53 protein-coding genes and 2 pseudogenes (2 of these 55 cut by a window edge) are annotated in these 57,671 nt (G+C 48.3%); 7 read left to right on the top strand and 48 right to left on the bottom strand.

Annotated elements, in window-relative coordinates; genetic code table 11:
- The 15 genes and pseudogenes from MKX75_RS27660 to lspA form a co-directional block, all read right to left on the bottom strand.
- Nucleotides 1–503 carry the 5' portion of an ABC transporter permease gene (locus MKX75_RS27660; RefSeq protein WP_076333783.1) on the bottom strand. It extends 418 nt beyond the left edge of the window, so the window shows 503 of its 921 coding nt (coding positions 1–503); its start codon is at nucleotides 501–503; the stop codon falls past the left edge of the window.
- Between the two features lie 90 nt (nucleotides 504–593).
- Nucleotides 594–1,643: an ABC transporter substrate-binding protein gene (locus MKX75_RS27665; RefSeq protein WP_062836773.1), complete on the bottom strand. Its 1,050-nt coding sequence runs from the start codon at nucleotides 1,641–1,643 to the stop codon at nucleotides 594–596.
- A 322-nt stretch (nucleotides 1,644–1,965) separates the two neighbouring features.
- The gene (locus tag MKX75_RS27670; protein WP_083679719.1) at nucleotides 1,966–2,250 is read right to left on the bottom strand and encodes an Rpn family recombination-promoting nuclease/putative transposase; all 285 of its coding nucleotides are present in this window, start codon (nucleotides 2,248–2,250) and stop codon (nucleotides 1,966–1,968) included.
- Nucleotides 2,251–2,408: 158 nt separating this feature from the next.
- Nucleotides 2,409–3,056 carry a winged helix-turn-helix transcriptional regulator gene (locus MKX75_RS27675; RefSeq protein WP_082762945.1) on the bottom strand — a complete coding sequence of 216 codons (648 nt, stop codon included), beginning with the start codon at nucleotides 3,054–3,056 and terminating at the stop codon, nucleotides 2,409–2,411.
- Nucleotides 3,057–3,068: 12 nt separating this feature from the next.
- Nucleotides 3,069–3,956: a rhodanese-related sulfurtransferase gene (locus MKX75_RS27680; protein ID WP_062836769.1), complete on the bottom strand. Its 888-nt coding sequence runs from the start codon at nucleotides 3,954–3,956 to the stop codon at nucleotides 3,069–3,071.
- A gap of 239 nt (nucleotides 3,957–4,195) precedes the next feature.
- Complete coding sequence (locus MKX75_RS27685; RefSeq protein ID WP_076333787.1) at nucleotides 4,196–5,302, bottom strand: hypothetical protein; 1,107 nt, start codon at nucleotides 5,300–5,302, stop codon at nucleotides 4,196–4,198.
- Nucleotides 5,303–5,362: 60 nt separating this feature from the next.
- Nucleotides 5,363–6,877 (bottom strand): HAMP domain-containing sensor histidine kinase, encoded by a 1,515-nt coding sequence (locus MKX75_RS27690; protein ID WP_076333788.1) that lies wholly within the window; start codon nucleotides 6,875–6,877, stop codon nucleotides 5,363–5,365.
- Nucleotides 6,874–7,584, bottom strand: a complete 711-nt coding sequence (locus MKX75_RS27695) for a response regulator transcription factor (protein ID WP_339167632.1) — start codon at nucleotides 7,582–7,584, stop codon at nucleotides 6,874–6,876. Before MKX75_RS27695 ends, MKX75_RS27690 begins: the two co-directional genes overlap by 4 nt.
- A 252-nt stretch (nucleotides 7,585–7,836) precedes the next feature.
- On the bottom strand, nucleotides 7,837–8,733 hold the full coding sequence (locus MKX75_RS27700) for an AraC family transcriptional regulator (RefSeq protein ID WP_339167633.1): 897 nt from the start codon (nucleotides 8,731–8,733) through the stop codon (nucleotides 7,837–7,839).
- Between the two features lie 175 nt (nucleotides 8,734–8,908).
- A complete protein-coding gene (locus MKX75_RS27705) occupies nucleotides 8,909–10,318 on the bottom strand; it encodes an MATE family efflux transporter (protein WP_062836764.1) in 1,410 nt (469 codons plus the stop codon).
- Between the two features lie 224 nt (nucleotides 10,319–10,542).
- Nucleotides 10,543–10,746, bottom strand: a pseudogene (locus MKX75_RS27710) (ABC transporter permease subunit); the annotation flags it as partial.
- 14 nt (nucleotides 10,747–10,760) lie between these two features.
- Entirely contained in the window at nucleotides 10,761–11,588 is an 828-nt protein-coding gene (locus MKX75_RS27715) for a carbohydrate ABC transporter permease (protein WP_076333790.1), read from the bottom strand.
- Nucleotides 11,588–12,454, bottom strand: coding sequence for a sugar ABC transporter permease (locus tag MKX75_RS27720; RefSeq protein ID WP_036606633.1), 867 nt, complete (start codon nucleotides 12,452–12,454; stop codon nucleotides 11,588–11,590). The genes MKX75_RS27715 and MKX75_RS27720 overlap by 1 nt, the downstream gene beginning before the upstream one ends.
- Nucleotides 12,455–12,478: 24 nt before the next feature.
- Nucleotides 12,479–13,717, bottom strand: a complete 1,239-nt coding sequence (locus tag MKX75_RS27725; RefSeq protein WP_254847982.1) for an extracellular solute-binding protein — start codon at nucleotides 13,715–13,717, stop codon at nucleotides 12,479–12,481.
- 449 nt (nucleotides 13,718–14,166) lie between these two features.
- Nucleotides 14,167–14,658, bottom strand: coding sequence for a signal peptidase II (gene lspA, locus MKX75_RS27730; RefSeq protein ID WP_133386230.1), 492 nt, complete (start codon nucleotides 14,656–14,658; stop codon nucleotides 14,167–14,169).
- A gap of 240 nt (nucleotides 14,659–14,898) precedes the next feature.
- Here lspA and MKX75_RS27735 point away from each other — a divergent pair, with 240 nt between their 5' ends.
- Nucleotides 14,899–15,366 (top strand): heme-degrading domain-containing protein, encoded by a 468-nt coding sequence (locus MKX75_RS27735; protein WP_339167635.1) that lies wholly within the window; start codon nucleotides 14,899–14,901, stop codon nucleotides 15,364–15,366.
- Nucleotides 15,367–15,436: 70 nt separating this feature from the next.
- Here MKX75_RS27735 and MKX75_RS27740 read toward each other — a convergent pair whose 3' ends face one another.
- The 12 genes from MKX75_RS27740 to MKX75_RS27795 all read right to left on the bottom strand — a co-directional run bounded on the left by MKX75_RS27740 (nucleotide 15,437) and on the right by MKX75_RS27795 (nucleotide 25,520).
- A complete protein-coding gene (locus MKX75_RS27740; protein WP_076333792.1) occupies nucleotides 15,437–16,414 on the bottom strand; it encodes a permease prefix domain 1-containing protein in 978 nt (325 codons plus the stop codon).
- Between the two features lie 6 nt (nucleotides 16,415–16,420).
- Nucleotides 16,421–16,750, bottom strand: coding sequence for a PadR family transcriptional regulator (locus MKX75_RS27745; RefSeq protein WP_017691704.1), 330 nt, complete (start codon nucleotides 16,748–16,750; stop codon nucleotides 16,421–16,423).
- A gap of 159 nt (nucleotides 16,751–16,909) precedes the next feature.
- On the bottom strand, nucleotides 16,910–17,857 hold the full coding sequence (locus MKX75_RS27750; RefSeq protein ID WP_339167638.1) for a nucleoside hydrolase: 948 nt from the start codon (nucleotides 17,855–17,857) through the stop codon (nucleotides 16,910–16,912).
- Between the two features lie 57 nt (nucleotides 17,858–17,914).
- On the bottom strand, nucleotides 17,915–18,319 hold the full coding sequence (locus tag MKX75_RS27755) for a DUF350 domain-containing protein (RefSeq protein ID WP_339167639.1): 405 nt from the start codon (nucleotides 18,317–18,319) through the stop codon (nucleotides 17,915–17,917).
- Nucleotides 18,301–19,701, bottom strand: coding sequence for a glutathionylspermidine synthase family protein (locus MKX75_RS27760; RefSeq protein WP_339167640.1), 1,401 nt, complete (start codon nucleotides 19,699–19,701; stop codon nucleotides 18,301–18,303). Before MKX75_RS27760 ends, MKX75_RS27755 begins: the two co-directional genes overlap by 19 nt.
- Nucleotides 19,702–19,705: 4 nt before the next feature.
- Entirely contained in the window at nucleotides 19,706–19,990 is a 285-nt protein-coding gene (locus tag MKX75_RS27765; protein WP_036671603.1) for a hypothetical protein, read from the bottom strand.
- Nucleotides 19,990–20,457, bottom strand: a complete 468-nt coding sequence (locus MKX75_RS27770) for a hypothetical protein (protein WP_339167642.1) — start codon at nucleotides 20,455–20,457, stop codon at nucleotides 19,990–19,992. Before MKX75_RS27770 ends, MKX75_RS27765 begins: the two co-directional genes overlap by 1 nt.
- A gap of 269 nt (nucleotides 20,458–20,726) precedes the next feature.
- Nucleotides 20,727–22,808, bottom strand: a complete 2,082-nt coding sequence (locus MKX75_RS27775) for an ABC-F family ATP-binding cassette domain-containing protein (protein WP_339167643.1) — start codon at nucleotides 22,806–22,808, stop codon at nucleotides 20,727–20,729.
- A gap of 98 nt (nucleotides 22,809–22,906) precedes the next feature.
- Nucleotides 22,907–23,068, bottom strand: coding sequence for a hypothetical protein (locus tag MKX75_RS27780; protein WP_017691697.1), 162 nt, complete (start codon nucleotides 23,066–23,068; stop codon nucleotides 22,907–22,909).
- 113 nt (nucleotides 23,069–23,181) lie between these two features.
- Nucleotides 23,182–23,466, bottom strand: coding sequence for a hypothetical protein (locus tag MKX75_RS27785; RefSeq protein ID WP_339167644.1), 285 nt, complete (start codon nucleotides 23,464–23,466; stop codon nucleotides 23,182–23,184).
- A 53-nt stretch (nucleotides 23,467–23,519) separates the two neighbouring features.
- On the bottom strand, nucleotides 23,520–24,518 hold the full coding sequence (locus MKX75_RS27790) for a glycosyltransferase (protein WP_339167646.1): 999 nt from the start codon (nucleotides 24,516–24,518) through the stop codon (nucleotides 23,520–23,522).
- A gap of 18 nt (nucleotides 24,519–24,536) precedes the next feature.
- Nucleotides 24,537–25,520, bottom strand: coding sequence for an aminoglycoside phosphotransferase family protein (locus MKX75_RS27795; protein ID WP_339167648.1), 984 nt, complete (start codon nucleotides 25,518–25,520; stop codon nucleotides 24,537–24,539).
- A gap of 160 nt (nucleotides 25,521–25,680) precedes the next feature.
- On the opposite strand from MKX75_RS27795, the gene MKX75_RS27800 reads away from it, so the two are divergent.
- Nucleotides 25,681–26,271 carry a TetR/AcrR family transcriptional regulator gene (locus MKX75_RS27800; RefSeq protein WP_145149732.1) on the top strand — a complete coding sequence of 197 codons (591 nt, stop codon included), beginning with the start codon at nucleotides 25,681–25,683 and terminating at the stop codon, nucleotides 26,269–26,271.
- 370 nt (nucleotides 26,272–26,641) lie between these two features.
- Nucleotides 26,642–27,220 (top strand): NAD(P)H-dependent oxidoreductase, encoded by a 579-nt coding sequence (locus MKX75_RS27805; protein ID WP_264930887.1) that lies wholly within the window; start codon nucleotides 26,642–26,644, stop codon nucleotides 27,218–27,220.
- A 192-nt stretch (nucleotides 27,221–27,412) separates the two neighbouring features.
- Here the strand turns inward: MKX75_RS27805 and nikE are convergent, their stop codons facing one another.
- The 10 genes from nikE to MKX75_RS27855 all read right to left on the bottom strand — a co-directional run bounded on the left by nikE (nucleotide 27,413) and on the right by MKX75_RS27855 (nucleotide 38,856).
- Complete coding sequence (nikE, locus tag MKX75_RS27810; protein ID WP_339167650.1) at nucleotides 27,413–28,222, bottom strand: nickel import ATP-binding protein NikE; 810 nt, start codon at nucleotides 28,220–28,222, stop codon at nucleotides 27,413–27,415.
- 161 nt (nucleotides 28,223–28,383) lie between these two features.
- A complete protein-coding gene (locus tag MKX75_RS27815; RefSeq protein WP_339170624.1) occupies nucleotides 28,384–29,190 on the bottom strand; it encodes an ABC transporter ATP-binding protein in 807 nt (268 codons plus the stop codon).
- Nucleotides 29,191–29,228: 38 nt separating this feature from the next.
- Nucleotides 29,229–30,059, bottom strand: coding sequence for a nickel ABC transporter permease subunit NikC (gene nikC / locus MKX75_RS27820; RefSeq protein WP_339167651.1), 831 nt, complete (start codon nucleotides 30,057–30,059; stop codon nucleotides 29,229–29,231).
- Nucleotides 30,056–31,000 (bottom strand): nickel ABC transporter permease subunit NikB, encoded by a 945-nt coding sequence (gene nikB, locus MKX75_RS27825; protein WP_339167652.1) that lies wholly within the window; start codon nucleotides 30,998–31,000, stop codon nucleotides 30,056–30,058. Before nikB ends, nikC begins: the two co-directional genes overlap by 4 nt.
- A 248-nt stretch (nucleotides 31,001–31,248) precedes the next feature.
- Nucleotides 31,249–32,883: a nickel ABC transporter substrate-binding protein gene (gene nikA, locus MKX75_RS27830; RefSeq protein ID WP_339167653.1), complete on the bottom strand. Its 1,635-nt coding sequence runs from the start codon at nucleotides 32,881–32,883 to the stop codon at nucleotides 31,249–31,251.
- A 296-nt stretch (nucleotides 32,884–33,179) separates the two neighbouring features.
- Nucleotides 33,180–34,121 (bottom strand): 1,4-beta-xylanase, encoded by a 942-nt coding sequence (locus MKX75_RS27835; protein ID WP_339167654.1) that lies wholly within the window; start codon nucleotides 34,119–34,121, stop codon nucleotides 33,180–33,182.
- A 236-nt stretch (nucleotides 34,122–34,357) separates the two neighbouring features.
- A complete protein-coding gene (locus tag MKX75_RS27840) occupies nucleotides 34,358–35,395 on the bottom strand; it encodes a glycoside hydrolase family 130 protein (protein ID WP_339167655.1) in 1,038 nt (345 codons plus the stop codon).
- A gap of 228 nt (nucleotides 35,396–35,623) precedes the next feature.
- The gene (locus MKX75_RS27845) at nucleotides 35,624–36,457 is read right to left on the bottom strand and encodes a carbohydrate ABC transporter permease (RefSeq protein ID WP_062836747.1); all 834 of its coding nucleotides are present in this window, start codon (nucleotides 36,455–36,457) and stop codon (nucleotides 35,624–35,626) included.
- 2 nt (nucleotides 36,458–36,459) lie between these two features.
- Complete coding sequence (locus MKX75_RS27850; RefSeq protein WP_062836746.1) at nucleotides 36,460–37,347, bottom strand: sugar ABC transporter permease; 888 nt, start codon at nucleotides 37,345–37,347, stop codon at nucleotides 36,460–36,462.
- A 195-nt stretch (nucleotides 37,348–37,542) separates the two neighbouring features.
- Nucleotides 37,543–38,856 carry an extracellular solute-binding protein gene (locus MKX75_RS27855; RefSeq protein ID WP_339167656.1) on the bottom strand — a complete coding sequence of 438 codons (1,314 nt, stop codon included), beginning with the start codon at nucleotides 38,854–38,856 and terminating at the stop codon, nucleotides 37,543–37,545.
- 224 nt (nucleotides 38,857–39,080) lie between these two features.
- On the opposite strand from MKX75_RS27855, the gene MKX75_RS27860 reads away from it, so the two are divergent.
- The 3 genes from MKX75_RS27860 to MKX75_RS27870 all read left to right on the top strand — a co-directional run bounded on the left by MKX75_RS27860 (nucleotide 39,081) and on the right by MKX75_RS27870 (nucleotide 42,669).
- Nucleotides 39,081–40,271, top strand: coding sequence for an AGE family epimerase/isomerase (locus tag MKX75_RS27860; RefSeq protein ID WP_339167657.1), 1,191 nt, complete (start codon nucleotides 39,081–39,083; stop codon nucleotides 40,269–40,271).
- On the top strand, nucleotides 40,268–41,452 hold the full coding sequence (locus tag MKX75_RS27865) for a glycosidase (RefSeq protein ID WP_339167658.1): 1,185 nt from the start codon (nucleotides 40,268–40,270) through the stop codon (nucleotides 41,450–41,452). The genes MKX75_RS27860 and MKX75_RS27865 overlap by 4 nt, the downstream gene beginning before the upstream one ends.
- Nucleotides 41,453–41,592: 140 nt before the next feature.
- Nucleotides 41,593–42,669: a substrate-binding domain-containing protein gene (locus MKX75_RS27870; RefSeq protein ID WP_254847983.1), complete on the top strand. Its 1,077-nt coding sequence runs from the start codon at nucleotides 41,593–41,595 to the stop codon at nucleotides 42,667–42,669.
- Between the two features lie 75 nt (nucleotides 42,670–42,744).
- Here the strand turns inward: MKX75_RS27870 and MKX75_RS27875 are convergent, their stop codons facing one another.
- From MKX75_RS27875 to MKX75_RS27885, 3 genes are all read right to left on the bottom strand, one after another.
- Nucleotides 42,745–43,422, bottom strand: a complete 678-nt coding sequence (locus tag MKX75_RS27875) for a hypothetical protein (protein ID WP_076333806.1) — start codon at nucleotides 43,420–43,422, stop codon at nucleotides 42,745–42,747.
- 324 nt (nucleotides 43,423–43,746) lie between these two features.
- Nucleotides 43,747–45,174, bottom strand: a complete 1,428-nt coding sequence (locus MKX75_RS27880) for a hypothetical protein (RefSeq protein ID WP_076333807.1) — start codon at nucleotides 45,172–45,174, stop codon at nucleotides 43,747–43,749.
- A 290-nt stretch (nucleotides 45,175–45,464) separates the two neighbouring features.
- Nucleotides 45,465–45,980, bottom strand: a complete 516-nt coding sequence (locus tag MKX75_RS27885; RefSeq protein WP_062836740.1) for a DUF2179 domain-containing protein — start codon at nucleotides 45,978–45,980, stop codon at nucleotides 45,465–45,467.
- A gap of 347 nt (nucleotides 45,981–46,327) precedes the next feature.
- Between MKX75_RS27885 and MKX75_RS27890 the strand changes: the two genes are divergently transcribed.
- Complete coding sequence (locus MKX75_RS27890) at nucleotides 46,328–47,536, top strand: Glu/Leu/Phe/Val dehydrogenase dimerization domain-containing protein (RefSeq protein ID WP_339167659.1); 1,209 nt, start codon at nucleotides 46,328–46,330, stop codon at nucleotides 47,534–47,536.
- Between the two features lie 790 nt (nucleotides 47,537–48,326).
- Here the strand turns inward: MKX75_RS27890 and MKX75_RS27895 are convergent.
- The 8 genes and pseudogenes from MKX75_RS27895 to MKX75_RS27930 form a co-directional block, all read right to left on the bottom strand.
- Complete coding sequence (locus MKX75_RS27895; RefSeq protein ID WP_339167660.1) at nucleotides 48,327–49,994, bottom strand: hypothetical protein; 1,668 nt, start codon at nucleotides 49,992–49,994, stop codon at nucleotides 48,327–48,329.
- 1 nt (nucleotide 49,995) lies between these two features.
- Nucleotides 49,996–50,787 carry an ABC transporter ATP-binding protein gene (locus MKX75_RS27900; RefSeq protein WP_339167662.1) on the bottom strand — a complete coding sequence of 264 codons (792 nt, stop codon included), beginning with the start codon at nucleotides 50,785–50,787 and terminating at the stop codon, nucleotides 49,996–49,998.
- A 233-nt stretch (nucleotides 50,788–51,020) separates the two neighbouring features.
- Nucleotides 51,021–52,529, bottom strand: a pseudogene (locus MKX75_RS27905) (RICIN domain-containing protein).
- 361 nt (nucleotides 52,530–52,890) lie between these two features.
- Nucleotides 52,891–53,520 carry a PepSY domain-containing protein gene (locus tag MKX75_RS27910; RefSeq protein ID WP_339167663.1) on the bottom strand — a complete coding sequence of 210 codons (630 nt, stop codon included), beginning with the start codon at nucleotides 53,518–53,520 and terminating at the stop codon, nucleotides 52,891–52,893.
- Between the two features lie 236 nt (nucleotides 53,521–53,756).
- The gene (locus tag MKX75_RS27915; protein ID WP_339167664.1) at nucleotides 53,757–54,557 is read right to left on the bottom strand and encodes a PepSY domain-containing protein; all 801 of its coding nucleotides are present in this window, start codon (nucleotides 54,555–54,557) and stop codon (nucleotides 53,757–53,759) included.
- Between the two features lie 296 nt (nucleotides 54,558–54,853).
- Complete coding sequence (locus tag MKX75_RS27920; protein ID WP_339167665.1) at nucleotides 54,854–56,230, bottom strand: ATP-binding protein; 1,377 nt, start codon at nucleotides 56,228–56,230, stop codon at nucleotides 54,854–54,856.
- Complete coding sequence (locus tag MKX75_RS27925; RefSeq protein ID WP_339167666.1) at nucleotides 56,227–56,979, bottom strand: response regulator transcription factor; 753 nt, start codon at nucleotides 56,977–56,979, stop codon at nucleotides 56,227–56,229. Before MKX75_RS27925 ends, MKX75_RS27920 begins: the two co-directional genes overlap by 4 nt.
- A 55-nt stretch (nucleotides 56,980–57,034) precedes the next feature.
- On the bottom strand, nucleotides 57,035–57,671 hold the 3' portion of the coding sequence (locus MKX75_RS27930; protein WP_339167667.1) for an SDR family oxidoreductase. Its footprint extends 8 nt past the window's final position; only the last 637 of its 645 coding nucleotides appear in the window; its start codon lies off the right edge, out of view; its stop codon occupies nucleotides 57,035–57,037.

Consider the following 57,671-nt stretch of genomic DNA (forward strand, 5'->3'; position numbering starts at 1 on the left):
CCAAAGCTGCGAATCATGCGTTTGTTATCACCTGTGGCGCGAAGAGCCAGTCCAATATCTGTTTTCATGAACAGATCGAGCATAATTTTAAACACCAGCACCACGATAATAATAAGCACCATGACATGCTCACCCGAGAATGGATTATCCATGCCCATAATGGATTTATTCGGTGCGCCAAGAATACGCATATTAATGGAGTAGAGCGCAATCATCATCAAAATCCCGGATAACAATCCGTTGATTTTGCCTTTGGTATGCAGTAGACCTGTACAAGCCCCAGCCACCATGCCGCCAGCCATTGCCGCTAAACAGGCGAGCCAAGGAGAGAAGTCATTGGAGATCATCACCGCCGCGATTGCGCCTCCTGTTGTAAAACTTCCGTCTACGGTAAGGTCAGGGAAATCGAGTATGCGGAACGTAATATACACACCAAGTGCCATCAGTGCGTATAAAAGCCCCAGCTCGATCGCTCCTTCAATTGAATTCCAGCTTATACTCACGCTACTTCCTCCCTGTCTATCGAAAAGAATGAGGCGAACCCGTTGCACGTTCGCCTCGCATCCATCCTGCCGGATTATTGTCCGGTCAGATTATTGAATAATGTTGTTGTCTTGGTCTTGCACTTCCGCCTTCATCTCATCCGTAACCGTGATGCCTTGGGCTTCAGCCGCTTTCAGGTTCAGGATCAGATCCAGCTTGTCCGGAACGGTGACTTTCATATCACCAGGTTTCGTACCGTTTTTCAGAATGTCCGCAGCCATCTCACCCACCTGATATCCATGGTCATAATATTTGAAGCCAACGGTTGCGAAGGCTCCTTTTTCAACGGTATCCCGATCACTGGAGAAGAACGGAATTTTGTTGTTGTTCGCCGTTTGAATAATCGTATCCACCGCACTCACGACAGAGTTATCGAGCGTAATGTAGAATGCGTCTACTTTGCCAACGAGGGAATCCGTAGCCTGTTTTACTTCCGATGTATTCGTAACGGGTGCTTTCACCAGCTTGATATTATGTGTTGCCAGTGCCTTTTCAGCGTTATCTGCCATAACCACCGCATTCGGTTCGCCTTCGTTGATCACCAGACCTACCGTTTTCACATCCGGCAGATTTTTAGCGATAAAGTCAGCCAATTGTACGATCGCCTCTGGATTCGTGTCCGATGCACCTGTAACGTTGCCGCCCGGCTTGTCCATGTCAGTCACCAGTTTGGCACCCAGTGGGTCCGTTACTGCTGCGAACAACAATGGCTTGTCCTTCACTTGTTGAGCCAGTGCCAGCGCAGATGGTGTTGCGATGCCAAGTACGAGGTCATTTTTGGAATCACCCGAGATTTTCTGTGCAATGGACAGGTTGTTCGTCGAATCACCCTGCGCGTTATTGTAATCAATTTTGAGGTTTTTGTTTTCTTCAATGCCCGCATCCTTCAGGGCTGCAATAAATCCTTCGCGTGTAGCATCCAGGGATGGATGTTCAACAATCTGGGAGATGGCAATCTGGTATGATTTTTCCTCGCTGCCTCCACCTGTTGTGCTCCCCGATCCTTCGGATTCCGAGCCTGTACCGCTGTTATTTCCGCAACCTGCCGCAACGATCATTGAAGCAACCATCATCAGTGACATCCAGAATTTCTTTTTCATGTGTGAGAACCCCTCTCCATCTTATAAAATGTAGTTACCCTTATCGAGATTCCGTTGACACGATAGGGCGGGACAAAACAAACGCTTCAACGCATTGTTGCTTTGATCGACAAAAGCAGACAAATATAGACTTTTCTCATGCGACTGAAGTCCATGACCCGTGTTGATGTTTTATTGTTCCCCTAATATTAAGGGGCGTCCCGATATCCGTCAATGGTTGAACCGCTTCCAATTTAGTTTCATCATATGGTTGTGATAGAAAACATTACATAACGAAAAAAAAGCAACCCGCAAGTTATGCGTGTTGCCTAGTATATATAGCTTATTTTTCTTGCTGGATTGCTTTCACTTCAGTAGAGGTTAGTCCCGTCGCTTTGACAATGGTCTCTTGATCAAGACCTAAATTGAGCATATTCATTGCGATTTTCCGCTTGCTCTCAGTTTCACCTTCTTTGATCCCTTCTTCTCGTGCGCCTTCCTTCATGGATACTTGATCCCGTAAAAACTTTTGACGTGCTTCATATTGTTGACGGAACTCTTCATCCTCGCTCAGTTCCTTCAATAGATTCATGGCCTTTTTCAAAGCCGGTTCGGGTTCGTGCATCATTAACGCCTCCCATCTAATATTGAGTTATGTATAAAACATCTGGATTTTATTTCAAATTATATCACGTATTTCACTATAAACATAACGCATTTACGTCATTTTCATTCAAGAAAAGAGACTATTTCGACGAATCGAAACAATCTCTTTGTATAAACCAGTTAATTCCCCGGCGCTTCGCGAATCTCATACTTGCACCTTTTACCGCCATCGGCGTAACATTCGGTACGCTCCACCTCAGCTTGAAGCAGTGAGCGGAACAGATCGAGTTCACAACGGCAAGCCTGCTTGTAGACACTCGCGACTTGCACAATCGGGCAGTTCATTTCCGTAATAACGTAGGTTCCATCTTCTTCTCTGGACGCATCCGCCATATATCCGTTGGCATTCTGGATTCGCGCAAGTTCCTCCACCCGTCCGGCCAGATCCTGGCCCTCCATCTGTGGTAATCCGCTGCGAAGCAGCTTGTCCCGGCGACTCTCGAACAATGCATCCACCACACCGCTCCCGGCTGTGTCAGACAATTCTTCAAGCAGCTCCAGCGTAAGGGACGAATATGATTTCGGGAAAAAGCTGTCCCCGCGTACCGTCAATTGGTACACCGAGGACGGACGTCCGGCCGTAGCCCGGGCCTCCCGAACCTCAATCCAGCCGTCCTGTTCCAGTGCCGTCAGATGACGGCGAATGGCCATGCCGGTCAAATTCAGATCAGCTGTCATTTCCCTTGCGGTCAATGTACCTTGCTGCTTCAGCATGAACAAAATCCGTTCACGCGTCGTTCGTTCCTCTTCACGCTTCACGATCAGCACCTGCTCTCCTGCTTATGCGTGTACCGGTGCTGCCTCCCGGCAGGCATCCGAGCAAAAGCGGTTATGCGTCTCTTCGCAATCCTCACAGCTTACGTGCTGCAGGTTGCAGGTTGGACAATTAATATATCGGTCATGTGTCGTTCCACAGTGATAACAGCTAGCGATGACAATATCCTCGTCTGTCCGGTTAATCGGTACAGAGATCCGCTCGTCAAACACGTAACACTTGCCATCGAACAGATGCCCTTGCACTTCTGGATCTTTACCGTATGTGACAATACCGCCATCCAATTGAGCCACGTCCTGGAATCCTTCATTGATCATGAAGCCAGTCAGCTTCTCGCAGCGAATGCCGCCAGTGCAATAGGTAATAATCGTTTTGTCCTTCATGTCACCCAGGTTCTCTCGAATCCACTCTGGAAACTCGCGGAAAGACTCCACATCTGGACGAATGGCCCCGCGGAAGTGACCAATTTCGTATTCATAATCATTGCGACCATCGATAACGATGACATCATCACGTTGCAAATGCTCATGGAACTCTTTCGGTGAAAGGCGTTTGCCGCTAATCACATTCGGATCAAGGTCTTCGTCCACGCGGAACGTAACCAGCTCTGCTTTATGACGAACAAAGATTTTTTTGAACGCATGCTCTTCCACATCATCAATCTTGAACACCATATCGCTGAACAGCGGGTTCGCATGCATGTCTTTCATATACTGTTCCGTCTGTTCTGGCGTTCCGGATACCGTGCCGTTAATGCCTTCGGATGCGATCAGAATACGGCCTTTCACACCGAGGTCCTTGCAGTATTGCAGATGCTCTTGTGTAAATGTCTCGGGGTCTTCAATCTTCACGAACTTATAATATAAAAGCACGCGGTACGCGCTGTTACACATGTATATCACCTGTTCCTATTCCATGTTGTTATTAGCCGAATCATTCGGCAAGACGACTACATTGCACCCTTACTGTTAAAAAGAAAATAAACAGCCGCCCGAAACATCGTCTCGAACTGCTGCCTGACATTCGACTTTTATTCCTGCATTCTAGTTTATCGGAAGCGGAATAGCTTAGTCAATATAAATGTATAGAAAGGGATGAAAGATATGGAACATATCTGTCTGCACCATTCACCCTATTCGGAGATCGTAATAACCGAAGTTACAAAGTGATAGGATTCATTCTCCAATATCGCCTGTGATAACAGGATCTTATTGCCTTCCGGGCTCCAGGCGAGTGGGTCAGAAGCGTTGTCCATATCCGCTGAAATCTGGAACTGTTCTGCCGACTCCGTGTTGGAGACGAATAGTCCTTTTTCATTGTCATTTTCGGAATTGATCGTATACGCAATCTTGGAATCATCACCCGACCAGCTGGTACCGAAGATCTGCGTGCCTCTGGCGAGCGTGGCCTTCTCATTGCCTTCCAGATCGGTGAGCACCAGCGCCCGTTTGGTATCCGCCGTTCTTTTCACAATCGCAAGCCTTGTTCCATCATTAGAAGGAATGACCCACTCCACACTTTTCAGCACCTGTTTCACGTCACCCGTCTTCACATCGTATGCATTCAACTGGCCGTCCTCGCCCGTAATATAATAGAGCATATTGCCTGACACTTTGATACTCCGCACATTGAAATTGCCCGTCTCCACCAGTACTTTCGTTGTACCGTCCACACTTGCAGAGATCAGATCACCCTTCATATCGGGGAAAACGACATGTTCATTATCCAGCCACGCGCCCTCTTGAATGAAGCCATCCTCCTTACCAGCAGGGGTTGTCTCCCCGTTATGCAGGTTCAGGAAGTAGCCTTTGCCCGTATTTTCCTCCGGCTCCCGGTAGAACAGGTACTGACCATCCGGTGACACCAGCGGTGCACCTAGGCTGGCCTCATCTTCTTTGAGCGGCGTGTCTGTACCTTTGGCCAGATCATACATATATAAGTTATGCGGGTATCTTTCCTGGCCTTCAACTATGACGGGTTTCAAGGACTTGTTCTCCTTGTCGGATACAATCCAGTCGTCACTTAGCCATGCAATCCCACGCATATTTGGAATTTTATCGATCTTCTCCAGCTTAAAGCTCTGGTACACAGACGTGTTGGTATTATCTTTCACAGTAATATCGGTGCCCGTTTTCCCACCTTGTGCGTTTCCCCCCGGCACCGTTGTTCCCCCGCATGCTGCTGTTGTTAACAGGGCAATGGCCCCGAGCGTGCCCAAAGCTGCTTGTCTCCAATTCATGATGGTCCCCCCTGGTTTCTCTTGCTATAGACCAAGCATACACATCGCATACTTCCAAAGTTATTCAGACTTGTTTCGAACTTGTAAACTTGCATCAGCCAAAGGAAATACGAGTTGGAATGTCACACCTTCCCTATCCTCCCAATCGCCCGGATTGCTTGGTAATAAGGTGATTGTACCGCCCTGCTTTTCAACAAACTGCTTCACGAGAGATAGCCCCAGTCCGGTTCCGCCGGTTTTTCTGGCTCTGTCTTTATTCACGGTGTAAAAGGGTTCAAAAATCTTCTCCCGTGCCTCTGCAGGAATCGGCGTACCCGAGTTGAAGATGCGAATGACCGCTTGACGCTCCTGCATCCGTAGTTCATTCTCCACCCGGATCACACCATCCGGAACGTTATATTTGATCGCATTATCCAGCATGTTAATGAAAATATGCATAAGACTCTCCCGATCGCTGCGGATCACCGCCGGTTCAAGATCCAGTTCCATGTTCAGCGCAAACTTCTCCGCTTTCCCCCGCATCCGGCCACAGGCATCCTCCAGCAGAGCACTGACCTCTACATCTTCGGCCTGATTCTCGAAGTCGTACTTCTCCAGGGCAGATAAATGTAGTACTTTCTCCACCATCTCGTACAGCCGCTCCGTTTCTTTGCCAATGTTACTCGTGGCATCATCAAGCAGTTGTGGATCATCCTTATACATGTCGAGCAGCTCCACATAAGCTTTGATCGACGTTAGCGGTGTCTTAAACTCATGGCTGATGTTACCGATATATTGTTTCTGCTGCTGTTCCAGCGCCTGCAGCTTCTCTATCGCCAGTTGCAACTTCTGCTGCTCCGCATGCATGGCTGTGATGTTTTGCTGAATGGATGTACTCATATAATAAATGCCCTGCCCCAGCTCTCCCAGTTCATCCTTGCGCCTTACAGGGGACTCCGTAATGTAGTTCCCTTCGCGAATGGAATCTGCGGACCTCTTCAGCCGGGTAATCGCAACGGCAAACCGATTGTAGAACAGATAACCTAATATGAAGCTCAGCGCCACAACGGTAATTCCGGCCCAGATGAACAATTGAAGGATGCGAGTATAAAATTCATGGTAGCTCTGGACCGGATATTGTATCCATACGGCGCCCATCTGTCCATCCGGACCATCCAGCGGTGCGGCATAGAGCAAGGTATCCCCTTGTTCATGATAGGCAATCTTATTTTGCAGCGCATAGTCTAGCGTTTCCTGAACAAGTTCACTCTCGCTGGAGGCGAAGGATGCTCCCACCTGCTGGCCTGTCATGTTATAGAGTGCTATTGGCAATCCGGTAGAGTTGGCCAGTTCCTGTGCCAGCCTGCGGCCATTTCGCTGTAAAAAAACGTCCTGATCCAGATGAACGGACTCGGTGTAGTAGGACTGTCTCACATTCAGATTCACCAACCGTGTCTGCTGCGATAAAATACCTTCAATCTGTGACTGCTGATTGCGTTCAATACCGCGCAGGACCAGTGAACTAAGTACAACCACGGTCAGGATAAGCAAGGCTGCCAGAAAAACACTGAACTTCAGCTTGATGCTGACTCTCATATGGCCCCGCCTGTATCAGGTGCTGATGCTTTGTAACCAATCCCGTATACGGTCTGCAATTTTTGCTGATCTGTATCCCCGATTTTCTTGCGCAAACGCTGGATGTGAATGTCCACGGTCCGTGTCCCACCTGCATATTCCATGCCCCAGACCCGGTCCAGCAGATCGTCTCGTGTGTACACACGCTCGGGATTGGACATGAGAATGGTCAGCAGGTCGAACTCTTTTGGGGTCAGATCCAGCTTCTCCTCATTCACGGTCACCGTGCGGTGAGCAACATGAATACGCAGTGTGCCATTCACGATGGCCTGATTCTTCGAATCATCCTGTGGTGGACTGCTTTTCTCAACACGGCGCATGAGCGCTTTCACCCTTGCGAGCAGTTCACGGATCTCAAATGGCTTAGTCATGTAATCATCGGCGCCCATTTCCAGGCCAACGATTTTGTCTACGATATCATTTTTGACGGTCAGCAAAATAATGCCGATATCCTCCCGGTCCTCCAGCCTGCGGCATACGCCATATCCATCGAGTCTCGGCATCATCACGTCCAGAATCATGACCTGTGGGTGAAACGATGCGACCTTGACCAAGGCCTCTTCGCCGTCACTCGCAGTCTCTACTTCATATCCTTCGCGCCGCAGCGCGTAAGCAATGGCACTGACAATACTTGATTCGTCATCTACCACGAGCACTTTTTTATTCATAGGATTCATCCTCTTTATCTATGTCATGAGTTAGTTTATGGGTCTATGTTAGCAAGGTCCGTGGGAATTAGCTATGGATGAGTTTGCAATTTGTATGAGAGACTTGCATCCTCTCAGCTTGGACTTGGCTCTACTTTCTTTATACCCTAAAGGTAACAAAAAGAGCCAACCCGTGATTGGATTAGCCCTTGGTCTATATCTTCCCAATTCATGTTATTGTTTAAGTCAGCCGTTTAAGGCTCCCTTCTGCATTTACTCCTCAAATGACAGATTGAGCGGCTCGTCCGACATCTCGTACTCTGTCTCCATATGTGTCAGTGGTGTGTTCAAATCAACCTCCTCAAAGCGGAAGCTATCGACCCACACTTTTCCTTTACCGTTCAAAATAACCCCGAATGAAATGACTGCGCTGCCCTCCGGTACATCAAGCACAATACTATACTGATTCCATGGCTGCGTGCCTGTAATTGGCCGATCATGCATGTTATCAAATTGAAGTACATCATGGACGTTATTATCCACACGCATCCATAATCCGCAGAACGCATCCACATGCTCGGTCTTCACAAATCCTGATAACTTCATCCGCTTGCCCACATACTTGTCTGCTCTGAACTGTTGCATCATTGTTGCGAACTCGTTAGGCTCCATTGGCGTAACTGCCTTCAAATATCCTGAAGCTTTCCCCTGATGCACTTCGGCAGGATCGATGCCCATCTCATAATTTTGCGGGTGACTCCCGGTTAACATCCAACCTGTAATCGTTGACGATTGATTCATCTGTAATTCTCCTCCTCTGGTTCTTCCTTCGAATAATTTCAGATCGAACAATTTGCGAAAACGTCCTGGTGGCATGCCATATAATTTGCGGAATGCGCGGGTGAAGGCTTCCTGACTCTCAAATCCACAAGCCAGGGAGATGTCCAGAATGCCAGCATCTGTGGATCGCAGGGCCGTGGACGCCAGACTCATCCGGCGATTGCGGATATAATCCACCACGGTCATGCCAACCTCATTACGGAAAATACGGTGGTAGTGATACGGCGACAACAACGCCTCGGACGCCACTTCTTCCAGCCCGATCTCCTCATGCAGATGGGTTTCAATATAGAATAAACTTTGCTGAATCATTGCACGGTATCGGCTCAACTGAGGTGAAGCCCCCTTCCATATCCTTACTATACGTGAATGAGTTATCTCCGTTTTGATCATTTTTGCTATCCTCACTTCGGTTGGTCTCTGCCCCGAACGCAAAAAGAGCCAATCACGGAAGGAATCCTGTCCGTAATTGACTCTCATTTATCTATTTGCACAACATTCTTCGTCAGACAGCCGGTACCGGCTGTGCACCAACTTCTTCGTCATCATGTTCCACCAATTCATGTTTCTCCCAAGCTCTACTCTTCCAGCGGAAGTACATAATGACCGCACGGGTCCACTCATCCGCCGCAATGGCAAGCCACACACCAGCGAGCCCCAGATGAAGCTGGAATATGAGCAGGTACCCCAGTGGCAGACTCATGCAGACCATGGAGATCAGCCCCATGTATACCGGGAACTTTGCATCCCCCGCCGCACGCAGGGAACCAATGATCACAATATTGCAGGTACGTCCGGTTTCGAGCAAAAGACTGAGCAAAATCACCTGAGCCCCCAGCTTGATAATTTCCGGATTATCCGTAAATATGCTCATCAGCGGCACACGGAATAAAATAATGATTACATCAATGATAACCGTGGCCAGAAGAGCCCATTTTACACTGTCAAAAACACGTTTGTACGCATCGTCTTTGCGCCGCGCACCCACAAGCCGACCTACAATGATCGATGTCCCCATGCCAATCGCCATGCTGAACAAGTAGATATAGCTGGAGATATTACCCGCATACTGCTTGGTTGCCATGGCTTCTGCACCCAGATAGGTCACATACAGCGTGAACACGAGCTGGCAGGAATGATATACCATTGACTCCATCGCAGACGGAATGCCGATCCGCAGAATTTTGCCAATAAAATGTTTGGACAATTTAATGTAGTATTCGAAATCCACCCGCACCTCGCTCACACGATACAACAACCAGAAGAAGATCAGCAGGCAGATAAACCGACTTCCTACCGTGGAGATGGCTGCCCCTTCCACCCCAAGCTTCGGCAGGCCGAAGTGTCCAAAGATCAATGCATAGTTACCAACAACGTGAATCACGTTCATGAATACAGCAACATACATCGTTTCTTTGGTGTAACCATGTGTACGAATCGTCGCAGCCAGCGCGTTAATGAGTGCCTGGAGGAAGATACCGCCACCGACGATATTTATATACGAACGGGCAAAATCATAAATTTCGCCTTGAATATTCAGAAGTGTTAACAATTGTCCTCCGAACAGAAGGAAGATTCCGCTCAGGACTAGCCCCACGATAAGATTCAGCGTAATTGCATTACCTGTAACCTGGGCTGCTTCACTTAGCTTTTTCGATCCGATATATTGTGCAACTACAATCGCGGCACCATGTCCAATGACTTCCAATACAAGGATAGCAATAGAAATAATCTGATTGGCTGCTCCAACGCCGGAGACCGCATTATCGGATACCGAGCTGAGCATGAGCGTATCCACGCTCCCCATCAACATAAATAAGAAGAGTTCCAAGAAAATAGGCCATGTCAGCCGAATCAGATTCAGATCCTTGGCATCAGAACGAAGGGACTCTTTGGTTGAGGATATTGCTGTCATTTTCTCACCTTTCCCATGTGGGCTTTAATTCTTAGGGTATGTTAGCACAGGTAGTTTGAAAATGCAGTAGTTTTGCGAAAATAGTTGAAAGTTTTTTGTAATTCCATAAATAGGTATTTTCAACGTTTTCATCAAGCCCCTTTTCCGTACAACTACCAGAGGTTTTAGAAGACAAAAAAAGGCCCCTCCCGACTCGCTTTTAAGCAAGTAATGGAAGGACCTTCGGTTAAGGTCTTGTACGAATCTATGCTGATGAACGTATTAACAAAGATAAATTCATTCCAGTTATAGATCATGTTGATGATCGCCGTTGTGGAAATGACCGAAGACGTCATCGGCAGCACAATCCGAAAGAAAATTCGATGCACGTAGCAACCATCCATCACTGCGGCTTCTTCCACTTCTCGAGGAAGCGCGTAGTAGAATCCGAACACACCTTCAGTTATTTCACAGACCCTTGCGTAACCCCGTTGATAATCCACTTCTGTGCAAACAGGTAGGTGATAATCATTGGCAGCAACGCGAGCAGGTAGGATGCAAATGCAAGGTTAAACTCAGTATTGAACTGTCCTTGGAATACATACTGTACCAGCGGCAGCGTGTACTGTCCCGGATCACTGATAATAATGAGTGGCAGCAAGAAGTCGTTGTACGTCGATAGGCAGGTCAGGATACCAACCGTGGCACTGATCGGTGCCATGAGCGGGAAAATGATTTTCCAGAACGTGCCCCAAGTTGTCGCCCCATCCACAAATGCCGCTTCCTCCAGCGCCACCGGAATGGACCGGATGTATCCAACGTACACAAATACGTTAAATGCCAGACCATAGACCGTGTGCAACAGGATGAGACCTACCAGATTCGTCATCTCCAGCGATGCGGTCAGCTTAACGATCGGCAGCATGATGATCGGGAACGGAATGAACATGGCGCTGACAAAGTAATAATAGAGTCCTTTGAAAAACTTGCGTTTCTCCATATTTCGCGCAATGGCATAGGCCACCATCGAGTTACTGAGCAACGTCAAAAGCACGGTGGATGCGGTCACAATTGCACTGTTACGGAAGGATTGGAAGAAATTCGTCATGTCGATAGCCCTCGCGAAATTCTCCCAGTGAAGCGTTGTTGGAATGGCAAAGACCGATTGGGCCATCTGCTCCGGATTTTTCAAAGCAATCGTAACGGTCATATACAATGGGAACAGGATAAACAGGGTACCCAGTACAACGAGTAGCATAACGAGCCAATTGATTCGTGTACGGCTTCTCATTACAGATCCATCTCCCTTCTTTGCAGGAACCGGATTTGCAGAATTGAAATCACCGCAATAACGATGAAGTAAATAACCGAGTTCGCAGATTGATATGCATATTCGCCGCCTTCAAATCCGCCGGTGTAGATCAGATGGGAGATGGACTGCGTCGCCCGTCCGGGACCACCGTTGGTCAAGGCTACGATTTGGTCGAAGACCATAAGTGAGTTTTTCATCGCCAGCACCATATTAATGGTGAAGAAAGGTGCAATCAGCGGGAAAGTAATGCTCCAGAATTCACGCCATTTGCCTGCACCGTCGAGATTGGATGCCTCGTATAGTGTCGTTGGTATCGTTTGCAGACCAGCCAAATACAGAATCGTATTCAGGGCCACCGATTGCCACACTGCAACAATGACGATACCGATCCAAGCCAGACTTTCGCTACCGAGTATGTTCGTGGATAGCGCATTAATGCCCAGATTTTGTCCCCAGATCGGGAATACGTTGGAGAACAGGTAGTTAAATATGTAACCTACAATCAATACACTCAGAATATTGGGCAGGAAATAGATGCCGCGGAAAAAGTTACGGAACTTGATCTTGGCATTCAGCCCGAGTGCAATGAGTAGGCTCAGAATATTGGTCAGGATCGTCACCACGATCGCAAATTTGAACGTAAACCAGTAGGCGTTGCCTACATTGTCATCCTGGAACAAGTTGAAATAGTTTTTGAAGCCAACAAAATCATACTCTTTCCCGAATCCGTTATAATTCGTAAATGAATAATAGATGCCCTGGAGGGCCGGCAGTGTCATAAATACGAAGAACAATACTACCGCCGGAACCGTCATCCAGTAATAAGGTGCGATACGCTTGTTCATATTCCATCCTCCTTCAGACAAGGCTTAGCGCCGATTGGCAACCTTGTCCCATTCTTTGTCGAGTGTATCTAGATAGTTGTCGATGTTTTGGTTCTGCAAAAAGGACTGTACGATGGAATTCAACTGCACGGCAGCCGGAATATAGTGATCAGCAAAGTCAACAACCTTGCCCTGCTCAATATAAGGCATCAATTCCTGTACGGCAGGATCATCCTGCTTCACATCTTCTACCGCAGAGAATAGCGTCTGTTCATCAATGTACCTTCCGATATTTTCAGGCTTTAACAGGAACGCAATAAACGTCTCTGCCTGCTCGCGATTAGGCGTGTCCGCCGCAATGGTAAACAGGGAGTCGATCCCGTTCACCAGCTTAATCTCGCTCGCATCATTGCCCGTAGGGAATGGGAAGAAACCGATGTCTACATTCGGGTTCGCTTTGCGAATCTCCGAGATGGCCCAGGTTCCCTGGATGTACATAAAGGCTTCACCGTTAGCAAAAGCACGGTTACCGTCCGAATAAGCTTTACCAAAGTTATCGCCATGACCGTACTTCATGAGTTCAAGCTGCTTCTCAGCTACCTCGCGGTACTTCTCCTTGAACGTCACTTTGTCATTGCGCCGCTCTTGGTAGAAATCAATACCCACCAGATTGGAGCCGAGTGCATTGAAGGGAAGGCTCGTCTGCCAGTCATCCTTGTATGTGAAGTAAAATGGAATCTCACCTGCATCTTTAATCTTTTGGGCGGTCGCAATGAGTTCATCCCACGTCTTGGGCACGTCCAACCCCATTTCCTTAAACAACGTTTTGTTGTACATGATGCCGTTTGCATTTGTTGCATAAGGAATACCTGTCACTTCGTCCATGCCTGTGAGATCCTTGAGCATTTGTATGTAGTTCGGATCAATCGTCTGGAGTAATGAGCTGTCCGTCAGATCGGTGAAAATATCACTCTGAGCCAGGATCGAATACGTGTCGGTTGCCCCCATGGCCATAATATCCGGTATATCATTTTTGACGACACGCGTCTTCAGTACGGTCTCTGCATCTGGTGGATTCACCTGAGTGACCTGAATATCATCATGCTCTGCATTAAACGTTTTAATTAATTCATCAAAGGTTGTTTTGGCTTCAGGCTTGTTCTGGAAAAATTCAATCTGCACTTTGCCATTCGCGCTATCCCCACTGGTACAGGAAGATAGAAGTACAGCCATCATTCCACACAGCAACATTGTCCCGAGAGCCTTGGTAAGCGTTGTTCTCATGTTGTACCTCCCTCAGCTTAATAAATTGAACTAATGTGATTTACACAGTGTCACTCCGATTGCAGTACCATCTTCCGATCGTTGTTATCCCCAGATTTTTTTGATTCCCTTCCTCTAAGGGAAAATCCGGTGATAAACACGCACGCTGCGCTTCTTCAGATTGGTTCTGCACTCTCCGTGTTTGTGTATATCTTAGTTTCACTTTATATACGTAAAGATTTACCCATCCAAATGGTGAAATAACCATATGGTTAATCCTTCCAAACTGACTTCAATCTGAATGAATGATATAAGTCTTTATTATTTCTAAAACGGTTTCGGTAAAAATGAATCACGGCAGTTCTTCCCATGACCCGAATCGGACATAACTAAAAGGACACTGGATGATATCCAATGTCCCTCATTTAATATGCTTATATTCAGCCACTGTAACGCTTTTATCCAACCTATTACGAACGCTCAACCTTCGGCAGTGCATTACGTAAACGCTTGGCCCGATAACTCTGATATGCACGAATCAACATGCCGATGATGATCATGACCACACCAATGTTAATTGCGACATCAGCCAGATTCAAAATCCCGCGTCCGGACGGAAACACGAGGAAATCCGTTACCCGCGCATAGATAAATCGATCGATCGCATTTCCTAAAGCCCCGCCGACCATGAACCCCGCGCCAGCTTGCATCCAAAAACCGCGAATCTCACCTTTACTCCGGTAATACAGCATGCCTGCTATGAACAGAACGGCGATCACACCGAACAGGCGCGCATTTCCCTGAAACATGCTGCCCGCCATGCCACTGTTCTCATAATGCTGTAATTGCATGCCCGAGTCACCCAGTCTCATGACGTCGCCAACTTCCATATACATCCTCACTGCAATCTTGGTTCCCTGATCCACCAAAGTCACCAGCAGTGCTACAAAATAAAACAGCATCGTGCTTCTCCTCCTGCCTACTTAGCGATAACTTATTTTAACTTTAAGAGTTTTGAGTATATTAGGTTCCTATCACTTTAACACAGCCGATGTACGGTCTCCAAATGAACGGTCTTTAACCACGCAAATAACGTCCATTAACATCGTTCAGACTGCATTCAGAAGGTACTGCACCAACCCATGTCGAATGTAGACATCAATCATATATGTAAAGGGGCTGCCTGTAATTTGAACCTGATCATGACAGAGAAATTAAAGGAAATGCAGCAGGAAGAAAAGGACTTGGTATTTGGCACATTTGATTCTGAAACGGCGCTTAACCTTGGCCTGCATCTGGTCGAAGAAGCGAAGCGTCGTTCCCAAGCCGTGACCATCGACATTACCCTAAAGGGACATCGTCTCTTTTTGCATGCGATGGAAGGCACTCATCCCGACAACGAAGACTGGATTCGCCGCAAGAACAACGTAGTGAATCATTTCTCATCCAGCTCTTGGCACACGGCTCTGCGGTTGAGAAGCGAAAACCAGACGCTTGAACAGGATTTTAATCTGCTTTCATCTGACTATGTGCTGGCTGGTGGCGCTTTCCCGCTAATTTTAGAAAATGAGGGACAGGTCGGTACCATTACGGTATCAGGTTTGCCTGATGAGGAAGACCATGATCTGGTCACGACAGGAATTCGCTCGTTTTTGTTGCAGCAAGGTTAGATTAAATGGAGCAAAAAAGCCCACCTGATCAATATAGATCAAGTGGGCTTTACTAGCTAAAGCAGCATGCTCAGGACGGATTTTTGCTTTTCATAATATGGTACACATTGCTAAAGCTGCCGGAGAGAATGCCTGTAATCGGAAATATGGCCCAATTGATATCCCACCGCTGATATACAAAGCCTGTGAACAAGAAGATGGCTGTCGCCAACGGCCATACAATCGCTTCCACGGCTCTCACAACCTTTACCTCTTGCTTCTTCTCTGCCGTCAACTGGTGCTTCTCCAGCAAGTTCGTGTAAGCCCCCTGAATATTACCGTAATATACAAATAGGAATACTCCTACCCCAGCCATGATCATAAAAGCAGATACACCATAAGAGGCGTAGTTATCATTAATAGAGGAGGCTGCGAAAATAAACACAGGAGACAGAATGCACAGGCAGACACCCGTGATGATGGCTACACGATAAGTCAGAGCGAAGCTCTCCCGACTATGCTGAATACTCATTTTAAGTGTATAAGGAAGCTGGAAGCTCTTCTCCATATGACTGAAGCGTTCAAGCTTCATGCCACTGTGAATGAACATGCCTACCGCAATCGCAATCAGCACGAACATGCCGATCAGGCCCAGTACAGCCCCCGTTTCCACCGAACGATTTGCAGCTGAAGTGGCATAGTTCTCAAACAAGGTATCCATGAAAATCAGAAACGCCACACCCGACGCGCACAATAAAACACCCAGCCCGATCCAAAAGCCGGCATTTCTTTTGGCAGTGGTATATGCGTAGGCTTCTTCTTCCGTCAGCACAGGCACTGCCTCTTCCGTACTAACAGGCTGAATACCGAGTTCCGCAGTTAGCTCCTCGATGTTACCGAATTCTGAGATTACAATGCCGATGGCTTCATTCTCCGACTTGCCTTCCCGCTTCAATTCCAGATACTTATCTTCCATCCCCGAAAGGAGCTCCCGCTTCAGATGCTCCACCTCGGGTGTCTTCGGTAGACCAGCAAACATGTTCTCCAGATACACCATAATTGTCTCCATGTTCCGTCACAACTCCCTGATAAATAGATTAACAACCTCCTGCGTAACCTTCCATTCCTCACACTTTTCTCTGTAATAGTCGAGGCCGGGCGGCGTAATCCGGTAATAGGTACGACGCTTTCCCAAACTATTCTCATCCAGGTAAAACGATTCAATATAACCGTTCTTCTCCAATCGGGTGAAGGCCGAGTATAATGTCGTCTCCTTCATGACGTACTTTTCCTCTGTTAGCTGCCTGATGTTCTTGGAAATCTCGTAGCCATACGACTCCCCTTCGAGCAGCATGTAGAGGATCAGCGTATCATTGTAGCCACGTATAACGTCACTGCTGATCACAAAAGATACTCCTCCTCATTACTTCATCTGTCGTAGTAGTTGAAGTATAGCACAATTTACTACGACAGGTGAAGTAGTTATGCCAAAAATGGGCAATAAAAAATCCGTACCTGGAATAGGTACGGATTTTCTTCTTTTCCTGCAGTTAAATTCCTGCGTTTATTGGATCGCTGACAGAACGTCCAGCAGCATGGATTTGAATTTGGGCCGATCAATCGCCTCACAGACACATACATTCGGCTCTTTGCCAAAACGCCCGTTGATATCCACCACACTGTATCCGCGTGTCAGTTCTCCTGCCGCTTCCACATCCACATAATATTGACCCGACTTGGTCATGATGGATTCATCTGCCGCAACAGCCATCAGCAACGTATCGGGATGAGTGGTGCCATTGAGTTTATGTACCGACTTGTTGAACTGCATAACCACTTTGTTGATTGCGGTGAAGAAATCGGCACCCGATGTACCAAGAGCTGCAATCTCTGCATGATCGTCATCGTCCATGACTGAATATTGCGTGCACATCTCCCAGCCAACCATCGTGATTGGAATGCCCGCATGCAGTACAATTTTCGCCGCTTCCGGGTCCACGTAGAAGTTATACTCCGCCGCCGGTGTGATGTTGCCCAGTGCGTTATTCGTTCCGCCCATAATGTACAGGTGAGCAATCTCCGGAATAATGGTTGGGTCCTTCTGGATCGCCATTGCAATATTGGTCAGCGGGGCAATCGCCAGAAGTTCAATTTCACCCGGATGTGCGTGCACCTTCTCAATGATAAAATCAACCGCATGCCCGCTCTCGGGACGCTGATCTGCCTTCGGGAAATGCGCGCCGCCCATACCATCATCGCCATGCACATCTTCCACTGTCCGGTGCTGAGCCTTTCCATAGGCCATTAGCGGACGCTCGCAACCTTTATATACAGGCACCTTGCCGCCATGTCCAGCAACCTGTACCGTGTACAGGGCATTTTCAACCTCCTGGTCGAATTGTACGTTACCGCCCGTAATGGTGATGCCTTCCACCTGAAAGTGGTGCAATGCCGTCAGGATCGCAATCGTATCGTCTCCTGCTGTATCTGTATCGATGATGACTCTTCTCATGATGCCGCGCTCCTTCTTCCATTTGATAGTAAACTCTATAAAACACTATGTCTTATTTTACATCAAAAATGTACCAATGACGATGGAAACGCCGATGATAATTGAACGCAGCAGTTGCGCTACCGCCATATTGCCTCGTGCGATTTCGTCACACACCCGCATTTTTGGAATCAGGAAATCAAATATAATATAGACCAGGCACAGAATAATAATTCCAAACGCCGACCACAGCAGCATATCCAACCACGAATGCGTTGAGAAAGATACCATCCCTACAATAATACATAGTCCCAGCAATTTGCTGCCCATATACATACCTGCCGCCTCGTTACCTTTGGCGATTTCCTCACTATCGTTATACCGGGTCAATTTGCTAAAAGCGAAATATCCACACACCAATACCACCAGCAGAATGCCTACACCCACCGCCACATTCACGAGGTTTAATCCCAAGTTCTCCATTCCTTTTCCTCCTCATCATTCATCCGTTCACGAACCGTAGCCGCGCAATAATAGGCCATATCTCCAGTTACTTTCTCCCCGATCCGTGGTAACAACCCAGCCAAACGCCCACCGATAACAAACACCCCTGTAAGCAGATAACCGCTGTACGCTCCATCTTCCGTCTCAATCACGGCCTGTTCCATCGGCACCAGCTGCTGATAGATCTTGGGCTGATTTTCGTAATAAGCTGTAATCTCTTCATCCTCTTCTGTCGCTCCAGTTGCAAGATTGGATTCCAGCGCATCGTTTAGAGGATGCTCCATATCCTGCTTTCCAAAGGCATTGTTCGTTCCTCCATCCAGCAAAAGAGTTCCTCTGCCTTCGCGCCCCCAATAACTCTTGGCTACATATGGTATGGCGTTCAGCTCGAAAGGCTCCGCCGAAAAATAGGTGGGCAGCAGATATCGGGAAATCACGTCCATTTCTGCTTCATCAAAGAGGGTAAACCCGCAATATTCCGGAGTTTGCTCGTTCCGCTCGTAGAGCGACCAGATTGCCGCCATGAAGCCTTTGCTCTGCATCAGTACATGCTGAACGGGATTCATCAGGCCCAGTCGTCCCTCCCGTACAAGATCAAGCAGGGCTACGCCAATTTCCACTCCTGTCGTCTCATCCCGATCATCGATAAGATACTCCAATGGATAGAGACGGTACAGCAGGTTGATCTCCCGCCCCCTATGGTAAAGCGCCTCACCCGGAACAATCTCCAGTTCCTCCAGTGGGGCATAGAAAACTTCGTATCCCGCTTCCTGACACCGTCTCGTGAGATATTCCGTATTTGTACGATCTTCGACATGTTCGCCAAAAGAAGTAAACGTCACCGGACCCTGCAATCCCTGCTCTGCATAGAATTCCAGCCATATCCTGAAACACTCCCGAATACGTGTATCCATCTCGGCAGATGGTACAGTCAACGCGACATCCTCAGCAAGACTTACCAGAATACCTTCCAATGCAGCGGCCTCCGGTATACCCGTGGGGGTGTCCGTATTATTTTCAATACACTTGGGTCCAGCTTCTCCAATAATCCAGTCCTGACGGGTAATGCCTCCAGTTACCATCTCCATACGTGCCGTCGGAATAAGCCCGGGATGGATACCCAACTGATGCTCCAAAAAAGAATCCGGCATGTATTGCTGGATAAATCGCATCACTTTACAGTAAATGCCGTCTACCGCCTCGGCTGCGGTGCGCAGCTCTTGTACCTCCGAGGGAGAATAGACCGTCAATGCAGGCACACAATATTGCTTCCCGTACATTCGATGGTATGGAATCTGTTGTTCCGTTTCGCCCTGAAATACCTCTTCGTGACTAAACGGCAGTTGAATCACTTGCCTCATCCGGTTATCCTCCCGAACTGCGGAAGAAACTACCGAAGCCGCTTGATTTGGACTTGGATTTGCTATAGGAGCTGTTACTGTCCTTATTGCTTCGATACGACGACCCGCCGTAGTAATAGTGCCCACTGCTGGAATCATATTCACATCCGGTATCATACTCCGGGTCACATTCATCATTGTTGCTGCCACAACCGGATAACACGGCAGGTACCGCCAGCATCAGGGAGAACGCAACCAGCTTCGCTTTTGAACCGGGTTTCGATGCTTGCCCCCGCTCTTGGTCACTCATTACAGATCCACCTCTTTCATATAAAACAACACTTTCTTGCGATCCGCATCCAGCACGGAATACAGGAACTCATACGTCTTGCCACCGCGAACCATGTAATGGTCCAGCAGTTGCTCGGCAAGCTCCATCGTATAGGTGGAGGATACTGTGAGTTCCAACTCCTGAAATGAACGTCCATTCCACAACATATACTCAGCACTGTACATGGAAGACATTTTGCACATCGCCAGCGCAGCATCCGCAATGGCTGCACCGTACTCATCCGGCATCTGTTGGTCATACGCCGTCACATATACTGCATGTTCCCGCCCATCCTGGCATTCATTGGACAGATGCGCCCAGAGTTTGTTTTTCACCAAGGTGGCATCCACCAGTTTGCGCATGAAAAGTTCATCTCGCGTGACTGAAGCCTGTTCCAGCACCCCCGTCTCCGCCTGTCGATCATCCGACCAACTCCGATACGTCAATGAATAATAGATACCGATAACCTCCCTTTTTGCGAGCTCTTAGGTGAGCCGTTTCAATTCATACAAACGTATTTAACGCATGGGGAGGTAAAAAGTTACACTATTCCCCATGACATGTAATAAAGAACATGTTGGCTACCTTCATTCTCCGATTAACGAAGCAGGAAATAACATACTGTTTTCTACTTTTGGTACGCAATCCAGTTCAAAAAGGCCGGAGAAGACTCTCCGACCACACTTGTTTGATCTTATGCTCATGCCATTCTGACTTATAACTCAGCCCACTGGGCCAAAACATCATTATATTCAGCGGACAATTGCTCGCGATCATTCCATATTTGTTCCAGTTCAAGCGGATTGTTTTGCACAACTTCCAACTGTTGATCTAACACCTGAATCTGTGCCTCAAGACGAGCCAGAATTTGTTCCAGCTTCTCCGCAGAGTGTTGATTGCCATTGCCGTTTCTATGTTTCGATGCAGCTGTTGCCGAAGGAGTTAACGCCTTACCTGATTCAGTAGAAGCTTCATGATCTCGACTTCCATCGATAGCCGCAACAGTGGAACCGTTCATTGTCGAGATTGCTTCTGGTTTCTTCCCTGATCTGGTAGTCCCACTCGACGCAGACGTTAAACCTGACTTCATCTCTGACTTGGCGTTCCCACGAGAAGAAATTCCCACTCCTGCTGTAGCCTGAGTCGCCGCCGCCGAACGAGCTTGCAAATCAAGCTTCTTCTCGCGATACGCCTCATAGTCTCCCAGATAAGCGGTCATCTGTCCGTCCTCCAGTTCCCAGACACGGGAAGCGAGGCGATTGACGAAGTACCGATCATGTGAGATGGCAAGTACGGTACCTTCAAAATCAACCAGCGACTCTTCCAGCGCTTCTCTCGATGCGATATCCAGATGGTTCGTCGGCTCATCGAGCAGCAGTACATTAGGTTTACGTTGCACCAACAGTGCCAGCCGCAGGCGCGTCCATTCCCCGCCAGATAATTGCCCGACAGAGCGGAATACATCCGCTCCATAGAACAGATATCGGGCCAGAATTCCGCGAGCCTCTCCTTCCTCCACGCCTGCTTCCAGACGGAAGTATTCGAGTACGTTCAGCTTTGGATTCGTGGGTTCCTCCTGTTGAGCCAAATACCCCACATCCACACGCGCCCCCCACTCCAGCTTGCCCGCATTGGGCTGCTCGTCACCAAGCAACAGCTTGAATAAGGTCGTCTTGCCGGAACCATTGCGGCCAATGAGTGCAATTTTATCTCCATATTCCAGCAGACCCGAGATTCCGCGCAGGATTTCACGCTCACCATAGCTCTTCTCGACCTGTTCCAATATCGCTACCCGTTTACCCGTTCGATCGGTAGGACGCACATCGAACTCGGCATTGCGGCGCTCCAGTACAGGACGCTTCACCTGTTCCATCCGCTCCAGCGCCTTGCGCATGGAAGCGGCCCGCCGAAAGAACTTTTCATTGCCACCCACACGACCCCATTCCTCAAGTTGGCGGATCGTTTCTTTCATTTTTTTGATAACCTTCTGTTGCTCCTTGAACTCCTCGAATTGCTGCAATAGCCGTTGTTCCTTCACTTTCATATATTCCGTATAACCGCCAGCAGATGTTTCCGCTTCTCCATCCTCCAGCTCCAGTGTTCGATTCACTACCCGATCCAGAAAATAGCGATCATGCGAGATCAGAACAATGGTACCGGGGTATTCTCGTAAAAATCCTTCCAGCCACTCGACCCGCTCCAGATCAAGATGGTTCGTTGGCTCATCCAGCAATAACAGGTCGGGTCTTACGATTAGCTGTGAAGCCAGCACGACCCGAGTCTGCTCCCCACCGGACAGGGAACCAAAGCGCCAACCATAGTGTGCCTTGGCGATATCTAGACCGTCCGCCACCTGATCAATCCGGGCATCCATTTCGTATCCACCCTCACGCTCGAACTGGTCTTGCAGCGCCGCATAGCGTTTCAACAGGCGCTCTAATTGATTAGGGTCTGCCGCGCATGCCGGATCGGACATCTGCTGCTCCATTTCCTTCATTTGCGTGCGACATATCATAAGCTCCTTGAATCCAAGACTCAGTACATCCAGAACGGTACGGTCATCCAATCCTTCCGGAACCTGAGCCACATATCCCATTCGTGTATCTTTCTTTATCATCAATTGCCCTTCATCCGGCTTGTTTAGTCTTGCCATCAGGCGCATAAGTGTTGTCTTTCCGCTTCCGTTGCGGCCGATCAGGGCGACCTTGTCGCCTTCCATAATTTCAAACGTAATGCCGTCCAGCACCAGATGTGCTCCGTGGTATTGAGTCAGTTGTTGCGCGCTAATCATCATCATAATAAGGTTCCTCCTATGGTATGGAAGATCCTGACCGCAACACAAAAAGAGCCGCAGGAGGTTAGCTCCGCGGCCCTTCAGAATTCAAGCAATATCGCTTATCGTCCGAATGAGGTCAAGGCAGGCATCTTCTCGCAAATGTTAACTTCCGTATATTCAAAATTGGACAGACTTCTCCCGTTGGTCAGAAAAGTATGAACAATGCCAGCCATAGCAATCGGCAGCTGGCTAATACGGTTGTTAAGCATCTCGTGATTCACCTGTCTTCACCTCCCTTGTCATAATTAATGTCAATATATCACAGACGGTTGCGTTCATGCAACCATCCCTTCGCCCAATTCTATCATACTGTACAGTAGTTTCATTATCCCGCTTAATTCCTGCCCCGTCGTCGAAGCACCACATCCCTGATCGCCACCGTAATGAGTGTTAACATTCCCGCGGTACCCAGTGATACGCCGAGCAGGGCATATCCGATGCCGTTCCACCCACCCATATCAATGCTGATCATGATTACGACGGCACCGCCGAGCAAGGCCACACATGGCAAGATATATTGAACCCACGTCAATCGACGTCCTTGCATCCGGTAGATAAGCCATTCAATCAGCAGCTGCACCGCCCACATTCCCAATGTCCACAAGATCAGTACTTCCATAAGGTTCCCCTCCTGTTGCTGGATGGATCAAGCCCTGTATTACAGACCTTACGTTACTTCAACCAATCTGAGAAAAAGTTCCGGTACCCTTCTTTCATCTTCGTCCGCGAAAAAGCACCAAACGCATACTCCCGGTTGTCTTCTGACACACTGCGCGGCGCAGCCGCAGCCATGTTCACCAGTTCAAACCAGTTATCCTCGTTGCCTGCAAAGGCATGCGTGGATCGAATGTGACCGTAGCAGGCATGCTCCGGCTTCACAACCATTTTGCCCATCGCCATCGCTTCCGTCAGAGGCATCGCAAACGTATCAAAGGCCGAGCAGCTCCAATACACCTTCGCAGAATTCATCAACGTAAATATCTCATCCTGCGTGAGCGCAAACTTCAGCTTCACGTTGGAAGGAATGTCGTACTTCTTCATGGTTTCCTTATAGCGTACACCGCCAAACACCATATATACTTCCTTGTCCGGGTTCTGCCGAGCATATTCCAAAACTAGATCCGGGCGACGGTTCGCCTCATCCCGACCGATCCAGAGCACCCGATTATGCACAACCTGGCTCGGGTCATAGTGCCGATTCGCCATCTCTTCGCTAAAACCAATCGGGATGACGTTCACGTCATGTACGCCGAAATTGCGGCCCAGTTCTGTTTTCAAAAACTCGGTCTGTACAATCGCTTTATCCACCATCGTATAAAATGGCTTCATCATCTCATATCCCGTCAGTGCGGGATCAGGGAAACTATGCGGAAACAATACACTCTTCGGTAAAAACATCTTCAAAAACGTAAACCCGGATACGGTGTAGATGACATGCTCTATATTTTGGCTATGAATCTGGTCCAGCACGATATCGTAGTTCACCAGGTCACCTTTCTCATGCTCATACCCTGGTAACCAGTCGTATCCGCTGACATGACGCTCCGGCGAGATGAACACAATATCCACGCCCAGCTCCAGACCAATCTGCTTCAGTCGATCCGCAAATACGCGTGGCCCCTGAGCTTCCGTGAATTGAATTTTACGCATAACAAGTCCGACTTTACGCAAGCTTCTCACCCCTCATTTCTATTCCTCACCCATGTGCTTCATGCACTGTTCCAGCGTTGCTGCCGTCTCAAGCCATTGGTTCCGCAGCTGTTCCTTCGGCCACACACATTCCTCACTCCTCAGGTCACCGTCAATCAAACGCAGCATCCAGAGCGAAAATACAATAGCATAGGCGTCGTACCATTCTGCAAAAGAAACCCGTTCAATCTGTACGCCCAGGCTCCCCAGTTTGTCCAAATAAACATCCATAACCCGCTCTCGCAATGCAGGCGTAACCGTTCTGGGAAACAGCGGATGCGAGAGATCAACTAGGTGATATATATCCCACAGCGGCGTATTCAGATGGGCATGCTCCCAGTCCAAGATGACCAGTCTGCCGTCCACATCCGCCATATTTCCGGGATGCAGGTCTCCGTGACACAGAACAGTTGGAAGTTGCTCCTCAGCTGTGAGAATCAACGTGGCAATCTTGTCCCAATCGGATGCGGATAGCTTCATATCCAATCTGGATAACAGTTCATCGGTAAATTGCCTATGCATTTGCAACTCATCCAGCATCGTGTGAATGGACGGTTTCTGGCCTACGCGAGGCAGTTCGCTCCAATCCGTAACAGGCAACGCATGCCACGCTGCCATATGTGCCGCTGCGCCGAGCATCGTCGCTTCTTGCGAATCATGCACCAGTTGCCCCAGATCCTCGTAGATCATCCAGCTCTGTGCAGGTGCAATGGTAAGATCCGACGCTGCAATAAGCTGCGGATAGATCGGTGGTAAGCCAGACATCACACGCTCGTACATCCATCGTTCCCGTCCGTGCTGTGCAGGATTCGTCAGCGGTTTAAAAATATAACTTTCACCGGTAGGAACAGTGAATCGCTCCACATATCGTCCGTTCATTCCTTGATACAATTGTTCGCGGCTTGTTATATATTGATCATTCAGCATCCCTTCGGGCGTCACCCAGCTGTATGCATTCATCTCTTCGTTCACGCTAGCCACCATCCATTTCGTTCTTCCTGCTGCTCCGATGTTGATTTCTATTCATCATACGTTGCCACTCACAAGCCTGCAAGCTTTGGTCGTAAGCGCTTATTCAGGATCTCAATGTAGAGTTTCCAAATTGCTTGTTGCATTTTGGTTAGTAATCACTTACTATAAAATCATGAAGAACAAATCTCATGTGGATAGCAAAAAGAAAGATATCCTACAAGCGGCGATGCGCTTGTTCGCAACCAAAGGCGTTGACGGCATATCCGTCAAAGAGATCGGTGACGCCGCCGGAGTAACCGATGCGGCGATCTACAAACATTTTAAAAACAAAGATGCCGTTGCCCTGGAAGCCTTCACCCAATACTGCGCGGACTATACCTCACTGATTGACGGGTATGTTCGACAGGAAGGTCCGGTACTGGAACGCTTCAAGCAACTGGTTACCGAGGTTCTCCATCTGCATGATGAAGATCCCTACGGGCTGCTGCTGATTTCACAGAATCACGAAATATTCATTGAAGCTGGAAGCAGCGAGGATTACCGTCAGCCGTTGGATGCGTTAATGGATCTCATCGATCAGGGAATGATGCGGGGCGAACTGCCTCAGCAGGATTCAAGGCTTACAGCCGTTCTGGTGATCGGTGCAATTACACGCATGGCGGTCTCCAGTATGCAAGGTGAGCTACCGGAGCTGTTGGTACCTTATACGGGCGAGACTGTTCACCGACTTGCATCGATGTTGGGGCACTTACCCCAAGAGTAACGATGGAGATGGAAGCCATTCGGCCATGCAGAATTCCAAAAATGTTCAGAGTTGCACGTTAATATAAGTGCGTGTTCAAAAAGTCTGGTTTTCAGTGCCGAGAAGATGGGATGAAGATAGAAATGGAGTAGCGGAGCGTAGAGAAAACTACGTGAGCAACGGACATTTCGGCTGAATCCCATATTCGATGCTGATGATGCCGCTAGGCATGATTCGTAATCAAAAGCGGACTTTTTGAACAACTTCTAAAAGAGAATCGTCAGCATACCATCAGGATATACAGATGGATCACCGGGTCATACGTGACCTTTTCTTTTTGCACATGAGGTTAGTGTTCATTAACTAAAATAGTCAGGACGTGTCATCTTCTATGAAAAAAATATTAATTATTCAAGGCAATCCCGTCTCACCCAGTTATAACGGCGCAATCGCCGAGGCTTACCGTAAAGGTGCGGTTCAAGCTGGTGCAGACGTTCGCATGATCACCCTGAACGAACTCGCGTTCAACATGAATCTGGAAGGAGGATATCGTAATAAACTTCCGCTTGAACCCGATTTGTTACAAGCCCAAGAAGCGATCAAGTGGGCCGAGCATCTTGTATGGGTATTCCCAATTTGGTGGGGAGGACCACCTGCCCTACTGAAAGGTTTCATTGACCGAATCTTCATGCCAGGTTACGCCTTCAAGTATCAAAAAGGAAAACCTTTCCCGGATCAACTGCTCAAAGGCCGCACCGCTCGCATGATCACCACGATGGATGGTCCGAGTTGGTACTTCAAGTGGTTCCAGGGTGAGCCCGCACACAAAATGATGAAAATCTCCACATTTGGACTCACTGGCATCAAACCTGTTCGGATAACAACTGTAGATCAAGTTGGTAAAAAGTCCGAAGAACAGAGAAAGAATTGGCTGGATAAGATCGAACATCTTGGGCGGAAGATGGGGTAAGAAAGAAAACTTCCTATTTTAAACAAAAAAGGGATGTCCCTACGTCATGTTCAAGACGGGACACCCCTTTGTTACGTTCGTTATGGTCTAACGAACTGCACATACGCTATTAGCTTCAAATCCTACAGATCTGCAATGTAACGAATCGTGGACGCGTTATGTACACGATCCCGCAACCTTACAAGCAACGCATTACCTAAACGACCCAAATGAAATACGACCCGAGGGATGCTCAGGCAAAATGGACGATACCAACTGCCGCACAGCCGGATGTTCCGACTGCATTACTGAATCCCCGGCATCACCGCTATAGACCAGCCTTCCCTGATCCATCACGGCAATGCGGTCACAGATGGTCATGGCGGCACGAATGTCATGCGTGATAAAGAGGTACGACAACCCGTAGGATGCTCTTAACTCTCCCAGTAAGGATAGGATTTGCGTCTGGTGCACCATATCCAGGCTGCTGATCGACTCGTCCAGTACGATTAACTTTGGCTTGAGCGCGATAGCTCGTGCGATGTTGACCCTCTGTAATTGCCCGCCGCTGAACTGGTGCGGAAGCTTATTTGCATCCTCAGGTGTAAGTCCAACCTGCTCAAGCAGTTGTCCAACCACACGAAGTTGTTCTTTGGCTGACAAACGCTCGTAGTTATCCAGCGGCTCCCCAATGATCTGCGCGGCAGTCATAAGCGGATTCACAGCCGAATAACAGTCCTGGAACACGACCTGCAGATCACGTCGTAATCCCTTAAGCACGGGTTTACTGGATTGGTAGATATCCTGACCCTGAAATAAAACCTGACCCTGACTGGGCTTCTCCAGACCAAGAATAATTTTGCCCAAAGTACTTTTACCTGCTCCACTTGTACCCAGCAGTCCCAGACATACACCCTTTTCAATTGTAAGTGAGATATCTGCCAGCACAGGAGGACGCGCTCCCGAACGATCCAGCCAATTGCGTTTGCCATAGCTATGGCTTACTTCACGTACCTGAAGCATCAGGTCATCCTCCTCTCTTCTACTTGGCAGAAGCAATCTCTGAAGAAAATGAAATTACACCTCACCATGCCAATTCCATCTCTACGACTGCTCACTCAAAATACAGTTCATACCCGCTCTACATATACTCTCATTGAACGATCCATCCCACATGTCATTCGCTATCGTCTCAAAGACATACTGGGTCTGGCATTTAACAACATCCGTGTATACTCATGCTGCGGGTGATCGAACAGTTGGTACACATCCGCCTGCTCCACAATTCGACCCTTCTGCATGACCGCGACTTCATCCGCCATTTGTGAGATCACGCCCAGATCATGGGAGATGAGCAAAATGGATGTGCCATATTCTGTACGTAGCCGATCCAATTCCTGAAGCACCTTGAACTGATTTACGACATCCAGTGCCGTCGTTGGTTCATCAGCAATAACCAAGGCGGGTCGCAGGCACATCGATATGGCGATCATCACCCGCTGCAACATACCGCCACTCAGTTGGAAGGGGTATCGTTTCATCAGCTTGGCCGGCTCGGGCAGGTTCATATCTGCCAAGGCAGCAATAGCCCGCTCCCAGGCAGCTGCTTTGGACATTCCCGTATGCGTACGCAAGGTTTCAATGAATTGAGATCCAATCGTATATACGGGTGTAAAAGCATTCATCGGATTCTGCATAATAAATCCGATTTCCTTGCCTCGGATGCGTCGCATCTCCTCACCTGACAACGAGCCAAGCTCCCATCCATTCAGACGGATGCTACCCGTTACCTCCATCCTGCGCGGATCAAGCAGGTGAAGCAGCGCGTTACACGTAACGGTCTTACCACTGCCACTCTCGCCGACCAGACCGAAGACACGACCTTTTTTTAATTCAAAATCAATGGGCTCCAGTAACGGGACTGAACCCTCTGCTGTTCTAAGATTCACTTGCAGACCACGAACTTCGAGTACCTTCGCTGCATCATCCATCGTTACGTTCACCTCCATATGACTTTGGTTCCGACTCACTACCTTTTTGCAATGCCATAACGTTCAGATAACGCTTCTCCCAAAATGTTAAACGTAATGACTACCAGCAGAATCAATACACCTGGGTAGATCATCAACTCCGGATGACTGCGAATGTAACCTGTTCCTTCATGAATCATGGCTCCCCATTCTGCATTTGGTGGTTGAATACCGAGTCCTAGGAATGACAGAGCAGATATATCCATAATCGCCCATCCCATCTCCAGCGTACCCATCACAACGATCGGACGCTGCACGTTGGGGATGATATGTTTGCGGATAATCGTCCACGAAGAAGAGCCGCTAACCCGCGCCGCCGCAATGAAGTTCCGTTCCTTCAGACTAACGACCATGTTCCGGCAGATACGTGCATAATATACCCACTGCACCATCATGAGGGCCAGAAGCACCTGCATCAGACCTGGACCAAAAATCCCCACAATACCCAGCACAAGCACCAGATTCGGAAACGCCATAATGCCTTCACACAAGCGCATCAACAGACTGTCCACCCAGCCACCAAGGTAACCGGAGATTGAACCTACAATGACACCTATGAGCAAAGAAGACAGAAAGATCAGGGTGGCAAATCCGAGCGACACCCGCGCTCCATACATCAGTCTGGTGAGATTGTCGCGTCCCAGATGATCCGTTCCGAGCCAATGCTCCAGCGATGGACTCGCCAGCTTCTGCAACAGATTTACCTTCACAGGGTCATGAGGAGCAATCCATGGAGCAAGTAGTGCTATCACGAAGAAAAGCAATATAATCACCGAGCAGATCTGGATGGCTCTCTGTCCTTTAAATACCGCACGCCATTTGTTTATCAATGTTCTGCCCGTCCTTTCGCTGAAATCCGTGGGTCCATAACGAGTTGCACCAGATCAACGAGCAGATTGCATACGATGAACAGGCATGCCGCCAGGAAGACATAACATTGAATAACAGGGATATCCCGGTTAAATATCGCATCGACAAAGTATCGTCCGAACCCAGGCCAGGAAAACACTTGCTCCACAATAATGGTTCCTGTGAGCAGCTTGCCCATACTCATCCCCATCCCCGTAATGAGGGGCGATATAGCGATCTTCAGGACATGTTTCAGCATAATGACTCGTTCGCGAATCCCGCGTGTTCTCGCGTACTGTACATATGTCTCCTGCAATTGCTCCAGTACACTGGAACGCAACAATCGGGTGTAGACCGCAATAAGAATCAAGGAAAGTGTAATCGTAGGCAGAACCAGATTCTCCCACGATCCACGCCCCTCCACAGGCAGCCAGTCCAATTTCACTGCGAAAAAGAAGATCAGCAGGTAACCGAGCCAGAACTGCGGAATAGATGCTCCAAAATAGGAAATCGCACGGCTGACCATGTCAATCCAGCTATTCTTATACACCGCCGCCAGTATTCCCAAAGGAATACTTACAAAAACCGATAACAACATACTCCAGAAGGCGAGCTCAGCCGTAGCCGGAAGCCTTAATTTCACTTCGTCCCATACGGGTTTGTTGGTGAGATATGAAGTGCCAAAGTCGAGCTTGGCAATCTTCTGAATCGTATGCGCATATTGGGTTAACAAAGGCTGATCCAGACCGAACTCATGCCGTTTTTGCGCAAGCAGCTCCGGTGTCGGATAGATGTGAGCGGCTGTAAGATAAGCCTCGGCCGGATCAACCGGTGAAATATGAATAAGCGCAAAGGTAACGAGTGTAGCGATAAAAACGATAGGAATGATCGCGATCATTCGTTTACCAATATAACCGATCACTGAACATTCCTCCCTGTTCTCAAGCTACATGAGCTTATTACTCTTGAAATCACTATATAAGTTCAACTAATTTTTTTACACGAGAACGGAGAGGACAGAAAAAACCTGAAGAAGCGTAGCGTTCGCCTTTATCACCGGATTTTCCCTTTAGAAAGGGAATCAAAAAAATCTGGGGATAACAGCGATCGGAAGGTTATTCTGTCATCGGAGTGGCACGTGTAAACATTCTTTAGTTGAACTTATACAAATTATTGATTGCCCAATTCAATTCCTACAAACGGATTTTCATCACGGTTCGCCGGGAAAATAAAGTTGGAGATTTTCTTCTGATATACAGCCGTTTTCTTAATATAAGAGATCGGTACGATCGCCGATTGCTCCTGAAGTGTTTTCAAGATAGAGCCATACAGCTCCTGGCGTTTCGTCTCGTCTGTAGATGACAGTGCTGCATGCACCTGATCGTCCAGTTCCTTTTTCATCGGCAACGCACTCAAGGTCTCGGAAATCCCGAATCCAGGGCTCGCCACAACGTTAATGAAGGAATGTGGATCATATGGAGCACCGTAGTTATACCAGAAATACAGGTCGAAATCATTGGCTTTCAAACGCTTGATCTGTACCGTCAGTTCCAGCCCAGTGAGGTTTACTTTAACCCCAAGCTCGCTCCATTCCGCCTGAATGGTCTCAGCCATCGCTTTCTGAATCGGGTCTGTCTTGTCAAAAATCATCTCGAAATCAAGCTGCTGACCGTCTTTCTCACGAACCGTACCACCTGCAGGCAGTTTCCAGCCCGCTTCATCCAGTAAAGCTTTGGATTTCTCCACGTCATACGTGATCGGTTCCAGGTCTACATTGGTGTATGGATAGTTTTTGGACAACACGGTATCGGCTGGGTCTTCCAAACCGGAAGTCACGCCTTCCACCATCGCCTGTTTGTTAAACCCTTGCTGAAGCGCCATCCGTACTCTGACATCGGACAGCTTAGGATTGGAAGAATTCAGCAACAGACTGCGAGTACCCACCGGATCAGACAATTGAGTCACATATTCATCATTGTCACGCAGCTGTTGGAACGCATCCAGACTGATCACACCTTCACCATAGATCAAGTCGAGATCGCCTTTTTCAAAAGCGAGTACACGGGTTTCACCGTCAGGAATGATTTTGACCGTAATCTGATCTACCTTCGGTGCTGTTCCCCAATAGTTCGGGTTACGCTTGAAGACGGCATATTCGTCCTGCTTGTATTCAGCCAGCATCCACGGGCCCGTTCCAACCGGCTCTTTGATGCCTTGGGATGTATCTCCGTCATCCGGGAATCCAGCTTCACCCAGGAAGCGGAAAGGACGAACCACCGACAAGTCCTGAAGCACAGGATAATACGGCTCTGTGAGTGTCATGCGGAAGGTCTGATCGTCCACAACCTCGGTCTTGTCGAGCACACCTACAATGCCCAGCCAGCTATGTGTATCTTTATTTTTCATTACAGCGTCAAAGTTCTTTTTCACGATCTCAGCATTAAATGGCGTACCATCTGAGAATTTCACACCTTGGCGAAGCTTGAATGTATATACTTTGCCGTCATCGGAGATGGTCCATGATTCTGCCAGAGCAGGTTCCAGTTTTCCGTCCTTCTGGTAACTGATTAGCGGCTCATAGAGCATGGATTGGGCAAATAATTGCGAAGGATTGTACGTGTGCGGATTCATTGTACCGATATCACGTGGCCATGACATCGTAATCGACTTCGTTGATGTTTGATCCGAAGCAGCAGATGAGGATTCATCTCCACTTCCTGTATTGCTGCAACCCACGATAACGAATAGCAACAAGAGCATAGTTGCCAACGTGAGGGCCGAAGATTTGCGATGTTGTACAGACATGGATGTTGAACCCCTTTTCTCTATTTTATGATAATGATTATCATATTCATCCATTAAGAATAGGCAGGAGCCCTCCTTTTGTCAACAAAATTCGACATTGTATGTATCACTACTAAATATGCCGAAAAAGCCCTTCCTGTAGGAGGAAGAGCCTCTCGACCTGAATATGAATCACAACTGCAAAAATAAGCTCAACAATAATTTGCTATTCCTTGCTCACAGCATGGAAATCACGAAAGTACATATGCAGATATATTACTGAAATCCAGCTTCATATACGCCTTCTTGTTTCTCGTTTAAACGTCTACAGTGACGCCCTCATAGAACCGACGAATGACCTGCTCCGCTGGCTTGCCGTAAACTCCATATCCGTCATCGGTCAGGGCATCCTTCTCCGCGTGTAGATGCGCGCTCCAGTCCCACAGACCGAATCCGCGTACCCAGTCACGCTGACTGACATGTCGGAACATCGCTTCATAGAAACGCTCCTGTTCTTCAGCATTCACTTCACCTGCTAATCCCCAATCGTTTGGTACCTGGGCTGATCCATTGCGGCTGGGGCAGCCTGCTTCTGCGAAGAAAAAGGGTTTGCCATAAGGAGCAATCGCCTGCTCAATTCGATCCAGCTGTGCCTCCCAATCTCCGATGGGATAGTAACCACTGGAAGAGATGACATCCACGGCATCCCACCAGTTCACATGACCTTCCTGATATTTGTCCGTGTTGTATGACACCAGTCCCGTGTACACTTCACGCACACCGGCGATCACCTCGCGCCACTCTTGATCCCGACGCTCGGACTGCACCATCTCACAGCCTACGATGAACATCTCACACTTTTCCTGCTCTGCAATCGCTGCATAATGCTTCTGAAATGCTGTGTAGCTGCGGAACCAATCCTTCCACTTCGGCTCACACGGCACATCGATATCAAAAAAGTTAATGTGTGCACGCCATGTGCCATCGGTACAGTTGACGGTTGGTTTCAGAATGACACGCAACCCGAGTGTACGAGCATATCGCATCATGTCCACCAGTTCATCATCCTCTACCAGATGTGCACCACGATACTTGACCTCTACCGCCTGTGGATGATCCTGATGTGCCGCCAGAGCAAAAATAACATGAGAACTGCCTGTACGTTCAGCCATCAGACGCAAGGATTCTTTGGCTTCCGGCTTGCGGAAGTCTCCCCTGCCACTCATCCAGCCAAATGTAAATCCCTTGATATAATCCATATGCATAGCTCCCCAATATTTCTGTTCACTTAATGAAAAAAGAATGACCTACTATATACATTTTCACTACGATTGCAGTACCATCTTCCGATCGCCGTTATCCCCAGATTTCTATCAATCCTTTTATACAAGGGAGAAATCCGGAGATAAATGCGACCACTTCGCTTCTTCAGATTGGTTCTGCACTCTCCGTTATTGTGTAAATTTCAGATTTTCAAAAATTTGTTTCACTTCGATTACAGCTTGCCTTCCTCGTGATCTCCGGCGATGACTTCATCGGTCTCGATCACATAGTTCACGATCTCTTCGATGGTCGTGTAAGCCACGCCCACATAGGTATCGGCAGCGCCGTAATAGATGGCGATACGTCCGGTATCGGCATCATGCAGTGTTGCACACGGGAAGATGACGTTATCAACGAAGCCTTGCTCTTCGTACCATTTTTCCGGTGTCAGCACAAAGTTGGATGAACGATATTTTACTTTGGACGGCTCATCCAGATCCAGAATAACTGCCCCCATGCTATACACCAAACCGTTACAGGTTCCAGTTACGCCGTGGTAGAACATCAGCCAGCCTTCGGACGTTTCGATCGGAGCGGGTCCGCCGCCAATTTTGACCGATTGCCACCAGCCTTGGCCGCCTTTACTCATCACATGACGGTGCTTACCCCAGTACACGAGATCCGGGCTTTCACTCAGGAAGATGTCTCCGAATGGCGTGTGTCCACTGTCACTCGGTCTGGACAACATCACATAGTTATCGTTGATTTTGCGCGGGAACAACACGCCATTACGGTTGAACGGCAGCATTGGATTTTCGAGACGGACAAATGTTTTGAAATCATCCGTCTTCGCCAGTCCCAATGCTGCGCCGTAGAAATCGGTACACCAGATGATGTAATACGTATCCTCGACTTTGACCAGACGCGGGTCATACGCATAGTTCGGCATGAACGGATCGCCATTTTCATCTACAAATGCAATGCGTTCCTCTTCAATTGTCCACTCCAGACCATCTTCGCTTGCACCCATGTGCAGATGCGGACGGCCATTAACGGTTTCGGCGCGGAACACCCCAATGAACTTTCCTTCATAGGGAATGACGGCACTGTTGAAAATACGGGCAACGCCTTTGACCGGGTTACGCGGAACCACAGGGTTCGCCGAGTGTCTCCATACCGGCCCTTCTACTCCCTCCGGTTTGGCTTCCCACGGCATATTCGGCAAAGCATCCCCAACAATGTGTACGTTTTTCGTTTCAGCAACTGACATTTTTCATTTCTCCCTTCGGTTAGGCTTTATGAAATGAATAATTAAAATTGCACTAGACCACTTTGATGACAGAACAACCTTCCGATCGCCGTTATCCCCAGATTTTTTTGATTCCCTTATAAAAGGGGAAAATCCGGTTATAAATGCGACCACTCCGTTTCTCCAGCTTTTTTCTGTCCTCTTCGTTCCTGTGCATTCTCACATGCATTTCATATAGCCTCTCGTTTTTTATTTAACAGAACCTTGCGCGAAGCCGTTGTAGATGTACTTCTGTAACAACAGGAAGATGATCATGGTTGGAATAATGGCGATCATGATGCCGGCGCTGATGACTTCCCACTGCGATCCGAACGGTCCCTTGAATTTGAACAAGGCGGTGGATATGACCTGTAGATCGGTCTTCGGCATGTACAGGAACGGTGTGTAGAAGTCGTTATAGATGTTCACGCCCTTCACGATAATGACCGTTACAATGGCCGGTTTCAGCAGTGGAAGAATGATTTTCCAGTAGATCGTGAAGTACGAAGCGCCGTCCAGCATGGCGGATTCATCCAGTGCACTTGAGATGGAGCCAAGGAACTGCAGGAAAATATAAACCGCGATGATATCTGTACCCAGGTACATCACGATGGCCGCCCAGCGTGTGTTAAACAGGTCGAGCGCGTTGATGATCTGGAATGTGGCGACCTGCGTCGTAACACTTGGAATCAGGGTAGCGAGCAGAAATGCCGCGACCATAATTTTCTTGCCTTTGAATTTGAACCGATCCAGTACATATGCGATCATGGAACCGGTTAAGGTCGCCCCTATAATGGAGATGACCAGAATAATAATTGTATTTTTGAAACCGACCAGCATGTTGCCATCCACAAAGGCCTTCGCGTAGTTCGCAAAGTTCAGCCAGTTGGCTGGTGGAGCAAGCGGGCTGCTGGTGGCGTATTCCGCATTCGTTTTGAGTGATGCAAACAGGATGACCACGATCGGTAACAGTGCAATAAACGCTGCAAGAATAAGGGAAGCATATTTAACCACGCTCGCAAGGGTGTATTTGAATTTTGTCACGTTTATTCCTCCCCTTTCATGGTGACGCGCTGCACGAGCGTAACAAGAATAACGATCATGAGCAGCACCACAGCCATGGCGGATGCCAGTCCCAGCTTGCCATATTTAAATGCCAAGTGAACCGTTTGGATGACAAATGTCATACTGCCGTTGGAACCATCGGTCATGATATATGGAATATCGAACGCACTAATTGCGCCGCTAATGGCCAAGATCAGGTTAAGCTGCAGGATACGCGTTATACTCGGCAAAATGATATGGCGGAATTGCTGCCAGCGGTTGGCCCCGTCAATATCCGATGCTTCATATACATCCTTCGGAATGGAGGAGATCGCACCCAGGAAAATGATAAAGTTGAAGCCCATGTATCTCCATACCGATGCACCTGCAAGAGACACATTGATAATATTCGGATTACCGAGCCAGAGCTGCGTGTACTGTCCTAGTCCTACAGCATGCATGAGCATATCGAGTGTACCGTCCGGTTTGAAGAAAAAGAGGAAGATAAAACCGATGGCTACACCATTCAGCAAATAAGGGAAGAACAATATGCCTTTGAAGAAGTTTTTGCCTCGGACTTTGAAACTCAGAATCGTGGCAAAGTAGAGCGCCAAGCCCATCTGTACGAACGTAGCCACAAAGTAGTACAAGCTGACAATGAATACTTTGAAGTATTCGGGATCACTAAAGATGCGCGTATAGTTCTCAAACCCAACATAATCGAACCTTTTGCTGTATCCGTTCCAATCGGTGAAACTGTATTTGAACATATTGATGACCGGTAAGTATGCAAACGTGAACAGCAACGCCAGCGGAATAATTGAGAAGGCACAGATGATAAATATGCGTTGCGCTGAGTAGCCCCAATTCGAAACCTTTAAGTACTTCATGCTCTCCACACCTCCAAGCGGTTCACCCGCCTATATATCGAAAGACTCCCGTCCAATGGAATTCCTGCGGAATAACTGCCAGGGGAAGAGCATGGGCATCCCGCTTTCAAATCCCACATGCTCCATACTCCACTCATAAATGGATTCCTATTCCCCGCAGTCCATTCATCGCCTGATCCACTCACGTTATTCTCATTATTTCGTGAGTTCTGCCCGTGCTTTGACCCACTTGTCGTTCAGGTCCTTCATGATGTCGTCATACGATTCCTTGCGGTTACCGATACCCGCTTCGATAATGCGTTTCTTGAAGTCAGGCTGCCAGAGGCCGATTTCACCTTCGTTATCGATCTTATCAACGAGACCTTCCTGACCTTCTTTGGCAGGTGTAAGTGTGGAGAATTGAACGTCTTTATATTGATCCAAAATGGGTGGCAATTCAGCATTCTTGTCTGCATCCATACCGCCGCCTTGTTCAACTGCGTAGTTCGACTTCGCCAAGAACCAGTCAATCCAGGCTTTCGCAGCAGGTTTGTTTTCACTGTTCACGTTCATGCCGATGTTATAGTCCGCGGAGAGCGGAACCACAACCTCACTTGCATTCGTAGGGAAAGGAAGGAATCCGATGTCGTCCGGTGTATCCGTCATACCCTGGATCTGTGTAATCGCCCAAGAACCAAGTGCCATCGTGGCAATTTTGCCTTTGGCAAGATCAGCCTTGGAGCTTTCCCAGTCGGTTGTCGTTGGATCTTTCTCGATTAGACCGTTCTTGGCTGCATCATAGAGCACTTTGTACAGTTCATAGTGCGGCTGACCAGGCACAAAGTTTTCATCTGTATTCGGTTGGTCCACGTTCACGTAGTCCACGCTGCCTGCAACGGTTGGCAGATCCGATTCCCATTGGGTGAGAGCCCAGCCGGATGCATAGTTGGTGTAGAGTGGAACTGCGTCAGTATTGTCTTTGACCAATTGAAGCGCAGCCTGGAATTGCCCCGGTGTTTTTGGCAATTCGGTAATGCCTGCGTCTTTGAAGACCTGTTTGTTATAAATAATGCCGGAGAACGTGATGACCGTAGGGATACCATATACCTGGCCATCCACCATACGTTCTTCAATGGCGGTGTATTTGTCTTTCAATTCATCGTACGTGCCAAGCGGCTCGAAAAAGTCCGGGATATCCGCGATCGGAACGCTGGTCGGGATCATCAGGACGTCACCGTAATCCTTGGTGCTCATACGGATTTTCACTTGTCCTTCATAGTCGGCCAGTGCCTGGAAGTTCACTTTGACATCCGGGTATTCCTTATTGAACTCAGCAGCGTAATCTTTGAATACGGTATCAACAATATCTGTACGTTGGGTAAGGACGGTAATTTCGCCCTTGATATCTGCCGGATCTGTACTGATCTCCTCCCCTGCCTGCGAAGATCCACCTCCGGATGAACATGCAGCAAGTAGTGAAGTGATGAGTAGCATCGTCAGCAACATCATCCAACCTTTGTTTTTTCTCAATTGTTTCGACCCCTCTCTTAAGTTAATTAAGTTATCGTTAAGGTTACAAAATGAATTCTATTATGGTAACGCTTACCTGTCAATTAAATTATTTATAACTTAACAAGAAAAATTGCGATGCATTTCGTTGACATCTGTTTTTCAGAGCACTAATATTGTTTAATAAAGTTACCGTTAACTTAACTAAATGAGATTGATGTAACATTCTGAAGGAGTGCTCACTTATGAATACAAAAACAACCGAACTTCAATCTGAGATTAAGACGCATTGGGAGAAGCAGATTTTACCCTTCTGGTCCAACCTTAAAGATACAACCCACGGTGGATTCTACGGCTGGGTCGGTAATGATCTTCAAGTAAATCCACAGGCCCCTAAGGGCGGGATCGCCACGGCACGGCAATTATGGTCTTTTGCAGCGGCGTATCGGGTTACCGGAAACGAAAGATGGCGCGATCACGCAGAGCACGCCTATCGTTTTCTCGCTGACCATGTGATGGATACCGAATATGGCGGCATGTACTGGATGGTAGATTACACAGGTGAAGCACTGGATACGAGCAAACATGTGTATACGCAATCATTCGGCGTGTATTCACTCAGTGAGTACTACCGTGCTACCGGGGATGCTTCTGCATTGGAACTTGCGAAAACGCTTTTTGCTCTAATCGAGGATAAAGGCCTTAATGCCGAATTACCTGCGTACAAAGAACAATTTGATCGCACCTGGAAGGAACAGCCCAATGAAATGCTGAGCGAAAACGGGGTGATTGCGGATTACACAATGAATACGCATATCCATGTGCTGGAGGCCTACACCACGCTCTATCGCGTGTGGCCGGATCAACAAGTGAAGGCGGCGCTGGAACGCCTGCTCGGAATTCTATATGAACGGGTGTATGACCAAGACACCAAGTTTCTCGGGGTATTTTTCAACAAACAGTGGGAATCCATCATTGACCTGCGCTCGTTCGGACATGACATTGAAGCCAGCTGGCTGATTGACGAAGCACTGAAAGTTTTGGGGATGGAACAACACCCGGAGTATGCGGCGATGGTTACAGATATCGCCTATAACATCTCCAATGTAGCCGTGATTGCCGATGGTTCCCTGCTTAATGAACAAGAAGGTGAACATATCGATGAGAAGCGCATTTGGTGGGTTCAGGCGGAGGCGATGGTCGGATTCTATAATGCATATCAGCGTACAGGTGATCCACTGTTTCTGGAGAGAGTGGAACGCTTGTGGACCTATACCAAAGAAAACATCATTGATCAGCGCGCTGGTGGGGAATGGTACTGGTCGGTTGATGGGAACGGAACACCGGACCAGAGCGAAATTGCCGGACCGTGGAAATGCCCTTATCACAATAGCAGATTCTGTATTGAACTAATTGAGAGGATGGGATCAGAATGATACACCCGAAATACAAGGAGTTATTGGAGAAACAGGAGCAGTTGATTACTCGCCCTAATGAGATCAATTCTTCCTTCTACAACGGCATATATGATCGATACCAATATCCGGTTATCACTCGCCATCATGTACCGCTGCATTGGAGATTCGATCTGGATGAGGCGACGAACCCGCATTTTATGGAGCGTCTGGGCATTAACGCGACGCTGAATCCAGGAGCCATCTATTTCAATGGCAAATACGTCATGGTCATTCGTACCGAAGGATTAGATCGTAAATCAATCTTTGCGCTCGCCGAGAGCGACAATGGTATCGACGGGTTCCGTTTCACGGGTAAACCATTGGTCTGGGATGATATCGATGCGGATGAAACCAATCAGTATGATATGCGCCTCGTTCAACATGAAGATGGCTGGATCTATGGCATCTATTGCTCGGAACGCAAAGACCCAGAGGCTCCTGCATTTGATACATCCAGCGCAGTGGCACAGGCAGGACTGGTTCGTACACGCGATCTCATAAGCTGGGAACGGTTGCCCAACATCACAACGAATTCCCCTCAACAGCGCAATGTCGTATTGCACCCGGAATTCGTGGATGGAAAGTATGCCTTCTACACCCGTCCACAGGACGGATTCATCTCAACAGGCAGTGGCGGCGGAATCGCCTTCGGACTGTGTGAGGATATCTTGAACCCGGTCATTCATGAAGAGACGGTTATTGATGAACGGCAATATCATACGGTATATGAGGTCAAAAACGGTCAAGGCCCTGCTCCACTCAAGACGGACCGTGGCTGGATTCACATTGCTCACGGAGTTCGGAACACTGCGGCAGGCCTGCGTTATGTGTTATACACCTTTGCCACCGATCTGAATGATCCGGCGCGTATTATCGCCAAGCCGGGCGGCCACTTCATTGCCCCTTATGACGACGAGCGTGTAGGCGATGTATCCAATGTTATTTTCTGCAACGGTGCTGTGGTCAATGAGCAGGAAGAAGTCTTTATCTATTACGCATCCAGTGATACCCGCTGTCATGTGGCAACAACCACATTGGAAAAACTGGTCGATTATACGTTCAATACACCAGCTGATCCGTATCGTTCCCTGGACTGTGCCAGCCAGCGGGGTCAGCTGATTGAACAGAATGAGAAGCTTTTACAGAAACAATTGACATAACATCGGTAGAGTGTCCTCTCAGGGAAACCTGCATTGTGCTGAAAATTAGCCGAACAACAGCCAGAATTGCTTTATTCCAAGTGGGTAACGATGTATACTGATATGGATTGTTATTATGTTGGAGGAAAGCGCTCATCATAATGACAGCACATTGTGCCTATACCGGCTTGAAGGAGGCGACCATACTGAAGAATAATATCACCATGCGGGATATCGCCGACAGGCTCGGGGTCAGCAGTGTGACCGTCTCGAAAGCATTGAATGATAAAGATGGCGTGAGTGGCGAATTAAAGGAAAAAATTAAAGTGCTTGCTGTTGAAATGGGCTATCGGTATAATGCCGCTGCCCGTTCGATGAAGGAAGGCTTAACCCATAATATTGGCGTAATTATCCCGGAGCGTTTTACCGGACCTACGCAGTCGTTCTATGTACGCGTGTTCCAGCGCATCACCAAACATCTGGAGGAACAGGGCTACTATGGTATTCTGCACATTCTGAATGTGGAGGATGAGGAAGAGTTAACACTGCCCAAGCTGTACAGCGACAACAAGGTCGATGGTTTCATCGTGCTCGGACAGATCAGCAAAGAGTATATTGAACTGGTGCGATCGATGGAAGTTCCCAAAATGTTCCTCGACTTCTACGATGAACATTCGGATATCGATTCTGTCGTTACCGATAACTTTTACGCTGCCTATGAGCTGACGAACTATCTGGTTCAGCAGGGCCACCGTAACATTGCTTATGTGGGGAACCTGTATTCCACGAGCAGCATCCAGGATCGATTCCTGGGGTATTATAAATCCTTGCTGGAGCATCAGTTGCCGATGAATCCAGAACTGGTTCTGAATGATCGGGATGACCGGGGTACGTTTATTGAGATTGATCTGCCGGAGCAACTGCCAACGGCCTTTGTATGCAACTGTGATCAGGTCGCTCATCTGCTCGTTCAGAAACTGACTTCCATGGATATTCAGGTGCCTGGTCAATGCTCTGTTGTTGGTTTTGATAATGATATCTATGCCACGCTCTCCGATCCCAAGCTGACAACCGTCGAAGTGGATGTGGAACAGATGGCGCGTACGGCCGTCCAGTCGATGCTCAAAAAGGTCGACAACCCGAACCGCAGCTTCGGCCGTGTACACGTGAAAGGCAACATCATCTATCGTGACTCGGTGAGTGCTGTGTCTGCCTCATCAGATTCTTTGGATGTCTGAACTATAGAATTAAATAAACGAACACAGATGACTGGCCTCTATCTTACTGGCCAGTCTTTTCTGATGCATTGGGGCTTAAGGACGGCGACGATCTGTTGAATCCCTCAAAAATGTAGTCGTTCTCCAAATTGAGAGAATGAGGATCAGCTCATACACATTGGTTAATGTTCCGGTTTCCACTGGCAGGGAGATTAACTGCCCTACAAACAACAACGCAGTTCCAACAAACAGCCATACCCATTTATGTTTGAAAAGAACGATCAGGCTAACAAGTAACAGCACAATCCCAACGATGATCACCATCATCGGCGGACCTCCATGACCTTCTGCCATATATCTCAGTACTCCATACTCTTCTATAACCTTGAGATTTTTAACCTCGGATAAAGTAAAGCCTACAATCTGGTAGATAACCAGACCTAATGTGATCAGCCATGCTGCCACACTCGTTATACTTCTATTTGCAAACTTGGCACCTGAACTACGCAAAATATGATAGCTAACAAGAACAAGGGTAGGGGTAGCGAAGGCATGTAACCAAAATCGAAGGTTACTAAGAACGATTAACAATTCCCCTTCCCCTATCAACTTACCTAGAGCAATAATTCCATTGTCATATGCCAAACTGAACGCTACCAATAGCTGAAAACTGGAATACGCGAGCCATTGCTTCCTTTGGGTCAAATCGACGGCCATCCGAACAACAAGTATTAAATAAACAAGAGTAAGTGCGGAGTATATCCATACATCCAAGCTGCTTCACCATCCTTATTGGTCAATTCTAGCAATTATATTTACCGGTAAGTAAAATTACAAGGATTACCTGTATAAATGGTTAATTTGTCATAAATTACTCACAAAGGGAATGAAGATAAATATCAATTTACAACGTTTACCCGGAAGACCAACACATGCAGTAGATGGAGATGTTCCCCCCTAACAAGGAGTCACTTTTCAAACGGCCACCAAACTGTATATGGAGCTAAATTATATAAAAAGAGCACCCCCGGCTATCGTAGCTGCAGGAGCACTCTTTTCCTTGTTTGAAGAATGAAAAAGCAACAGGTTACTCTGATATCAATAACTTGTCTTCAACCAATTGTCCTTGGACCAAGTCAGTTTACCCGAACCCGCGCCATTGGAAGCTGTGAGGCGTGCATTCAGCGTGGATGGATCATCTGTGGTATAGCTGTAAGGAAGTGTCGAGAAGCCGTTCCAGGAAAACGATTTTACCACGGCCGGGATTGGCGCCAACGGGCTGCCAGACGTATCACTGCTTCCACGGAATGAGCTGCCATCCAAAGAATACATGGTATCGCTCACTCTGATTTTGCCGGTATACGTTGGATCTGCCGGATCGGTCTGATTGTTGCGAACAGGGTACAGCACGTCCTTAATGACTGATTTCTCAACCAAGACGGCCCCGCTCTCCGTAGAGATTGCCCCGTTACCAATAATATCGAACTTATAGCCTTTGGATGCAATCGCTGTTGCCATCGCCGTTGTAATTTTGGCTTTAGCCGCACGTGCACCTGTCGAATCCATCACGATGTTATACGCATGTGCGTTTCCTCCACGAAGGCGTGGCATCCGGTCCTGAATATCTTTGTACAAGTTATGGTGCAGCGTCATGGACAGGTTGGCATTAGCCGACTCCAAGCTGGTCGAACCAACCAGATGTCCTTTCTTTTGCGGTCCAGAGATCGCGATAATATCGGCTTTGCTGAGACCTACAGCACTGCTACGCAGGTAGTTGTACATGGGATAGGAAGCCTTATTTGCTTCCAATTCGTTAATCTGCTGGGTAACCCAGCTGTTCGAGCTGCCGTCATCCCCTTTGAAGAGGGACCAGGAGATGGTCACGCCGCTGGTTCCTTTTTTCGAATCGACGAGTCCGTCATAGGCTTTATTGAATGTGCAGTGATCAATCCATACGTTGCTATTCTCCTCCAGGGTAATGTAATCCCAATCGTTCTTGTCGTAATCGCCTTTGGTGGATTCATCCCACTCCCATAACTCATCAAATTCCAGGTTACGGATGATGACATTCGAGCTTCGTTTCACGCTGATCGCAGCGTGTTTGATCTTGGAGCCATTGGCGGAGAAAATTGTGAGTCCATTGAAACCGTCAATCGTGAGCTTGCTGACACCGGTCTGTTTCAATACGGGATGCGTCAGCGCATCATTATGCTTGGCAAAAGGAGAAGTCTGCGCTGCGCTCGGAATTTCATTCCATCCCAGATTCAGATCGTTCATGATCTCAACGACTTTGACGCCGGAGTTCTTTTTCAGAGCCAGTGCCAGATCAGTCGCATTATACACTTTCTTATACGTGGCTGTGTTCGATTCGCTAACGATGCCGCCACCCGCGTTACCTTGGGAGAAGCCTGTGAGATTGTAGTCTGCGTTGCCCGCTGCCTGCACACTTGCCGGTCCGGACAATAATGTTAGCCCCAATGTTAGAGCCAAGGCTGCGCTGCACCAGCTTCGAAATGTAGTTTTCATGGAATTCATTCCTCCCGAAATATGATGATTACATTCGTCCATCGCTGCCATACCATGTTACGAAGGACATGTTCTCAATGTAAATGTTGTAAGCGATTACAACAATAATCCCTATCTCACATTCAGGAAGGAAATGCCGATGTCGCAAGGATTTGTACTGTAACTAACCTTGAATCGTACGGAGTTAACTTGGGAAGTAAGGTTTCAGGGATATATCACGGCAACAAGAAAATGTCAGATGGGATGAAACCAAAAAAGCAGGACTGCATCTGCCGCAGACCTGCTCGATTTTACTTTTTGATGGAACGTGTCCAGAAGCCGCCATGGAACTGTTTGGGCTCTACGGTAATGACAAATGCTTTGGGGTCCAGATCGAGAATCGTCTGATAGAGCAATTTCTGGTTTTTACGTTTTGCCAGAATCTCCATGACGAGCCGATCTCCATCACGTCCACTGCCGACCCAAGCGGTAACACCATACCCTTTATCCCGTAGGGCATTCGCAACATTGCCGCCCATCTGGTTACAGATGACTTTAACGGTAACGTAACCGAGTGCAATCTTTTCTTCAATCCAGGCTCCGAGCAACACACCAAGTCCGTAACCCACCGCGTATACGATTAAGGCAGAAGGCTGAGTCAGATATTTGAGCACCAGATTAAGACCAAGCACATAGATCACAATCTCACCCATGCTGATCAGTGCGGCGATATATTTCTGTCCTTTGAGTGTCAGAATCATCCGGAGTGTATAAGCCGATACGTACACAATCTGGATCAAAAAGATAAATACCAATATTTTAAACAATCGTAATCCCTCTTTCCTGGCCCTCACAACGGAATCGGCCCTTTGCTGCATATACTCGACGATTTCGTTTCATCTATACTTCCTGTACGTTCGCTCTATCTCCATCATTGGACGTTATACCCTCATTCTAAACGGTTGGATGTAAATCCGTAGGCATTTTCTGCTCTTCGGCATGCCGGAACTGCCATTATAGAACCGTTTGTACCGATTATCAACCCGGCGGAGGTCCCAGGGTCGAAAACAGGGGTCTGTGAATATGCTGTATCATCATTAAGCCGAGCACGATCGCCACAGGATAACGGGTCAGAACCAGGATGGATGGGTCAAAACAAAAAGGGGGTACCGTCATGCAGCTATGGCAGGAGATGGAGCGGGAAGGCATGGAGGAACTCATTTTTTGCCATGATGCAGATAGTGGATTGAGGGCAGTCATTGCCATTCACAGCACGGCCCTTGGACCTGCGCTGGGCGGATGCCGCTACTGGACGTATGTGTCCGAGGAAGAGGCCGTTCGGGATGCCGTGAAACTTGCCAAAGGCATGACGTACAAAAATGCAATCTCCGGACTGCCGTATGGTGGCGGGAAAGCGGTCATATGGAATGAGCCTTTTGTGAAAGATGCGGCACCGGATGATGGTAGTTTCGGGTCTGTTAGTGGTGAGCAGGTCGCTGGATATCTAGGGGTAGAGCAGCAAAAGAGCGCTGTCACAGAACGGGAAATCGTCGCTGATGAGATGACGCATCCACAAGATAAAAGTCTGGATACGGACGTATCCAAGCGGGCGCAGCGCTTTCGCGCACTGGGCCGTTGTCTGGAGCGGCTGAACGGACGGTACGTGACCGGTCTAGATCTGGGTACCACGGCGACAGACATGGACCAGATCCGACTGGAGACCGCACATGTGACGGACACCACGGGTTCGCTTGGGGCGCAGGATGACTTCACTGCCGAGATGACCGCCTATGGCGTACACATCGGCATTGTGACCTCGCTGCGCCAGCAAGGCATTGCATCTTTGCAGGGCATTCCCGTTGCTGTCCAGGGACTGGGCAAGGTCGGGTATGCCCTGTGCCGTTACCTGCATGCAGCCGGGGCACGGCTGATTGTGGCAGACGTTGTACCGGAGCGTGTACAACGTGCCCTTGTGCAGTTCAGCGGCGCCATCTCGGCCGATCCGGCCCATATTCACGCCGCTGATTGCAAGGTGTTCGCCCCCTGTGCCCTAGGGGGCGTACTGACCCCGGCAACGGTGGAGGAGCTGCGCTGCTCCATCGTTGCCGGGGCGGCCAACAACCAGCTGAGTGAACGACAGCTGGTTGCAGGCCGCATGCAGGCGCGCGGCATCCTGTACGCGCCTGATTATGTGCTCAACGCAGGCGGAATCATCTCCACCGCCTACGAGCTGGAAGGCGCCGGGCCTGACCTGATCCGCCAAAAGGTGGCGGGGATTGCAGGCACGCTAAGCAAGGTATACGCAGAAGCTACGCAATCTGCGATCTCCACAGCCGATGCAGCCGATCGGCTTGCGGAATCCATCCTCCGATCAGGCCAATAAAAAATAATGTGTCCCACCCTGCCATCTAAGTATAATCATACCACCAACACATTCCCCACCCTCTAACGTTAAAAGCTATAGCATATCTGGAACTTATCATGGGCTTCGCTGGATTTCGATATTCCGACGTGCTGAAAGAGAGCCTCACTGCTTCCTCCATGCTAACGAACCTGATACACGTTATTAGCCCCTTTTAGCATGATTCTAATATCTAACGAGTCTCAGACACGTTATTGTGCCTGGATTGGTCCTTTTTCAAGCTAAATAGCTACTTTTTCGAAGGATAGCGTTCCTGAGGTTCGTTAGAATTTATTTTTCAGATTTTTACCCTGAATAGGTTGTCTCAGGTTCGTTCGCGCTGCGGACAAGGAGATCTCTGCTGAAGTATCTCTATCAAAAAGAGCTAACCTAGACATAAATGTCCCGGTTAGCTCTTTTTTTAACTCTTTTTAGCTCTTTTTAGCCCTTCTTAGCACTCTTAACTCTTCTGGACTCTTATCACGTCGTCCTTCTACTTTCTAATCCCTTATCGCTTTGGTTCTTGTTCTTGTTCTTGGTACTTTGATTCTTTGGCTCTTTATTCATCATTCTCGGTGTCTAATTCATGCTTCTCTGATGCAGCGTACTCTAATCTCTTACTTCTCTAGAACGTTGACCCTTAGACACACCTGTTCCAATCGTTCTCTGCACGGATTACATTGAGTTTTCTTGTAACTATCGCTCTCATTGCATTCGCTCTCTTGTTCGTTCCTCATTTCTTTCTTTTACTCTTTTATTCTATTGCAACTTCTTAAACTGCAACCGACCTCTTACCCGGTACCTTCTTCTCCCGATACAGCAGCGTCCATAGCAACACATTCGCTACGATCAGTAGCGCACCATAGATCCATACGCCCCCCGATACCGAGCGGAAAAAGACATGGACTCCCCATAGCATGGCAAGCACAGGGAGGGCGGCAAATACATACCAGCCATCACTTTGCTGCGCTACACTGAAGGATTGGGAGAACGGCGGCTTACGCAGCAACAATTTGCCTGCCAGTGGGACAAGAGCGGTCGCCGTCAACAAAATTATCGCGATATCCGGCAGTATTCGTGATCCGAATGTCCAGGTAAACAGAACGGCATTCGCCAGAAATATAGGCAGGAACATGTTGCACAAGAATGCCTTCAGAGCGCCTTTGTATAACGCGCTATCATTTGCCATCGGTGCAGCGCGAAAGGTCCAAAACGCCTTATATTGTCCCGAAAATTTCAGCATGACCACAACCGTTACAACCAGCATCAGCACGATATAAAAGGTGTATACAAACGAACTTTGCCTAAATTCCGCCCAGGTAGAAGATTGCAATTCGGTAAACCAAAATACATAAGGTAAGACAAAGGATAAACCAAGCGATGGATACACCTTCAGCTTGAATTCCCGTTCATTACGCATCATGCTGGCTGACAGACGGAAGCAAGCTTGTTCCTCTCTGGAACGACTGACCACCTTGGAGATCAACCGATCCCATCTTCCGCGTCTGCGTCCAGAGGACTGACCCGAATGTGCCATTTTCTCCAAATACAATTCAAAGGAAGGCATAAGCTTCACATAAACGATCATACTCACCACCGGAACCAGGACTGCCAATGCTGTGAACGTATAGATCCACACATTACCGCCCCCTGCAAATAACCATTCATATGCCGCCGCATACCATAACGGAGGCAACAGCAACTGCCACCAAGCCGGTGTAAATACCATACCAAAGTCAATGATGCTGAACGAACGGATGACCAGCTGATAACCGATTGCAATCCCCACCGAGAGCAGAATCTGCACCATGTTGATCATATCCTTCAGCTTCTCTCCATCCAGAAACCTCATCATGAACAGATAGATCAGGGACGTTGTCACCAAAATCAGCATATTGATTAGAATCAGTTCTACAAGGAAAATCAGAAAGAATCCGATCCCATGCGTCACCAACGCGGCAATTAGCGGTATACCGGTTAATGAACCCGTCAGCAATAGCAGATAAACGCCTGCATGGATGGCTCGGGCCATACCTACCGTTCGCCCATTAACAGGCTTGGTCATAATAATATTACGATCCCGAATGTCCAGCAGTACGGAGGAAAAATCCGAGATCATGGACGTCATGATCATAAACATTAAGATGCCAAACACAAGACCCATCTGAAGCATGAAATGCCCCGTATCCCAGACGATGAAGGGAACCATCATCAGTCCCATTAATCCATACAACCACAGGGAACGAAGAAACTGATTACCTTCCTTGCGCTCTTTTTTCCCTGAATTGTTGGACAAAATGGTAGGTACTCTGCGTTGATCCATCTGGAATTTCACTCGTAGAATCAGGCGCAGCACATCATAATCCGCCCCTGTTCTAGCGATGAGCGGACGAAAGCGATCCAGAATCTTGAGTGTGCGGAAGTCGGAGGATTCCTCCATATCAGTACACCTCCTGCACAATGGATACAAAGCGCTCAGCAATGGCTTTATGCTCATTAAAGCCCGTCAATTGATTGAATACTTCCTCCAATGTCAATGAACCTTCCGTGGACTGCTGTTGGAGCTGCTTGAACGTTCCGTCCGCCACCACGCGTCCTTCAGCGATCAGTACAATTCGACTGCTGATCTTCTCCACCACATCCATGATGTGGGATGAATAGAAGATGGTTGTGCCTTTGGCCGATAACTGCGACAAAATCTCTTTCAGTACCATCACACTATTGGCATCCAATCCGCTGAGTGGTTCATCCAGGAACAACAGATCCGGGTCATGCAGCAGCGCAGAGATCAACAGCACTTTCTGACGCATGCCTTTGGAAAAGGAGGCAATGCGGGAATGATATGATTTTTCCATTCCAAAACAATCCATTAACAGCTTGGCTTTGTAATCCGCATCTTCATAGGACATCCCGTACAACTCTCCCGTAAAGGTCAGATACTCCGCAGGCGTTAATTGTTCGTACAATTCCGCGACCTCCGGAACATAGCCGATTCTGCGTTTATACTCTACATCCCCATCCGCAATATCTTTACCAAAGATTCGCACCGTGCCTACATATCCTTCAACCAGCCCGAGTAAAATCTTAACCGTTGTACTTTTGCCAGCCCCGTTTGGACCAATATATCCAATCATCTCACCGCGATTCACTTCCAGATCGATGCCATTCAGGACATAACGTCCGTTGTATCTCATACGCAAGCTTTCAATGGATAGCACTTGTTGTTCATTCACTTCGTTATCCAGCTCCTGTCTCTATCTTTTTCTACAATTCTACTAGTTTACCACAGATTGGGATGGTAATGATCAGGAATAGGCCACGATATGATCCAACATCTACATATCCCCTGCGAGTAAGAGCATCACGTAACAAGCGTGAACACATCACAAAGCCCCTGTCCCACCTTATGGTAAGAGACAAGGGCTTCCACTTTATGTTGAACCTTATTATCTAATATCTAAAAGTCTTATTGCACCTTAACAATCTGAAAATGCTGATTCGTACCGCCATTATCCGTCCACTGGATGGCCGCAGCCCCATCTGCCAGGGATTGACTGGAAATGTCTAACACCTTGCCTGTACTGCGGTTCTTCAGTTTATAATAACCACCGCCTACACTGACGAGCTGCCACTGCTGGCTGGCCCAACCACCATCATTCCACTGTTCAATGACAGCCCCATCGGTCGTGGAACCATTCTCTACACCGATCAGCTTGCCACTGGAACGGTTGATGATTTTGACATAGCCGCCACCCGCATCGGTAATCTGCCATTGTTGGCTTGTTGTCCCCCCATCTACTCGCTGCTCTAGATCCGCACCGTTGGCGGAAGAACCCCCGATGACATTTAGCAACTTGTTACTTTTACGGCTAATCAGCTGATATGAAGCATTCTGGTCCCATACATCCGGTGTACTCACTCCGGTCACAGTACCTGTGGCTGTATCAATCGTAATACTGCTGGCCCAGTTCATCGCCAGACTGGTTGCACTCGGGAACGAAAGCGGCAACCAGACATACTTGGAATCCTGCACAGGCCCGCTCCACGCTCCAGCCCAGCGATCACCCATGTAGAGATAAGATGTGGTCTGTGAACCTTCTACTGGAACGACATAGGTGGATTGCGAACCATACGTTGTACTGTCTCCAAAGTTGCTGAGGCCGCTCCATGTGCCTGTAATGCTGGAGGCTGTGGCATATTTGGCCTGATTCGGATTCCAGCCGGTCGCACCCGAGGTGATCAGGAAGTAGACGCCGTCTTTTTTGAATAGGGCAGGTGCTTCACGATATTGTCCGGGCCACAGCGTTGTGACTAGGGATTCCACACCCAGGAAATCAGGGGTCAGCTTATATATATTCAGATCTGCATTCACTCGCGTAGCGGAGATTAGATAAGCCGTTCCGTTATCGTTGTACACCGTCATATCTCTGGAATCATACCCAAGCGGACGATAGCTGCCCACATACGTGTAGTTGCCGTCAACCGTATTCGAAGTAGCTACGGCCACTCGGGCCTCGCCATAATCCAGACCATTCTCCTTGTGCACCCACAACACATATTTGCCAGTTCAACTGTTATAGATGACCTTCGGGCGTTCGATGTTGGAGATATTGAGCTCGGCCGCCGAACTGCTGGTCAGCACATCATTGCGATACTCCCAGTTCTTCAGATCCGATGAACGATACACGGATACCGCCTTAAACGTTCCATTCGGATTGCGGTTCTCCCCAAACCAGTAATAATACCCATTCGCCTTGATCATACCGCCCCCATGGGCATGAACGACATTGCCATTGGTATCCTTGAACTGCACCCCGTTCGTTACACTGAGCGGAGCAGCTGAAGCATTCGGTCCGGGTGCGAGTAGCATACCTAATGATTGCAGCGCCAAAACCAACACAAGCAAATAACTTAAGCGGCGGGTAAAGCGACGGGAATGTGTATTCTTTTTCAACCATCCATCGTTCATAGCCATATCGTAATGCACCTCCATGTTTTTTTGTGAAGCGCTTACATAAAATAAAACCGATATGTCTCATCTGCCTCCGATCGATGATGCATTTTAGCATTAGAATTCTTGGCAAAACTGGCTGGGCATTCACCTCCTGATTCCGATTGTATCCGCCACGTTCCTGCTCGCATAGTGAACAATCCGGCGGAAGATGGACAATTTTATACTCCGCTCTCTCCATCGACAACAAAAAGACGCTTCCCCCGAAGCGTCCCCTGCTATACCTGCCCTGTCCTCCATGATGTGAGTATCGCTTGCTGTGTGCGACTTTTCATGGGTAGGTTTGTTATATGATGTTTTATCGGCGTATACTCGCCCTTATTGCTTAATCTTCGTCGTCAAAATCTTGGTCGAACGATAGCACTTTGCCTGTGTTGGCATCGATATCTACATCTGCTTCACCTTGAGCGGTTCTCAGCTCGATCTCATAGACATAGCGACCATCATCATGATCCAGCTCGACTTTGGTTACTTTACCACCCGTAACTTGTTTCAACGCAATATTTGAAGCTTGGGATGCCGTCAATTTGACCTGCTTGGAAGCAGAGGTGTTAGATGTGTTGCCTGTCACATTACCTTTATAATCGTCGTCTTCATCGTAGTCTTCATCATTCACGACTGCGAGGATTTTGCCTGTGTAAGCATCCAGACGAACAACCACATCATTGGTTCCTTTTCTGTCGATCTCAATTTCATAAAACGTTTGGCCGTTTCTGCGCTCCAGGTCCACGTCATCCACTTTACCATCGGCTGCTTTCAACGCCAGCGCTTTTGCTTGGGATGCATTCAGCATTTTACCTGTGCTGTTCTGGTTCTGTGTTGCAGATTGTGTTGTTGACGTAGGTGTAGTTTGCACCGATTGTCCGTTCACATTCCCACTAGCCGCTACGGCTGATCCACCAAGTAATACCGCTGCTGACAAGCTACCAATCCAAAGTTTATGTTTGTTCATCATCATCATTCATCTCCTCGTTTGTTGTTTTCGTTCTCGTCTACATTTATAGAATAACCTGCAGGAATGAGAGATCAGCGAGAGTTAGATTAGAATTTGATGAGAAAATGAGGAGATTGCTCGTTAATAAGTGTTCATTATGTATGTAATCTAAAAGAAAAGAAAAAGATGACCCCTACATTAGGAATCATCTATCCAACAAGGTGTAACTCTATATTCAATGGATTCCTGTACAAATGTTAATCATCGTCCTCATCCCAAGTCACGGAACGAATCGCTCCCGAGATGGCATTCACCTGCACAATGGCCTCCCGGCCATCCTCCAGATCAATTTCAACCAGATAATACGGATTCCCGCTGTTGGTTCCACGCAGCTCGATGTCATCCACTTCCCCAGGGACCTCCGCAAGTGCCTTCTGCTTCGCTTGCTTTTCGCTCAGAAACTGAGGTTTGGGATCTTCCTTTGTGGGCTCAGTTGTCGGCGCTGCTATTGGTTTGGAGGATATCGTCTCTCCGGTATATGGATCAATCGTGAGTTCTTCACGGCTGTTATCTTTAGCCTTTACTACCGCGGTGTATACCGGACTGCCTTGCTGCTCCACAAGTTCTAGCGAGACCAGTTGGTCATCTGTTTGTTGTTTTAACAACGCCGTCTTGATCTGTTCGCGGCTCCATAACGTCTTCTCTTCCGCTTGCGGGTTGGTCTCCAGCCGTTTGATGGAATTCACGGTAGCCGTGACGGCATCCACCTGCACGTCATACAGTCCGGTCTCCGAACGGAGCTGCATGATATATGTTCCGTCTTTCAACGTGGAATTCACAATCTCTCCCGGATATTGATCCAACACCGATTGTGCTGCCGCATCTGCCGTAAGTACCGCACCACTCGATTGCCAAGGCTTCCACCACACAATAGCTGCCACAATCAGCACAACGAGAAGCCCTGCACCCCACCAAAGTGATCTTCGCGATTTCGCCCATCCACTGTTCGCCTGTTCATGCCGTTTCATTTCCGGTGGTCGCTGCTCATGCTCTGTCATCACGTTTCCCCCTTATAGCTCTCCCCATAGCCCGAGTTCATCTGTTATATATTCGGTCTGAGTTTAGTTTCCAATGCTACTACATAAAATGAACTAATCTTTTACACAGTAACGGAGAGGACAGAAAAAACCTGAAAAAGCGAAGCGTTCGCCTTTATCCACGGATTTTCCCCTTGAGAAAAGGGAATCAAAAAATCTGGGGATAACAGCGATTGGAAGGTTGTTCTGTCATCGTAGTGTCAGTGTGAACAATCTTTAGTTCAGTTTATATAGTATATAAGAGAAGAATGAGAATTTCATGAGAGCGGCCCGTTCTGAACGGATATTGGCAAAATAATTGAAGCCTCGGTGCCTTCACCCTCGGTGCTGGTCAGTTCGATTCGTGCTCCCACTGCACCTGCAAGCTCTTTGGCAAGCGACAATCCCAGACCTGAACCACTTGCGCCTAAGCTGCGTGTTCTGGCCGGATCAACCCGGTAGAATCGGTCAAATACCTTCTCCAGCTCTTCCTCCCGCATACCAATCCCGGTATCCACGATCCGAATACGGCACTCTTGTCCCCTGGCTTCCAGCCTGACTTCAATTGCATCTTCACTATACTTCCGGGCATTATCCAGCAAAATAAACAACAGCTGCTTCAGCTTGCTCTCATCGCTGATCGCCCAGATTGAACCTGGATCTTCACACCGGACTTCGCGGTGATAGGCTTCGCGAAACGCACGTGTGGAGTCTGTAGCCAGTCTCGTGATATCCACACGCTCCAGCTGCACATTCCACTGCTCTGGCTGCTTCGCGAGCAGTAGCAGTTGCTCGGTCATCTCCCGCATGCGAACAGATTCGGACAGAATCGCCTCCACCGCTTCATCGAATACCTCGGGCCGCTCTTTTCCTCGCCGTTGTAGCAGACTGGCATAGCTCTCAATAATGGTCAGCGGTGTTTTGAGCTCATGGGATGCATCCGATACGAATCGCTCCTGTCGTTCAAAGTTAGATTCGAGCAGATCCATCATCCGGTTGAACGTCTGCCCCATCGTTTTCAGTTCATCCTTCGATCCTTCCTCCAGTGGAAGACGCTTAAATTGGCCGCTGGACTGAATGTCACTCATTGTGCGTGTCATCTGCTGGATGGGCTTGGTCATCCGATTCGCCAGAATTCGGCTCGAGATAATAGCTGGGATGAGAGCAATAATCGTAACCGCCACAAGCACGGTCCGCAGTACAGACAGACGATTCTCCGTCTCGGCAATGCTCTCGGTGACCTGCACATTCACCACCTCGCCATCAGGCCAGATGACCGGGACTGACACCCACACATAACCAATCTGTTCAACTTGGGTATACTCCGATTTCTTCTCACTTTCGTACTTATAGGGCAGCTTGCTCAGCTGCTCGGAAGCTGCTGTTGTCGTCACCGGGGAACTGGTGCCGTCCTCATTAACGATCCGGAGCATGCCGTTCACAGGCGCGTAAGCCCGTAACAAGTCATCCGGCGGAATGGAGCCGGCAGACTGACGCACTCCTTTGACAATAGACTCGGCCTCTGCTTCCACCCGATTAACCTCGTTATCAATCGACATTCGTTCAAACACGATGTAGACCGACAGATTCACCGCGATTAGCAGCACAGCAAATAATACAGACGAATATCCATAGATTTTACTGCGTAGGCTCATGACTGTTCCTTCAGGACGTATCCTACGCCCCTTACGGTATGTATTAAGGGTGGTGTGAATCCGTTATCCACCTTTTTGCGCACATAACGGATGTACACATCCACCACATTGGTATCTCCATAATAATCGTATCCCCACACGGCCTGCACAATCTGGTCACGACTGAGCACCTGACGTTGGTTTTGCAACAGATACACCAATAGGTCGAACTCACGCGGAGTAAGCTCAATGGGCACGCCATCTCGGGATATCTCTCGCGTTCCTTCATTCAGTCTCAACCCGGCAGCTGTTAACCAGCCCACCTCAGCCTCATCCTTGTGCTCCAGTGAGTCATTACCTGCATTAGGTGTGGATGAAGAAGCGGAAGAAGCAACAGACGCGACTGCACTAAGCCGTAAAGCCGCCCGAACTCGGGCAAGCAGCTCTTCAATCTGGAACGGCTTGGTGATGTAATCATTAGCTCCGAGGTCCAGGCCGGATACTTTGTCTTCCACGGAATCTTTGGCGGTGAGCATAATGATCGGAACTGTAGCATCTTTGGCCCGAACTCGCCGCAACACTTCAATTCCACTCAGACCAGGCAACATCACATCAAGCAAAATCAGATCCCATTGTCCTTCTGCATACTTCTCCAATCCTTCTGTTCCACTACCCGCCTTGCCTACCTGATATCCCTCATACTGTAATTCCAGTTCAAGCAGACGTGCTATTTTGGGCTCATCCTCTATGACCAGCACGGCTTCGTTCATGCAGCGCTCCCCCTCATCCCCATCAATTCATTCTCCCGTTATCTTACAATAATATCTATAGTTTGCCCAAGGCATCTTCAACCGGTTGCTCCCCGGCAATCAGATCAAAGGCCATCCGGTACGTCTTCTCTTCCTGTAAGGAAGCCACAATGACCCGGGCCACATCTTCACGCGGAATGCTTCCCGGCTTCAGATCTGTTCCAACTGCAATCTTGCCCGTACCCGGTTCATTCTTCAGACCACCTGGGCGAATAATCGTGTAATTCAGATCACTTGCAAACAGTACACGATCCGCGTAATGCTTCGCCACGTAATAAGGCTTGATGGACTCTGGCCACTTCTCCCGTTGATCTGCGCCATACGCACTGACCAGAATATATCTGGAGATTCCTTGCTGCTCTGCGGCTTCCATCGTTTTCACCGCACCGTCGAGATCAATCAGCAGTGTTTTGTCCTGACCGGTAGATCCGCCAGAACCCGCTGTAAACACAATGGCATTATGATCCTTCATGGCCTCAGCCAAGTCCTCCACACGTCCCTCCAGATCACCGATTACCACATCGGCACCGAGTTCCTTAAGCGTGTCTGCCTGCTCCGGTTTGCGGATCATGGCCGTTACTTTATGTTTGCCTTCCTGTACCAGCTGCTCCACCACAAACTTGCCGATTTGCCCATTTGCTCCTATAACTAAA

Source organism: Paenibacillus sp. FSL R5-0341 (genome assembly GCF_037975235.1).
Lineage (GTDB): Bacteria > Bacillota > Bacilli > Paenibacillales > Paenibacillaceae > Paenibacillus > Paenibacillus amylolyticus_A.

Excerpts from the sequence above, each read along its gene's own strand:
- MKX75_RS27925 (WP_339167666.1), bottom strand. The coding sequence starts at position 56,979 with ATGAACGAAGCCGTGCTGGTCATAGAGGATGAGCCCAAAATAGCACGT.
- MKX75_RS27865 (WP_339167658.1), top strand. The coding sequence starts at position 40,268 with ATGATACACCCGAAATACAAGGAGTTATTGGAGAAACAGGAGCAGTTG.
- MKX75_RS27785 (WP_339167644.1), bottom strand. The coding sequence starts at position 23,466 with ATGGAAGTACTGATCTTGTGGACATTGGGAATGTGGGCGGTGCAGCTG.
- MKX75_RS27805 (WP_264930887.1), top strand. The coding sequence starts at position 26,642 with ATGAAAAAAATATTAATTATTCAAGGCAATCCCGTCTCACCCAGTTAT.
- nikE (WP_339167650.1), bottom strand. The coding sequence starts at position 28,222 with ATGCTTCAGGTACGTGAAGTAAGCCATAGCTATGGCAAACGCAATTGG.
- MKX75_RS27760 (WP_339167640.1), bottom strand. The coding sequence starts at position 19,701 with ATGAGGCAAGTGATTCAACTGCCGTTTAGTCACGAAGAGGTATTTCAG.
- MKX75_RS27670 (WP_083679719.1), bottom strand. The coding sequence starts at position 2,250 with ATGATGCACGAACCCGAACCGGCTTTGAAAAAGGCCATGAATCTATTG.
- MKX75_RS27800 (WP_145149732.1), top strand. The coding sequence starts at position 25,681 with ATGAAGAACAAATCTCATGTGGATAGCAAAAAGAAAGATATCCTACAA.
- MKX75_RS27890 (WP_339167659.1), top strand. The coding sequence starts at position 46,328 with ATGCAGCTATGGCAGGAGATGGAGCGGGAAGGCATGGAGGAACTCATT.
- MKX75_RS27775 (WP_339167643.1), bottom strand. The coding sequence starts at position 22,808 with ATGATGATGATTAGCGCGCAACAACTGACTCAATACCACGGAGCACAT.
- lspA (WP_133386230.1), bottom strand. The coding sequence starts at position 14,658 with ATGCTGTTTTATTTTGTAGCACTGCTGGTGACTTTGGTGGATCAGGGA.
- MKX75_RS27860 (WP_339167657.1), top strand. The coding sequence starts at position 39,081 with ATGAATACAAAAACAACCGAACTTCAATCTGAGATTAAGACGCATTGG.
- MKX75_RS27750 (WP_339167638.1), bottom strand. The coding sequence starts at position 17,857 with ATGAGAAGAGTCATCATCGATACAGATACAGCAGGAGACGATACGATT.
- MKX75_RS27920 (WP_339167665.1), bottom strand. The coding sequence starts at position 56,230 with ATGAGCCTACGCAGTAAAATCTATGGATATTCGTCTGTATTATTTGCT.
- MKX75_RS27715 (WP_076333790.1), bottom strand. The coding sequence starts at position 11,588 with ATGAGAAGCCGTACACGAATCAATTGGCTCGTTATGCTACTCGTTGTA.
- MKX75_RS27835 (WP_339167654.1), bottom strand. The coding sequence starts at position 34,121 with ATGGATTATATCAAGGGATTTACATTTGGCTGGATGAGTGGCAGGGGA.
- MKX75_RS27870 (WP_254847983.1), top strand. The coding sequence starts at position 41,593 with ATGACAGCACATTGTGCCTATACCGGCTTGAAGGAGGCGACCATACTG.
- MKX75_RS27740 (WP_076333792.1), bottom strand. The coding sequence starts at position 16,414 with ATGGAGACAATTATGGTGTATCTGGAGAACATGTTTGCTGGTCTACCG.
- MKX75_RS27685 (WP_076333787.1), bottom strand. The coding sequence starts at position 5,302 with ATGAATTGGAGACAAGCAGCTTTGGGCACGCTCGGGGCCATTGCCCTG.
- MKX75_RS27895 (WP_339167660.1), bottom strand. The coding sequence starts at position 49,994 with ATGGAGGAATCCTCCGACTTCCGCACACTCAAGATTCTGGATCGCTTT.
- MKX75_RS27755 (WP_339167639.1), bottom strand. The coding sequence starts at position 18,319 with ATGGAGAACTTGGGATTAAACCTCGTGAATGTGGCGGTGGGTGTAGGC.
- MKX75_RS27665 (WP_062836773.1), bottom strand. The coding sequence starts at position 1,643 with ATGAAAAAGAAATTCTGGATGTCACTGATGATGGTTGCTTCAATGATC.
- MKX75_RS27795 (WP_339167648.1), bottom strand. The coding sequence starts at position 25,520 with ATGGTGGCTAGCGTGAACGAAGAGATGAATGCATACAGCTGGGTGACG.
- MKX75_RS27815 (WP_339170624.1), bottom strand. The coding sequence starts at position 29,190 with ATGGATGATGCAGCGAAGGTACTCGAAGTTCGTGGTCTGCAAGTGAAT.
- MKX75_RS27725 (WP_254847982.1), bottom strand. The coding sequence starts at position 13,717 with ATGAGAACAACGCTTACCAAGGCTCTCGGGACAATGTTGCTGTGTGGA.
- MKX75_RS27720 (WP_036606633.1), bottom strand. The coding sequence starts at position 12,454 with ATGAACAAGCGTATCGCACCTTATTACTGGATGACGGTTCCGGCGGTA.
- MKX75_RS27695 (WP_339167632.1), bottom strand. The coding sequence starts at position 7,584 with ATGAATAAAAAAGTGCTCGTGGTAGATGACGAATCAAGTATTGTCAGT.
- MKX75_RS27910 (WP_339167663.1), bottom strand. The coding sequence starts at position 53,520 with ATGATGAACAAACATAAACTTTGGATTGGTAGCTTGTCAGCAGCGGTA.
- MKX75_RS27840 (WP_339167655.1), bottom strand. The coding sequence starts at position 35,395 with ATGTCAGTTGCTGAAACGAAAAACGTACACATTGTTGGGGATGCTTTG.
- MKX75_RS27915 (WP_339167664.1), bottom strand. The coding sequence starts at position 54,557 with ATGACAGAGCATGAGCAGCGACCACCGGAAATGAAACGGCATGAACAG.
- MKX75_RS27880 (WP_076333807.1), bottom strand. The coding sequence starts at position 45,174 with ATGAAAACTACATTTCGAAGCTGGTGCAGCGCAGCCTTGGCTCTAACA.
- MKX75_RS27690 (WP_076333788.1), bottom strand. The coding sequence starts at position 6,877 with ATGAGAGTCAGCATCAAGCTGAAGTTCAGTGTTTTTCTGGCAGCCTTG.
- MKX75_RS27765 (WP_036671603.1), bottom strand. The coding sequence starts at position 19,990 with ATGAGTGACCAAGAGCGGGGGCAAGCATCGAAACCCGGTTCAAAAGCG.
- MKX75_RS27850 (WP_062836746.1), bottom strand. The coding sequence starts at position 37,347 with ATGAAGTACTTAAAGGTTTCGAATTGGGGCTACTCAGCGCAACGCATA.
- nikA (WP_339167653.1), bottom strand. The coding sequence starts at position 32,883 with ATGTCTGTACAACATCGCAAATCTTCGGCCCTCACGTTGGCAACTATG.
- MKX75_RS27735 (WP_339167635.1), top strand. The coding sequence starts at position 14,899 with ATGACAGAGAAATTAAAGGAAATGCAGCAGGAAGAAAAGGACTTGGTA.
- MKX75_RS27705 (WP_062836764.1), bottom strand. The coding sequence starts at position 10,318 with ATGACAGCAATATCCTCAACCAAAGAGTCCCTTCGTTCTGATGCCAAG.
- MKX75_RS27680 (WP_062836769.1), bottom strand. The coding sequence starts at position 3,956 with ATGTGTAACAGCGCGTACCGCGTGCTTTTATATTATAAGTTCGTGAAG.